This window comes from Litorerythrobacter xanthomarinus (assembly GCF_046254955.1).
Lineage (GTDB): Bacteria > Pseudomonadota > Alphaproteobacteria > Sphingomonadales > Sphingomonadaceae > Qipengyuania_C.
In genome coordinates, this window is the sequence record NZ_JBJXRG010000002.1 from 165,950 (window position 1) to 221,927 (window position 55,978).

General features: G+C 58.9%; 57 protein-coding genes and 2 pseudogenes (1 of these 59 only partly in view). 34 read left to right on the plus strand and 25 right to left on the minus strand.

The window, feature by feature from the left end; genetic code table 11:
- The 8 genes and pseudogenes from ffh to ACEWMW_RS10100 all read left to right on the plus strand — a co-directional run.
- A protein-coding gene (gene ffh / locus ACEWMW_RS10065; protein WP_409413801.1) for a signal recognition particle protein crosses the window boundary here: on the plus strand, positions 1-690 show its 3' end. It extends 801 nt beyond the left edge of the window; only the last 690 of its 1,491 coding nucleotides appear in the window; its start codon lies beyond the left edge, outside the window; its stop codon occupies positions 688-690.
- A gap of 50 nt (positions 691-740) precedes the next feature.
- Positions 741-1,232: pseudogene (gene rpsP, locus ACEWMW_RS10070) on the plus strand (30S ribosomal protein S16); the annotation flags it as partial.
- 180 nt (positions 1,233-1,412) lie between these two features.
- On the plus strand, positions 1,413-1,904 hold the full coding sequence (gene rimM, locus ACEWMW_RS10075) for a ribosome maturation factor RimM (protein WP_409413802.1): 492 nt from the start codon (positions 1,413-1,415) through the stop codon (positions 1,902-1,904).
- Positions 1,901-2,641 (plus strand): tRNA (guanosine(37)-N1)-methyltransferase TrmD, encoded by a 741-nt coding sequence (gene trmD, locus ACEWMW_RS10080; RefSeq protein ID WP_409413803.1) that lies wholly within the window; start codon positions 1,901-1,903, stop codon positions 2,639-2,641. The genes rimM and trmD overlap by 4 nt, the downstream gene beginning before the upstream one ends.
- A 4-nt stretch (positions 2,642-2,645) precedes the next feature.
- Positions 2,646-3,020: a 50S ribosomal protein L19 gene (rplS, locus tag ACEWMW_RS10085; protein WP_409413804.1), complete on the plus strand. Its 375-nt coding sequence runs from the start codon at positions 2,646-2,648 to the stop codon at positions 3,018-3,020.
- 98 nt (positions 3,021-3,118) lie between these two features.
- The gene (locus ACEWMW_RS10090; RefSeq protein WP_409413805.1) at positions 3,119-5,347 is read left to right on the plus strand and encodes a DPP IV N-terminal domain-containing protein; all 2,229 of its coding nucleotides are present in this window, start codon (positions 3,119-3,121) and stop codon (positions 5,345-5,347) included.
- Positions 5,348-5,457: 110 nt separating this feature from the next.
- A complete protein-coding gene (locus tag ACEWMW_RS10095; RefSeq protein ID WP_409413806.1) occupies positions 5,458-6,483 on the plus strand; it encodes an aspartate-semialdehyde dehydrogenase in 1,026 nt (341 codons plus the stop codon).
- A 5-nt stretch (positions 6,484-6,488) separates the two neighbouring features.
- Positions 6,489-6,950 (plus strand): SAM-dependent methyltransferase, encoded by a 462-nt coding sequence (locus tag ACEWMW_RS10100; protein WP_409413807.1) that lies wholly within the window; start codon positions 6,489-6,491, stop codon positions 6,948-6,950.
- A 20-nt stretch (positions 6,951-6,970) separates the two neighbouring features.
- Here the strand turns inward: ACEWMW_RS10100 and ACEWMW_RS10105 are convergent, their stop codons facing one another.
- A complete protein-coding gene (locus ACEWMW_RS10105) occupies positions 6,971-7,393 on the minus strand; it encodes a GFA family protein (RefSeq protein WP_409413808.1) in 423 nt (140 codons plus the stop codon).
- 89 nt (positions 7,394-7,482) lie between these two features.
- Here ACEWMW_RS10105 and ACEWMW_RS10110 point away from each other — a divergent pair, with 89 nt between their 5' ends.
- From ACEWMW_RS10110 to rimK, 6 genes are all read left to right on the plus strand, one after another.
- Positions 7,483-8,130, plus strand: coding sequence for a 2-hydroxychromene-2-carboxylate isomerase (locus ACEWMW_RS10110; RefSeq protein WP_409413809.1), 648 nt, complete (start codon positions 7,483-7,485; stop codon positions 8,128-8,130).
- Positions 8,127-8,888, plus strand: coding sequence for an alpha/beta fold hydrolase (locus ACEWMW_RS10115; protein WP_409413810.1), 762 nt, complete (start codon positions 8,127-8,129; stop codon positions 8,886-8,888). The genes ACEWMW_RS10110 and ACEWMW_RS10115 overlap by 4 nt, the downstream gene beginning before the upstream one ends.
- Complete coding sequence (locus ACEWMW_RS10120; RefSeq protein WP_409413811.1) at positions 8,885-9,403, plus strand: hypothetical protein; 519 nt, start codon at positions 8,885-8,887, stop codon at positions 9,401-9,403. The genes ACEWMW_RS10115 and ACEWMW_RS10120 overlap by 4 nt, the downstream gene beginning before the upstream one ends.
- Positions 9,404-9,496: 93 nt before the next feature.
- Positions 9,497-10,501, plus strand: a complete 1,005-nt coding sequence (locus ACEWMW_RS10125) for a YncE family protein (protein WP_409413812.1) — start codon at positions 9,497-9,499, stop codon at positions 10,499-10,501.
- Positions 10,498-10,956 (plus strand): ATP-dependent zinc protease family protein, encoded by a 459-nt coding sequence (locus ACEWMW_RS10130; RefSeq protein WP_409413813.1) that lies wholly within the window; start codon positions 10,498-10,500, stop codon positions 10,954-10,956. Before ACEWMW_RS10125 ends, ACEWMW_RS10130 begins: the two co-directional genes overlap by 4 nt.
- Complete coding sequence (gene rimK / locus ACEWMW_RS10135; RefSeq protein ID WP_409413814.1) at positions 10,953-11,858, plus strand: 30S ribosomal protein S6--L-glutamate ligase; 906 nt, start codon at positions 10,953-10,955, stop codon at positions 11,856-11,858. The genes ACEWMW_RS10130 and rimK overlap by 4 nt, the downstream gene beginning before the upstream one ends.
- Before the next feature lie 66 nt (positions 11,859-11,924).
- On the opposite strand, the gene ACEWMW_RS10140 is transcribed toward rimK, so the two are convergent.
- Both ACEWMW_RS10140 and ACEWMW_RS10145 read right to left on the minus strand, forming a co-directional pair.
- Complete coding sequence (locus ACEWMW_RS10140) at positions 11,925-13,145, minus strand: YncE family protein (RefSeq protein ID WP_409413815.1); 1,221 nt, start codon at positions 13,143-13,145, stop codon at positions 11,925-11,927.
- Between the two features lie 149 nt (positions 13,146-13,294).
- Positions 13,295-14,068, minus strand: coding sequence for an SDR family NAD(P)-dependent oxidoreductase (locus ACEWMW_RS10145; RefSeq protein ID WP_409413816.1), 774 nt, complete (start codon positions 14,066-14,068; stop codon positions 13,295-13,297).
- A gap of 111 nt (positions 14,069-14,179) precedes the next feature.
- Between ACEWMW_RS10145 and ACEWMW_RS10150 the strand changes: the two genes are divergently transcribed.
- Positions 14,180-14,896: a DUF4386 family protein gene (locus ACEWMW_RS10150; RefSeq protein ID WP_409413817.1), complete on the plus strand. Its 717-nt coding sequence runs from the start codon at positions 14,180-14,182 to the stop codon at positions 14,894-14,896.
- Here ACEWMW_RS10150 and ACEWMW_RS10155 read toward each other — a convergent pair.
- The 5 genes and pseudogenes from ACEWMW_RS10155 to ACEWMW_RS10175 all read right to left on the minus strand — a co-directional run bounded on the left by ACEWMW_RS10155 (position 14,874) and on the right by ACEWMW_RS10175 (position 18,818).
- Positions 14,874-16,313 carry an AMP nucleosidase gene (locus ACEWMW_RS10155; protein ID WP_409413818.1) on the minus strand — a complete coding sequence of 480 codons (1,440 nt, stop codon included), beginning with the start codon at positions 16,311-16,313 and terminating at the stop codon, positions 14,874-14,876. The two genes, ACEWMW_RS10150 and ACEWMW_RS10155, sit on opposite strands and share 23 nt — an antisense overlap.
- Positions 16,314-16,625: 312 nt before the next feature.
- A pseudogene (rplI, locus tag ACEWMW_RS10160) lies at positions 16,626-17,217 on the minus strand (50S ribosomal protein L9); the annotation flags it as partial.
- 13 nt (positions 17,218-17,230) lie between these two features.
- Positions 17,231-17,455 (minus strand): 30S ribosomal protein S18, encoded by a 225-nt coding sequence (gene rpsR, locus ACEWMW_RS10165; RefSeq protein ID WP_409413819.1) that lies wholly within the window; start codon positions 17,453-17,455, stop codon positions 17,231-17,233.
- Positions 17,455-17,817 carry a 30S ribosomal protein S6 gene (rpsF, locus tag ACEWMW_RS10170; protein WP_409414447.1) on the minus strand — a complete coding sequence of 121 codons (363 nt, stop codon included), beginning with the start codon at positions 17,815-17,817 and terminating at the stop codon, positions 17,455-17,457. Before rpsF ends, rpsR begins: the two co-directional genes overlap by 1 nt.
- 143 nt (positions 17,818-17,960) lie before the next feature.
- Entirely contained in the window at positions 17,961-18,818 is an 858-nt protein-coding gene (locus ACEWMW_RS10175; RefSeq protein ID WP_409413820.1) for a cupin domain-containing protein, read from the minus strand.
- Positions 18,819-18,951: 133 nt separating this feature from the next.
- Between ACEWMW_RS10175 and ACEWMW_RS10180 the strand changes: the two genes are divergently transcribed.
- Entirely contained in the window at positions 18,952-19,602 is a 651-nt protein-coding gene (locus tag ACEWMW_RS10180) for a glutathione S-transferase family protein (protein WP_409413821.1), read from the plus strand.
- Here the strand turns inward: ACEWMW_RS10180 and ACEWMW_RS10185 are convergent.
- Positions 19,599-21,128: a class I adenylate-forming enzyme family protein gene (locus ACEWMW_RS10185; protein ID WP_409413822.1), complete on the minus strand. Its 1,530-nt coding sequence runs from the start codon at positions 21,126-21,128 to the stop codon at positions 19,599-19,601. The two genes, ACEWMW_RS10180 and ACEWMW_RS10185, sit on opposite strands and share 4 nt — an antisense overlap.
- Before the next feature lie 133 nt (positions 21,129-21,261).
- Between ACEWMW_RS10185 and ACEWMW_RS10190 the strand changes: the two genes are divergently transcribed.
- Positions 21,262-22,221 (plus strand): DUF808 domain-containing protein, encoded by a 960-nt coding sequence (locus ACEWMW_RS10190; protein ID WP_409413823.1) that lies wholly within the window; start codon positions 21,262-21,264, stop codon positions 22,219-22,221.
- A 3-nt stretch (positions 22,222-22,224) separates the two neighbouring features.
- Here ACEWMW_RS10190 and ACEWMW_RS10195 read toward each other — a convergent pair whose 3' ends face one another.
- On the minus strand, positions 22,225-23,652 hold the full coding sequence (locus ACEWMW_RS10195; RefSeq protein ID WP_409413824.1) for a glutamate ligase domain-containing protein: 1,428 nt from the start codon (positions 23,650-23,652) through the stop codon (positions 22,225-22,227).
- A gap of 53 nt (positions 23,653-23,705) precedes the next feature.
- Here ACEWMW_RS10195 and ACEWMW_RS10200 point away from each other — a divergent pair, with 53 nt between their 5' ends.
- From ACEWMW_RS10200 to ACEWMW_RS10235, 8 genes are all read left to right on the plus strand, one after another.
- Positions 23,706-24,536, plus strand: a complete 831-nt coding sequence (locus ACEWMW_RS10200) for an LD-carboxypeptidase (RefSeq protein WP_409413825.1) — start codon at positions 23,706-23,708, stop codon at positions 24,534-24,536.
- Between the two features lie 30 nt (positions 24,537-24,566).
- On the plus strand, positions 24,567-25,502 hold the full coding sequence (fabD, locus tag ACEWMW_RS10205; RefSeq protein WP_409413826.1) for an ACP S-malonyltransferase: 936 nt from the start codon (positions 24,567-24,569) through the stop codon (positions 25,500-25,502).
- Between the two features lie 3 nt (positions 25,503-25,505).
- Positions 25,506-25,934: a GNAT family N-acetyltransferase gene (locus ACEWMW_RS10210; RefSeq protein WP_409413827.1), complete on the plus strand. Its 429-nt coding sequence runs from the start codon at positions 25,506-25,508 to the stop codon at positions 25,932-25,934.
- Positions 25,935-25,943: 9 nt separating this feature from the next.
- Entirely contained in the window at positions 25,944-26,696 is a 753-nt protein-coding gene (gene fabG, locus ACEWMW_RS10215) for a 3-oxoacyl-[acyl-carrier-protein] reductase (RefSeq protein ID WP_409413828.1), read from the plus strand.
- Complete coding sequence (locus ACEWMW_RS10220; RefSeq protein ID WP_409413829.1) at positions 26,693-27,238, plus strand: hypothetical protein; 546 nt, start codon at positions 26,693-26,695, stop codon at positions 27,236-27,238. Before fabG ends, ACEWMW_RS10220 begins: the two co-directional genes overlap by 4 nt.
- A 146-nt stretch (positions 27,239-27,384) precedes the next feature.
- A complete protein-coding gene (gene dnaN, locus ACEWMW_RS10225) occupies positions 27,385-28,512 on the plus strand; it encodes a DNA polymerase III subunit beta (RefSeq protein ID WP_409413830.1) in 1,128 nt (375 codons plus the stop codon).
- A 4-nt stretch (positions 28,513-28,516) separates the two neighbouring features.
- Positions 28,517-29,146, plus strand: coding sequence for a glutathione S-transferase family protein (locus ACEWMW_RS10230; protein WP_409413831.1), 630 nt, complete (start codon positions 28,517-28,519; stop codon positions 29,144-29,146).
- 30 nt (positions 29,147-29,176) lie between these two features.
- Positions 29,177-30,271 (plus strand): DUF2855 family protein, encoded by a 1,095-nt coding sequence (locus tag ACEWMW_RS10235; RefSeq protein ID WP_409413832.1) that lies wholly within the window; start codon positions 29,177-29,179, stop codon positions 30,269-30,271.
- Here the strand turns inward: ACEWMW_RS10235 and ACEWMW_RS10240 are convergent.
- From ACEWMW_RS10240 to ACEWMW_RS10275, 8 genes are read right to left on the minus strand one after another with little or no spacing between them, the layout of a single operon-like run.
- Positions 30,268-31,278, minus strand: a complete 1,011-nt coding sequence (locus tag ACEWMW_RS10240) for a zinc-dependent alcohol dehydrogenase family protein (RefSeq protein ID WP_409413833.1) — start codon at positions 31,276-31,278, stop codon at positions 30,268-30,270. The genes ACEWMW_RS10235 and ACEWMW_RS10240 overlap by 4 nt on opposite strands.
- A 33-nt stretch (positions 31,279-31,311) precedes the next feature.
- A complete protein-coding gene (locus ACEWMW_RS10245; protein ID WP_409413834.1) occupies positions 31,312-31,869 on the minus strand; it encodes a hypothetical protein in 558 nt (185 codons plus the stop codon).
- Positions 31,866-32,486, minus strand: coding sequence for a hypothetical protein (locus ACEWMW_RS10250; RefSeq protein WP_409413835.1), 621 nt, complete (start codon positions 32,484-32,486; stop codon positions 31,866-31,868). Before ACEWMW_RS10250 ends, ACEWMW_RS10245 begins: the two co-directional genes overlap by 4 nt.
- Positions 32,483-33,058 carry a hypothetical protein gene (locus ACEWMW_RS10255; RefSeq protein WP_409413836.1) on the minus strand — a complete coding sequence of 192 codons (576 nt, stop codon included), beginning with the start codon at positions 33,056-33,058 and terminating at the stop codon, positions 32,483-32,485. The genes ACEWMW_RS10250 and ACEWMW_RS10255 overlap by 4 nt, the downstream gene beginning before the upstream one ends.
- Complete coding sequence (locus tag ACEWMW_RS10260) at positions 33,055-33,600, minus strand: hypothetical protein (protein WP_409413837.1); 546 nt, start codon at positions 33,598-33,600, stop codon at positions 33,055-33,057. The genes ACEWMW_RS10255 and ACEWMW_RS10260 overlap by 4 nt, the downstream gene beginning before the upstream one ends.
- Positions 33,597-34,424: an SDR family NAD(P)-dependent oxidoreductase gene (locus ACEWMW_RS10265; RefSeq protein ID WP_409413838.1), complete on the minus strand. Its 828-nt coding sequence runs from the start codon at positions 34,422-34,424 to the stop codon at positions 33,597-33,599. The genes ACEWMW_RS10260 and ACEWMW_RS10265 overlap by 4 nt, the downstream gene beginning before the upstream one ends.
- Positions 34,421-35,206 carry a crotonase/enoyl-CoA hydratase family protein gene (locus ACEWMW_RS10270; RefSeq protein WP_409413839.1) on the minus strand — a complete coding sequence of 262 codons (786 nt, stop codon included), beginning with the start codon at positions 35,204-35,206 and terminating at the stop codon, positions 34,421-34,423. The genes ACEWMW_RS10265 and ACEWMW_RS10270 overlap by 4 nt, the downstream gene beginning before the upstream one ends.
- 3 nt (positions 35,207-35,209) lie before the next feature.
- Positions 35,210-36,964 (minus strand): N-acyl-D-amino-acid deacylase family protein, encoded by a 1,755-nt coding sequence (locus tag ACEWMW_RS10275; RefSeq protein WP_409413840.1) that lies wholly within the window; start codon positions 36,962-36,964, stop codon positions 35,210-35,212.
- Positions 36,965-37,034: 70 nt separating this feature from the next.
- On the opposite strand from ACEWMW_RS10275, the gene ACEWMW_RS10280 reads away from it, so the two are divergent.
- Positions 37,035-37,928 carry an alpha/beta fold hydrolase gene (locus ACEWMW_RS10280; RefSeq protein ID WP_409413841.1) on the plus strand — a complete coding sequence of 298 codons (894 nt, stop codon included), beginning with the start codon at positions 37,035-37,037 and terminating at the stop codon, positions 37,926-37,928.
- Between the two features lie 12 nt (positions 37,929-37,940).
- On the opposite strand, the gene ACEWMW_RS10285 is transcribed toward ACEWMW_RS10280, so the two are convergent.
- The 4 genes from ACEWMW_RS10285 to ACEWMW_RS10300 all read right to left on the minus strand — a co-directional run bounded on the left by ACEWMW_RS10285 (position 37,941) and on the right by ACEWMW_RS10300 (position 43,421).
- A complete protein-coding gene (locus ACEWMW_RS10285; protein WP_409413842.1) occupies positions 37,941-39,425 on the minus strand; it encodes an MFS transporter in 1,485 nt (494 codons plus the stop codon).
- Between the two features lie 23 nt (positions 39,426-39,448).
- Complete coding sequence (locus ACEWMW_RS10290) at positions 39,449-40,300, minus strand: alpha/beta fold hydrolase (protein WP_409413843.1); 852 nt, start codon at positions 40,298-40,300, stop codon at positions 39,449-39,451.
- 37 nt (positions 40,301-40,337) lie between these two features.
- Complete coding sequence (locus ACEWMW_RS10295) at positions 40,338-42,029, minus strand: PHA/PHB synthase family protein (protein ID WP_409413844.1); 1,692 nt, start codon at positions 42,027-42,029, stop codon at positions 40,338-40,340.
- Between the two features lie 72 nt (positions 42,030-42,101).
- A complete protein-coding gene (locus ACEWMW_RS10300; protein ID WP_409413845.1) occupies positions 42,102-43,421 on the minus strand; it encodes an FAD-dependent oxidoreductase in 1,320 nt (439 codons plus the stop codon).
- 205 nt (positions 43,422-43,626) lie between these two features.
- On the opposite strand from ACEWMW_RS10300, the gene ACEWMW_RS10305 reads away from it, so the two are divergent.
- The 7 genes from ACEWMW_RS10305 (at position 43,627) to ACEWMW_RS10335 (ending at position 53,544) form a co-directional block, all read left to right on the plus strand.
- Complete coding sequence (locus tag ACEWMW_RS10305; RefSeq protein WP_409413846.1) at positions 43,627-45,819, plus strand: EAL domain-containing protein; 2,193 nt, start codon at positions 43,627-43,629, stop codon at positions 45,817-45,819.
- Between the two features lie 134 nt (positions 45,820-45,953).
- On the plus strand, positions 45,954-48,152 hold the full coding sequence (locus tag ACEWMW_RS10310; protein WP_409413847.1) for a putative bifunctional diguanylate cyclase/phosphodiesterase: 2,199 nt from the start codon (positions 45,954-45,956) through the stop codon (positions 48,150-48,152).
- Between the two features lie 71 nt (positions 48,153-48,223).
- Complete coding sequence (locus ACEWMW_RS10315; RefSeq protein WP_409413848.1) at positions 48,224-49,123, plus strand: SDR family NAD(P)-dependent oxidoreductase; 900 nt, start codon at positions 48,224-48,226, stop codon at positions 49,121-49,123.
- 55 nt (positions 49,124-49,178) lie between these two features.
- A complete protein-coding gene (gene lepA, locus ACEWMW_RS10320; protein ID WP_409413849.1) occupies positions 49,179-50,996 on the plus strand; it encodes a translation elongation factor 4 in 1,818 nt (605 codons plus the stop codon).
- Positions 50,997-51,071: 75 nt separating this feature from the next.
- Positions 51,072-51,902 carry a dCTP deaminase domain-containing protein gene (locus ACEWMW_RS10325; RefSeq protein ID WP_409413850.1) on the plus strand — a complete coding sequence of 277 codons (831 nt, stop codon included), beginning with the start codon at positions 51,072-51,074 and terminating at the stop codon, positions 51,900-51,902.
- Complete coding sequence (gene thyX / locus ACEWMW_RS10330; protein ID WP_409413851.1) at positions 51,902-52,675, plus strand: FAD-dependent thymidylate synthase; 774 nt, start codon at positions 51,902-51,904, stop codon at positions 52,673-52,675. Before ACEWMW_RS10325 ends, thyX begins: the two co-directional genes overlap by 1 nt.
- Positions 52,672-53,544: an HNH endonuclease gene (locus ACEWMW_RS10335; protein WP_409413852.1), complete on the plus strand. Its 873-nt coding sequence runs from the start codon at positions 52,672-52,674 to the stop codon at positions 53,542-53,544. The genes thyX and ACEWMW_RS10335 overlap by 4 nt, the downstream gene beginning before the upstream one ends.
- Here ACEWMW_RS10335 and ACEWMW_RS10340 read toward each other — a convergent pair.
- From ACEWMW_RS10340 to ACEWMW_RS10350, 3 genes are all read right to left on the minus strand, one after another.
- Positions 53,541-54,362, minus strand: a complete 822-nt coding sequence (locus ACEWMW_RS10340; protein ID WP_409413853.1) for a hypothetical protein — start codon at positions 54,360-54,362, stop codon at positions 53,541-53,543. The two genes, ACEWMW_RS10335 and ACEWMW_RS10340, sit on opposite strands and share 4 nt — an antisense overlap.
- 143 nt (positions 54,363-54,505) lie before the next feature.
- On the minus strand, positions 54,506-54,688 hold the full coding sequence (locus ACEWMW_RS10345; protein ID WP_409413854.1) for a Flp family type IVb pilin: 183 nt from the start codon (positions 54,686-54,688) through the stop codon (positions 54,506-54,508).
- A 115-nt stretch (positions 54,689-54,803) separates the two neighbouring features.
- On the minus strand, positions 54,804-54,959 hold the full coding sequence (locus tag ACEWMW_RS10350; protein ID WP_409413855.1) for a Flp family type IVb pilin: 156 nt from the start codon (positions 54,957-54,959) through the stop codon (positions 54,804-54,806).
- Positions 54,960-55,101: 142 nt separating this feature from the next.
- On the opposite strand from ACEWMW_RS10350, the gene ACEWMW_RS10355 reads away from it, so the two are divergent.
- A complete protein-coding gene (locus ACEWMW_RS10355) occupies positions 55,102-55,905 on the plus strand; it encodes an outer membrane protein assembly factor BamD (protein ID WP_409413856.1) in 804 nt (267 codons plus the stop codon).
- Positions 55,906-55,978 lie beyond the last annotated feature (73 nt).

Consider the following 55,978-nt stretch of genomic DNA (forward strand, 5'->3'; position numbering starts at 1 on the left):
CGTTTTGTCACCGGCAAGCCGATCAAGTTTGCCGGTACGGGCGAGAAACTCGACGCGCTCGAAGCATTCGTGCCCAGCCGCGTGGCCGACCGTATCCTGGGCATGGGCGATGTGGTCGGGCTGGTCGAGAAGGCCGCTGCGACAATCAAGGAAGAAGATGCCGAGGCGCTCGCGAAGCGCATGGCCAAAGGCAAGTTCGACCTCAACGATCTGCGCATGCAGCTCCAGCAGATGCAGAACATGGGCGGGCTGGGCATGCTGGCGGGCATGCTGCCGGGCATGAAAAAGGCCAAGCAGGCGCTCGAAGCCAGTAATATGGACGACAAGGTGCTGGTCCACATGGATGCGATCATCGGTTCGATGACGCCCAAGGAACGCACCAATCCCGCGCTGATGAACGCCAAGCGCAAACGGCGTGTGGCGGCAGGCAGCGGCACCGATGTGCAGCACGTCAACAAGGTACTGAAGATGCACCAGGAGATGGGCCGCGCGATGAAGCAGATCAAGAAGATGGGCGGGCTGAAAGGCCTCGGCGCATTGTTTGGCGGCGGCGGCATGCCCGGAATGGGTGGCGGAATGAGCGGCGGCGCTGGTGGCTCGCTTCCCGGCCTTGGTGGCGGCTCAGGTGGGCCGACGGTCGATCCCAACACGCTCCCGCCCGATCTCAGAGCGATGCTCGACAAGAAATAGTTTCAAGAATTCCAACCGGATCAAGACTTTACATCGAAAGGTAAATTACAATGGCAATTTCACTCAGGCTCTCGCGCGGTGGCGCAAAGAAGCGCCCCTATTACCGGATCGTCGCTGCAGACAGCCGCAAGCCGCGTGATGGCAAGTATCTCGAGCAGATTGGGATCTACAACCCGCTGCTGGCGAAAGACGACGAAGGCCGCGTGAAGCTCAACGAAGAGCGCGCACGCTACTGGCTTGGTGTCGGCGCACAGCCGTCTGACCGCGTCGCCCGTTTCCTCGATGCTGCGGGTATCCGCGAGCGCGAAGCACGCAACAACCCGCAGAAGGCCGAACCGGGCGAAAAAGCCAAGGAACGCGCTGAAGAAAAGGCTGCCAAGGCTGCCGAAGCTGAAGAAGCCGCAAAGGAAGCTACCGCAGCTCCCGCCGAGGAAGCTGCTGAAGAAACCTCAGCTGAAGCAACAGAGAACGATGCGACTGGCTCGGTAAAGACGGACGAAACCGCCGAAGCGGTGGCCGATGCTGCTGAGGGTGAAACATCCGATGGCGAGACGGCGGAAGACAAGACCGCAATCGCCGAGGAAATCGCCGAAGGTGGTCCGGTCAACGAGCAGGCAGACGATACTGCAACTGCCGAAGAAGCTCCTGCTGAAGAAGCCGCGGCTGAAGATGCTCCAGCTGAAGAAGCTTCGGACGAAGATAAGGCTGAAGGCTAATCTGCCTTGGCTAACGACAAGCCCGTCACCCTTGCTGCCGTAACCGGCGCGCATGGCGTGGCGGGCGAAGTCCGTCTGAAGCTGTTCGGAGAGGGTGTCGAGGCGCTTTCTTCGATCAAGAGCTTCAACGGCGGTGCGTTGACCCTCAAGAAGATCCGCTCCGACAACAAGGGCGGGGCGATTGCGCGTTTTGCCGAAATCGGTGATCGCACTGCAGCCGAGAAACTGCGCGGTACGGTGCTCGAAGTATCAAGCGACGCGCTGCCAGCGTTGGACGAGGGCGAATTCTACTTCTCCGATCTGCTCGGACTACCGGTGGTCACGGATAGTGGCAAGGCCCTCGGAAAGGTCCATGCCGTGGAGAATTTCGGCGCTACCGACATCGTCGAAATCGAGCGGCCCGACGGCAGGAAGTTCATGGTTCCGCTGACCAAGCAGGCCGTTCCCGAGTGGGATAGCGAGCGGCTTGTGGTATCAAGCGAGTTCGTCGAGACATGACCTTCGCTGCCACCATCCTCACGCTTTATCCAGAGATGTTTCCGGGACCATTGCGGCTGTCGCTGGCAGGCAGGGCGCTTGAGGAACAGAAGTGGTCGATCGACACCATACAGATCCGCGATTTCGCAACTGACAAGCACCGATCGGTTGACGATACTCCAGCCGGCGGCGGAGCTGGCATGGTGCTGAAGGCCGATGTGCTGGGGAGGGCTGTAGACCATGCGCTCAGTCGGCAACCTAATACTCCAATTTTCGCCATGACGCCGCGCGGGGCGCCGCTCATGCAAGAGCGCGTGCGCGAGCTCGCGGCGGGGCCGGGGGTCACCATCCTGTGCGGGCGTTTCGAGGGATTCGACGAGCGCATTTTCGAGGCGTATCCTCAAATCGAGCAGGTCTCGCTGGGCGATATCGTCCTCTCGGGCGGGGAGCCTGCCGCATTGGCGCTACTCGACGCTTGCATTCGCCTATTGCCGGGGGTAATGGGCGCGCCGGACAGCGGAACCGAGGAATCCTTCGAGGAAGGACTACTTGAGTATCCGCATTACACCCGACCTTATGAATGGGGAGGGCGCACGATCCCCGAAGTGCTGCGATCGGGGGATCATGCGAAGATCGCTGCTTGGCGCAAGGCAAGGAGCGAAGAAGATACACGGTTACGCAGGCCGGACCTTTGGGAACGTCACAGGGGCGTTCGGGACCAGTCTGCCTCTGGCGCGCGGCATGAAAAGAAGGACTAGGTCGATGAACCTTATCCAGCAGCTCGAAGCGGAAGCGATCGAGCAACTCTCCGACGGGAAGGCAATTCCCGAATTCCGCGCCGGCGACACCGTTCGCGTTGGCGTGAAAGTGGTCGAAGGCACGCGCGAGCGTGTCCAGAACTTCGAAGGCGTGTGCATCGCTCGCTCGAACCGTTCGATCAACAGCAATTTCACCGTTCGCAAGATGAGCTTCGGCGAAGGCGTGGAGCGTGTATTCCCGCTCTATTCGCCGATCATCGACAGCATCACCGTGGTCCGCCGCGGTGTCGTGCGCCGTGCGAAGCTTTACTATCTGCGTGGCCGTACCGGTAAGCGCGCTCGTATCGCCGAGCGCCGCGAGAATGCCCCCAAGGCATAGTACCGGCGGCGTTAGATACAAACGCAACCATTTGACGAAAGGGCGTCCCGGCGGCATGTCGGGGCGCCCTTTCTCTTTCAGGATTCGAAAGCCTTGATATGCGTTCGTTCATTGCTGCTGCCTCCATATTGTTCGCCGCTCCCGCCGCCGCAGAGCACCATGAGATGACCGAAGGCCCTCATCTCACTTTCGATCGGGTCTTTGCCAGCCCGGACTTGAACGGCGAAAGCCCGCGCCAGGCGCGGCTGTCGCCCGATGGACGCTATCTCACCCTGCTGCGCAATCGACCGGATGATACCGAGCGCTATGACCTGTGGGGCTTCGATCGCCAGACCGGCGAGTGGAGCATGCTGGTCGACAGCGAAGCGCTGGGCACGGGTGCGGAACTCTCCGAAGAAGAGAAAATGCAGCGCGAACGCGCGCGTATCGCCAATCTGAAGGGTATCATCTCCTACCAGTGGGCGAGCGATGGCAAGAGCGTGCTCGTACCGCTCGATGGTGATCTTTACCTGGCTCGGCTCGATGGCGAGGTCGTGCGCCTCACCGATACCGAAGAGACCGAGCTCAACGCGACCTTGTCGCCAACCGGCGAGAACGTAGCTTTCGTGCGCAGCCGCCAGTTGTGGGTGGCCCCTGTTGGCGGAGAAGCACGTGCGATCACACCGCTGGAAGAAAGCGAAGATATTCGCTGGGGCGAAGCCGAATTCATCGCGCAGGAAGAAATGCGCCGGACGGACGGGTTCTGGTGGGGCCCCGGCGACAAGCGCATCGTGGTCGAGCGCTTCGATGAGAGCGGCGTGGAGACAGTCACGCGCGCTGCGATCGGCGCGGATGGCACGCGCGTCTACACCCAGCGCTATCCTTTCGCCGGCAGTGCCAATGCCATTGTCGAGCTCTACATCATGGATCCTGACGGCAGCGACCGGGTAAAGATCGATCTGGGCGACAATGCCGATATCTATATCCCGCGGGTCGACTGGTCGAGCGATGGCAGCGCGATCTATGTCCATCGCCAGAACCGCGAGCAGACCGAGCTCGATATTCTCAGGGTTGATCCCGCCACCGGCGCAAGCGAGGTGTTCTTTACCGAAACGGCGGCGCTGCCCGATTATTGGCTCAACCTCGGCAGCGACTACCGCTGGCTGAAGGATGGCTCGCTGATCTGGTGGTCCGAGCGCGATGGCTATGGACACCTCTACCACTACGTCGACGGCGATTGGACCCAACTCACCAGCGGTGAATGGGTCGTGACCGGGCTAGTTGGGGTGGACCAGGAAGCGGGCCGGGTGTTCTTCACAGGGACGAAGGACGACGTGCTCGCGCAGCAGCTCTATTCCCTGGAGCTGGCCGATCCTTCGTCGATCAAGCTTTTGACCGAAACCGATTACGTCAATTCGGCGATGATGGACAAGGACGGTCAATCGCTGCTGATTTTCCGCTCGAACGATAACCAGCCGGGGCAGAGCTACCTGGCCGACGTCGAGGGCAACCGGATTGCCTGGGTGATGGAGAATGCGCTCGATAGCGATCATCCCTATGCGCCCTATCTCGCCAGCCATCGGCCCACGCAATACGGCACGATCAAGGCCGAAGACGGGACCGATCTCTACTGGGAGATGGTCACGCCTGAGATGGAACCCGGCAAGAAATACCCCGTGATTTACCACCACTACGGCGGGCCGGGTCCGCAAATGGTGACCAAGGGCTGGGACGGCGGCCTGCGCCAGGCGATTGCCGACATGGGTTACATCTGGTTCGCGCTCGACAATCGCGGTTCGGCCAATCGCGGCGCGGTATTCGAACAGCCGATCTATCACGCGATGGGCGGCGTCGAAGTGCGAGACCAGAAAGCAGGAGCGGAGTTCCTCAAGACGCTCGACTTCGTCGATCCGGACAAAATCGCGCTCGATGGCTGGTCCTATGGCGGCTACATGACACTCAAGCAGTTGCAGGCTGATCCGGGGCTGTATGCAGCGGGCATCGCAGGCGCACCGGTCAGTCGTTGGGAGCTTTACGACACCCACTGGACCGAGCGCTACATGGGGACGCCGCAGGGGAATCCCGATGGCTATGCCAAGTCCTCCGCCATTCCCGATGCCACCAAGATCAGCGATCCGCTATTGGTGATCCATGGCATGGCCGACGACAACGTGGTGCTCGATCACACGACCGAACTGGTCGCCGCGATGCAGCGCGAGAATGTGCCGTTCCAGATGATGCTCTATCCGGGGTTCGGCCACAGGGTTGCCGGTGAGAAGATCAGCCCGCATGTCCAGAACGCCAAGTTCCGCTTCCTCAAGCATCATGGGGTAACTCCGCCTGAATAATTGGGCGAGCAGGAGTTTGGCCTCCTAAAGCGGAATTATTTTGCACTGCAACGTAAGTGCGCTATCTGCGCGCGCCCAGGCATTGATGCCTGTCAGTTGGAGTGTTTGAGATGGGTTACCGGGTAGCGGTCGTCGGCGCGACAGGAAATGTCGGACGCGAGATGATGGCCATCCTCGCCGAGCGCGAGTTTCCCTGCGACGAGGTCGCGGCGGTTGCATCGTCGCGGTCGCATGGCAGCGAAGTCGAATTCGGCGACACCGGCAAGATGCTCAAATGCAAGAATATCGAGCATTTTGACTGGTCCGGTTGGGATATCGCACTGTTCGCTGCGGGCAGCGGCCCGGCCAAGACCTATGCGCCCAAGGCAGCCGCCGCCGGATGCGTGGTGATCGACAACAGCTCGCTCTACCGCATGGACCCCGACGTGCCGCTGATCGTTCCGGAAGTGAATCCGGATGCGATCGATGGCTATTCGAAGCGCAACATCATCGCCAATCCCAATTGCTCAACTGCGCAGCTGGTGGTCGCGCTCAAGCCGCTGCACGATGCCGCCACGATCAAGCGTATCGTCGTCTCAACCTATCAGTCCGTTTCGGGCGCGGGTAAGGCGGGCATGGACGAATTGTTCGAGCAGAGCCGCGCGATCTTTGTGGGCGACAGCGTCCAGCCCAACAAGTTCACCAAGCAGATCGCCTTCAATGTGATCCCGCATATCGATGTCTTCATGGACGACGGCTCGACCAAGGAAGAGTGGAAGATGGTGGTCGAGACCAAGAAGATCCTCGACCCGAAGATCAAGCTCAACGCGACCTGCGTGCGCGTGCCGGTGTTCGTCGGCCATTCCGAAGCGGTGAATATCGAGTTTGAGAACGAGATTTCCGCGCAGCAGGCGATGGATATCCTGCGCGAGGCGCCGGGCTGCCTGCTGGTCGATAAGCGCGAGGACGGCGGCTATATCACTCCGGTCGAAGCCGCGGGCGACGGTGCGACCTACATAAGCCGCGTGCGCGAAGACCCGACGGTTGAGAACGGCCTCACTCTATGGTGCGTCTCGGACAACCTCCGTAAAGGCGCGGCGTTGAACGCGGTGCAGATTGCTGAGCTGCTGGGGCGCAGGCACCTCAAGAAGGGATAGAATTTTTGGACTTGGGCATTTCACCGATTGGCCATGTCATCGGCGGTCGCAGTGAGACGATCGACGATGACTGGGGTGACAGCGAAGCCTTTATCCAATTGGAAGAACCTACCTTCAAACACGAAGCACTCATGGGCCTCGAGGGGTTTAGTCACGCAGAGGTGATATTCCTGTTTCACAAAGTACCTGATGAAAAGATCGAGACCGGCGCGAGACATCCGCGTGGCAGGGCAGATTGGCCCAGGATCGGCATCTTTGCGCAACGCGGAAAAAATCGCCCCAACCGTTTGGGACTTACCACTTGCGAAATCTTGCGGGTCGAAGGCACTCGGTTGTACCTCCGAGGGCTTGATGCGATTGACGGCACGCCCGTGCTCGATATCAAGCCGGTCATGAAGGGATTCCAGCCCCGCACGGAAGTTACCGAGCCGGATTGGGCCAAAGAGATAATGTCGGCTTATTGGTGATTGGCTGCGGTCGTAATCCGCTAGTCGCCCCCGCCGAACATCGCGAAGACCTGTTCGCCTGTGAAGTCCTCAGTCTTTTCGGCAAATGAGTAGTAATGCGGCTTCTGGTCAATGAAGACCTGCCGCTCGAAACTCAGCGTTTCATCGCCGGGGAAGATGCCAACGGGCACAATGGTCTGTCCGGTTTCCTTGATCCGGTAGAACAGGTGCGTTCCGCAGTTGCTGCAAAAGCCGCGCTCGGCCCAGTCCGATGAATTGAAGACCGTGATAGCGTCTACATTCGAAAATTCGACCGACGTACCGCAATCGACCTCTACGAACGGGCCGCCGCTCCAGCCACGGCACATCGAGCAATGACACGCGCCTACCTCGTTGCTTGCTTCAGCGGCGACAACAGTCACAGTTCCGCAAAGGCATACACCGGTGCGTTTGCTGGTTCCCATGGGTTACTCCTTGTTTGAGACTTGATCCTGGAGAATCATTATCAGTGCCATGCTTGCCCTTGTCGATGGCAATGTGGAATAGGAGGCGGATGACTTTATCAGCCGATCTGTTCTTCAGCTTCCGCTCTCCCTACAGTTATCTGTCGATTGGGCGATATCGCGCGATGACCGAGGAGTATGACCTCGTAATTGAGCTTCGTCCGGTGTATCCGCTCGCGGTGCGCCAGCCGGACTTCTTCGAGCGCAACCATCCCAACTGGTTGGGTTACACAGTCCGCGACATGGCGCGAGTGGCACAGTACTATGAGATTCCATTTGGTCGTCCGGTTCCGGACCCGATCGTCCAGGATCCCAAGACACGCGTGATCTCTGGGGATCAGCCATACATTCAGCGGATCACCCGGCTCTGTCAGGTGGCATTGCGGCGCGGCAAAAGCTTGCCGTTCGCTCACGAAGCCGCCCAGATTATTTGGGGCGGTGCGGAAAATTGGCACGAAGGCGAGCACTTGGCAGGCGCTGCGGAACGTGCGGGACTGGATCTGTCCGAGCTCGATGCGGAAGTCGACGCAGCGCCTGAGCAGCTCGACGCAGAGATCGCCGCCAACCAGGACGCGCTTGAGGCAGCGGGACATTGGGGAGTGCCTACGCTTGTGCTCGATGGCGAACCGTTTTTCGGCCAGGATCGCATCGAATTGGCCAAGTGGCGCATGGAGCAGAAGGGGCTGACCAAACGGTGAGCGAGCTAGCCACTTTGAAGCTCAACTCCTTCGATGGCATCGAGCTCGCCGTACACCGCATGGGTGAGGGCAAGCCAGTCGTCCTGCTTCACGGCCTGTTCTCGAGCGCCGAGATGAACTGGATCCGGTTTGGCCACGCGCAAGAGCTCGTCGACGCGGGCTTCGAGGCGATCATGCCCGACCTGCGCGCACATGGTGAGAGCGCCAAGCCCCATGATCCCGAAGCCTATCCGCCTGATGTCTTGTCCCGCGACGCAAAGGCCGTGATCGACACGCTTGAGCTGACCGAATTCGATCTGGTGGGATTCTCACTTGGCGCGCGGACTGCAGCTCGCGCCGTAATCAACGGACTCACCCCGCGAAAGCTAGCGCTTGCCGGGATGGGACTCGAAGGATTGGCGGGCTGGGGACGCCGTTCGGAGTTCTTCGTTGATGCGATCGACCGGTTTGCGGTAGTGCGCCACGGCGACCCCGCTTTTTATGCGGTGAGCTTCATGAAAACGATGAAGGTCGACCGCGTGGCCGCGCGCCTGCTCCTCCACGCGGTCGAGGATACCGATCCAGCCGAACTGGCTGCCATCACCATGCCCACGATGGTGCTGTGCGGCGACAAGGACCGCGACAACGGCTCGCCGCAGGCGCTCGTTGAAGCCTTGCCTGACGCGCAGCTGGTGGAAATTCCCGGAACGCATATGAGCTCTGTCGCCGAACCGGATATGGGCGATGCGCTGGTCGAGTTCCTGCGAGGCAATTCGTGACTGACGAGCGGCGCATATGGGTTGTCTGGATCATCGGGCTCACCTTGTTCGCGATCGCCATCGCACTGGGCATGGCGATTACGCAGGGCAGTGTGACGCTTGGCATTCTTGAGCACCAGGCCGCCGGAACAGCCGAGCGCGTCAATGAGATCCAGGCGCAATGGAAAGCGGGCGATGTCCGCGGGATAGCGATTGCAGCGATGGTCGCCGACCTTGCCTTTATCGGGGTGTTCGCTTGGGGGAGCTACCTTCTGGGCAGATTGCTACTCGCCAACGGGGCCATGCCGGTCCGGTCGATCGGCGCTATCGTCACCGCATCAGCCATCATCTTCGGCCTGACAGATTACATCGAGACGATCCTGCAGCTTATCCAATTGCTACTTGATCGCGGTATCGATGGGATGGCGGCGACCGCCGCCACGGTACGGCCGGTGAAGGTTGCGACATGGATCATCTGCTTCCTGGGCGTGCTTGTAGGGTTCACCCTTAGAAAATTGCTTGCGAAGCGGGGCTGATCGTACTCGCGTTTTCGCCCAAACGTAAAAGTCGCCCGACGAGATGCATGCGCGGCTGAGGAAATCCGCTAGGATACTGCGATGGAGAAACGTATGCGACGTCTATCAGTCTTTTTCGCACTCATTGCCCTTGCAGGGTGCGGACAGCTCGAAGAGCCCGCTGCCGCCGAGCCCGTGCCGAGCGAGCTGGAAGGTACACTGTTCGTCGCCAACAAACGTGATGCGAGCCTATCCAAGATCGATTTGACCAGCGGAGCGGAAACCAAGCGCGCCGACAGCTGCGAAAATCCGCATGAGCTGGCGATCTCTCCCGATGGCGGCCATGTCGTACTGGTCTGCTACTCCGGCACCAGTCTTGAGATATTCACGACCGACACGCTTGAACGGGTTGCTCAGATCGAATTGGGCGAAAATGCCCGTCCGCACGGCGTGCTCTGGCACGTGAGCGGTAGGATTGTCGCGACCGCAGAGGGGCGTGGGACGATTTTCACGGTCGATGACGCGCTGTCGCAAGCTCCGGTGGTTGCCGAAATCGGCGAGAATAAGGGCGACGGTCCGCATATGGTGGTCCTGTCCGATGACGGATCGACCGCATGGGGCGCTGTAATCCCCGAGGACACCGTGATCCGCTATGATCTCGCGGCAGGCAAGGAAACCCATCGCACTGTCCTTTCGGGGCGGACCGAAGGCATAGCGCTTACTCCCGATGGTGCTGGGCTGTTTGTCGGTACACTGGCGGAAAGCAAGGTCTTCCGCCTCGATCCCGACAATCTGGCGACGCTCGCCGAAATAGATGTAGGGCGCGTTCCCATCCGTGTGATGGCGCATCCGCAAGGACAATTCATCGTGACTTCCGACCTGCAGGACGGTGGATTGAGCGTTGTCGACGCAACTACCACCCAAGTTGTTCGAAGCATTCCTGTTTCGGGTAATGAGGATGCGACGCAAGTAACCGTGATCTTTTCTCCGGGTGGTGAGCGGCTCTATGTTGCCGAAACCGCGACCAATACCGTCGCCGAGGTCGATTTCGATAGCGGCAAGGTGCTGCGTAGGTTATCGGGCGGTCCAGGCGGAGATGGACTTGCGGTGACTGATTGAACAACGAAAAATCACCACTGCAGCTGATCGGCTGGAGGGAGATGGTGCATCTCCCCGCGCTCGGCCTTCATGACATTCCGGCAAAGATCGATAGCGGTGCCCGCACATCGTCGCTGCATGGCAATGTCCTGGAGATAATCGAGCGCGATGGCGAGAAGCTCGTCCGATTTGAGGTCGACTTCGATGGCATCAAACACGTGTGCGAAGCGATCCATGTTGATGTCCGTGGGATCACCAGCTCGAATGGAGAGACACAGCGTCGCTACATTATCAAGACGCCGCTGCGGATCGGTGAGATGGAATTCCGCGCCGAAATCAGTCTGGCGGATCGTTCCGACATGAAATTTCCGATGCTGATCGGCCGATCATCGTTACGCCGCCGGTTCGCGGTCGATTCGGGCCACAGCTGGCTCCAGACACCTGGTCGCAAGACGACCAAAGGACACAAAACATGAAAATCGCAATGCTGGCCCGTAACCCAAAGCTTTATTCGCATCAGCGGCTCAAGGAGGCCGCTGAAGCGCGCGGCCATTCGCTCGAAATCCTCAACACGCTGCGGTGTACGGTCAACATCGCCAGCCACCGCCCAACTATTACATACAATGGTGAAACGCTTACGGGTTTCGACGCGGTGATCCCGCGCATCGGTGCTTCGATCACCAACTATGGTCTTGCGGTGCTGCGCCAATTCGAGATGGGCGGTGTGTGGCCGCTCAATGAAAGCGTGGCGATCGGACGCAGCCGTGACAAATTGCGCAGCATGCAGATCCTCGCCAAGCATGGCATTGGCCTACCGCTGACGGCCTATGCCAACGATCCCAAACAAGCGGAGGAGCTGGTCAAGGCGGTCAACGGGCCGCCGGTCGTCATCAAGCTGCTCGAAGGCACGCAGGGGATCGGCGTTGTGCTGGCGGAAACCGCGAAGGGCGCAGCTTCGATTATCGAGGCGTTTCGCGGGGCCAATGTGAACATCCTCGTCCAAGAATTCATCAAGGAAGCGGGCGGAGCGGATATCCGCTGCCTGGTTGTGGGCGGCAAGGTGGTCGCGGCGATGAAGCGACAGGGAGCAGAGGGCGAGTTCCGCTCCAACCTGCACCGTGGCGGCAGCGCGCAGTTGATAAAGATCACGCCGGAAGAGCGCTCGACTGCGGTGCGCGCGGCCAAGCATATGGGGCTCAATGTCTGCGGCGTCGACCTTCTGCGTAGCAATCACGGCCCAGTAATCATGGAAGTGAATTCCTCACCTGGGCTCGAGGGTATCGAGAACGCGACCGGCAAGGATATTGCCGGCCAGATCATCGAATTCATGGAAGCCAATGCAAAGGCCGGAAGGACCAAGACCAAGGGGAAGGGCTAACATCCGCTTACGACCTAATTGCGGACGTTTGGCGAAACATCGCCGGTCCTTGCTAGCGGCACAGATCTATCGAGCGCTTATTCCCATGGACGAGGGATTTTCTCCGGTACGCAGGACGTATGGCCGTCTTACGAGTTTGAAACCGTCAACATCGTATACGACGATGTGGTGCGAAGTGGTCGCTTGAGCAAAGAGTATCTGGCCATCGGCAGTGAACTCAAGCCCTTCAGGCACATGTCCTATCGGCAAATAATAGAGCAGCTGCATCTTGGCAGATGTCAGATCTATCACAGCAAGATGCCCAACATAGGGGCCATCTATGCAGGCAATCACCGCGAATTGGCCACTGGGATGAAAGGCTACATGCTCCAAACCCTGCGCGACATTGGGGATGCTGTCAGTCACCCTTGGCGAGTTCGCGGTCATGTCGATGCTCAAAACCGCATCGAGCGGCGGCTTGTCTGCAACGCCCCATCCATTCAGCACCAGAACGCGCGAGCCGTCCGGGCTGAAACGCGGTGCAAAGGGTTGGTCGATAGCGTCCACGCCCGGATCAATTCCAATTTCCGAAACGTGGTGGATCGTATTGTCGTCAATCGCAAAAAGGTGAAGCTGCCCTGGTGAGTCGGGTTCCATTCTCTCAGCTGCAGCAGCGACGATTGATCTGCCGTCCGGACTGATAGCGAAGGATGTCAGGAAAAGGGGAAACGGATCGCTTTCCCGCAGCAACACCGGCTTGCCGTCTCGCATAGCAAAAATGTGAAACTGGTGATCTGAGATGATGATCGCAGTTGAGTCGTCGGGTAGCGCCGCCCCCTGCCATGCACCGACGGGAAGCGGGAACTGGCGAATTACGGTTAAGTCCGGCGCATCTAAATCGACAACCGAAACAAGGCTTGGCGCTCCCGGTTTTGCCGGATCGTCTCCGTAAACGTTATTGGGAATAAAGGCATATCGCCCGCCGCCGACAATGGCTAACGACGGCGCGCCCCAGATCGAATTCGGTACTGTTCCTGCTACAGTACGAGTTGCGGGCGGCATGTCGGGAAAGACATCAATTACTGTTATCGAGTCAGGCAGGTTGGCATCGGCCCGGTCAAGATTAACAGCGCCAAGCCCGTCATTGGCACTTACAATCCGCAAGGGACTTGGTGAGGTAATGTACGGTGGGCCGTCAGAAGATGTTTGGGACTCTGAAGAGCACCCGCCGCCAATGGCTGCAACCGCTGACAAAGCCAAGATATTCTGCAAGTGCAGTTTTGCAATCTTGCCCGATTCGTTCGCCATATCGAAAATCCCCCGCAAACGATGCCGCGAGCATCTCTAACGATGTTCGAGCCGAATGTTTGATTGTCGGCGAGCTAGCCCAGAAAACCGTTCGATAATCTCTTCAACTGTCATGCGTCCGCTTTCCACCCAATAGCGGTCATCAAGCCTCAAGCATTGCGCGCCATCAGTCCGCCGTCGACCGGGATCACGGCTCCTGTAATGTAGCTCGCGGCGGGGAGCACCAGCGACAGCGTCATGTGCGCCACTTCCTCCGGCTCGCCGTAGCGCTTTAGCGCCGTGCGGCGCTTGGCATAGATCGTTTTGTGCTCGTCGGCGATCCGCGCCGTCATTGCCGTGTTGATCGGGCCTGGGCAGATGCAGTTCACCGTGATGCCTTCCGGCCCGAGATCGACCGCCATTCCCCGCGTCAGGCCGGTCACACCCGTTTTTGCAGCGATGTAGGGGGTCAGGCCTGGCGTAGCCCCCAGGCCTTCCGTTGACGCGATATTGACGATCCGCGCCGCGTCGCTCTGGCGCAGATGGGGCAGGGCAGCACGTATGATGCGTTGATGCGCTGAGAGCATCACCGCGACCGCGCGGTCCCAGATCTCTTCATAGGCCGGATCATCGTCCAATGGCGCATGGCTCGATACGCCGGCGTTGTTGACGACAATGTCGATCCCGCCAAAGTCCTTAGCAATCAGCCCGACGACACTCTTGATGGCATCAGGATCGGAAACGTCGAGCGCATAACCGCGCGCATCGTCTCCGCATTCGGCCGCGACACCTGCGCAAGCCAGCTGGTCAAGATCGGTGACGGCCACTTTCGCGCCTTCGCTGGCCAGCAGTCGCGCTGTAGCACGGCCCATGCCGCTGGCGGCGCCGGTGACGATGGCAACGCGACCTGCGATCGAGCGTGAGCGGTTGTGTCCTTCTGTCATTCTGGTCTCCTGATTGGAATTCGGGGTCGAGTAATATGGTCACGCTGGCAACAAAATAATTGGAATTGGTGATATACTTGGGTAATACACTTAAGATCGGAGGAGCGCACTGTGACATTTGCGGAAATGAAAACTGTCGGTCGATGGACAGGGCTTGCCATCCTTGCGAGCCTGCTCATCGGGATCATCAATGCGATGATCGTTTCAGCCGGGATCGACGTCAACTTGTCAGGAGATATCGGCGGTACAGCAGCGGCAATGTCGGATGCGGGCCAAAGACTTGAAGGGCGTGGCTGGATCCTGATGATCCTTTTCCTGCTGGAGGTTGTCGCAATTGCAGGACTGTACCTGATGGTTCGCGATACACGCAGACTGGCCGCAACCTCAGCGCTCCTGCTTGGAGCGGGTGCTGCGTTGATCGGTCTCGTCGGTGCGCTAAGTGCGTTCAATATAGCCGCTTTGCTCGCCAATGGAGGCGAAGCATCCCGGATATCGACTCTGATCGCGCGGGAAGTCGCCGCTGACTATTCGTCCTTCCACTTATCCCTTGTGATCGCCAGTATCGCTAAGGCTTGTATCTATTGGATTTTTGTTCTGAACCGGCGCCTGCCCCGATTGATATCAGGCTTCGGACTATTCGCTTCCGGCCTCGTGGCAGTTGCGATTGTGGCTAGGGACTTCATCCCGTTTCTCGGCTCCGATGCCGTAACGACAGCCTTCATGGCCAGCAATTTCGTGGCGATTGTGGCAACCGGATTGTACATGGCAATTCGAGGCGTGGCCCCGTCATCCACCAAGCTTGAAACTAACGAAAGGGAGGCTCGTTGAAGGCGCGCAGTTTGCGCGAATGCAGGCGGTCGCCCTCGTCGCGCAGCCGCTTGCACGCTTCGATTCCCATCTGGAGGTGGGCGGCGATGGCCTCTTCGTAGAATTCGTTCGCCTGGCCCGGCAGCTTGATTTCACCGTGCAGCGGTTTGTCGCTGACGCATAGCAGCGTGCCGTAGGGAACACGGAAGCGGTACCCTTGCGCGGCAATGGTCGCGCTTTCCATCTCGATCGCAATCGCGCGGCTTTGCGAGAAGCGCTTGGCTGAACGCGAGTACAGCAACTCCCAATTGCGGTCATCAGTGGTGACGACCGTCCCTGTGCGCATACGCTGTTTGAGATTGGCGCCTTGCGTGCCCGAGACCGCTTCGGCGGCGCCGGCGAGCGCCTGCTGAACTTCGGCAATCGGCGGGATTGGGATCTCTGGCGGCAGGACGCTATCGAGCACGTGATCGTCGCGCAGATAGGCATGGGCCAGCACGAAGTCGCCGATCTTCTGCGTGGACCGCAGCCCGCCGCAATGCCCGATCATCAGCCAACTATGCGGGCGCAAAACGGCCAGATGGTCGCAGATCGTCTTGGCATTGGACGGTCCGACACCGATGTTTACCAGCGTAATGCCCGAGCGGTCCTTCCGCTTGAGGTGATAGGCCGGCATCTGGTGCTTGCGCCATGCAGTGTCAGACAGTTCGGCCTTCGCAGTGGTGCTTTCGCGCTCGACCGAGAGGCCTCCGGCTCCGGTCAGACCGGTATAGCCATCCGACCCGACTTGGTGGCCGGCCCAATCAACAAATTCATCGACATAGCGATGATAATTCGTGAACAGGATGAAGTCCTGGAAATCGTCCACCGGGGTGCCGGTATAGTGCGCAAGACGTGCCAGCGAGTAATCGGTGCGTAGACCATCGAACAGCGAAAGCGGTAACTCGGGGGCGGGGCTGCGGATATCGACGCCGTCGGCCAGCTCATCACCAATCAGTGCCAGATCGGTCGCAGGAAAGTGCTTGGCGAGCTCCTGCGGATCGATGCCTGCCATCGCTGCGCCTTGCTCCCCGTCAAGCACGTAGGGAAACGGGATTTCCTGGCGCGATTTGGTGACTTCGAGCGTTACCTCGTAGTCGCTGGTGATGAGCGCTAATTGCTCTTCGAGGTAATCCACAAACAGCTCTGGGCGTGTGATCGTAGTCGCGTAAGTTCCGGCTTGTTCGAGCCTCCCAAATGCGCGTGAGCGATCATTGGGCTGATCTCCTCCTGCAAAGGTGAGTCGGAGCTCGGGATAGGCGTAGCTGCCGTCTTCGCGCTTGCGTTGCGGGGGAATTGCGCCCTCACTCGCGTAGGCCAGGATGTCTTCGCGCAGTTCGCTCTTCGCGGCTTCGTAGATCTCGGTAAGCTGGGTAAGAATATTATCAAACGTTTGCATGATCGGGACTTAACGCCTCTTTATGACAAAACAAGTGCAGCAAGATCCCGCCCTGATGCAAAAAGGGCGCAGCCTTGCGGCCGCGCCTTTTTCAAATGCTTGATATGCCTGAAGCTTATTCGCTCGGCTTGTCTTCGTCCGATGCATCTTCGCCAGCAGTGACTTCGATGCCGCCTTCAGATGCGGTTTCCTCAGCTGGTGCTGCGGCAGCAGCAGCGGCTTTCGCGGCTTCAGCTTCCTTGGCAGCCTGGGCTTCCGCTTCTTCAGCAGCTGCATCGGCCTTAACTTCGGCTTCAATTTTCTCGGCCGTTGCATCTTCGAGCATGTCGGCCGGAATTTCGCCCGGTTCAAGCGCCGTATCGATACGCGTGTCAGCAGCGGCCTGTTCGATCTCGCGCTGTTCGTCTTCGAACATCTGCGCGAGAACGTCGACGCCCTGGCTCTGCAGTTCGGCTTCGTCGTCGCTGCGGGCGACGTTGGCCTTCACTGTCACATGCACCTCGGGGTGCAGCGCCACGGTCACATCATGCATGCCGATCAACTTGATCGGGCTGCCCATGATAACCTGCTTCTTGTCGACATCGTGGCCCTGCTCGCTAAGGCCGGCGACCATGTCGCGCACGTTGACCGAGCCATAGAGCTGGCCAGTGTTTGAAGCTGCGCGGATCAGGACGACTTCTGCGCCATTGACCCTTTCGCCCGTCTTCTCGGCTTCGCTACGCTTCTCGGCGTTCTCATTTTCAAGCCGCTCGCGATTGGCTTCGAAGACTTTCTTGTTGGCTTCGTTGGCACGGAGAGCCTTCTTCTGCGGCAACAGGAAGTTGCGCGCATAGCCATCCTTGACGGTGACGACATCACCGATCGTGCCGAGCTTCTCGACGCGTTCGAGGAGAATAATATCCATGGTTCTTCTCCTCTTACTTCACGATGTACGGCAGCAGGCCGATGTGGCGAGCGCGTTTGATGGCTTTGGCCAGCTCACGCTGCTTCTTGGCGCTAACGGCGGTGATACGGCTAGGAACGATCTTGCCACGCTCGGACATGAAGCCCTGGAGCAGGCGAACGTCTTTGTAGTCGATCTTGGGAGCGCCTTCTCCCGAGAACGGGCAGCTCTTGCGGCGGCGGAAAAATGGACGGGACATCAGTCGTCTCCCCGATCTGAACGACGCTTCTTGTCGCGGTCGTTCTTGCGCATCATTACCGAAGGACCCTCTTCGTGCTCGTCGACACGAATTGTCATGTAACGGATCACGTCTTCGTTGATGCGGGTCTGGCGCTCGAGTTCCTCGACCACGGTGCCGGGGCCTTCGATGTCGAGCATCACGAAATGCGCTTTGCGGTTCCGATCGATCTTGTAGGCGAGCGACTTGAGACCCCAGGTCTCTGTCTTCTTCACCTTGCCTTTGTTCGATTCGATGATTTCGGTGGCTTGTGCCGCCAGCGCGTCTACCTGGGCCTGTGAGAGGTCCTGACGCGCGAGAAAGATATGCTCGTATAGAGCCATCTCGCTTCCTTTCATTTCCATGCCGATCGTTGGCTGATCCCGCACCATGCAGGGGCCCCTCCGGCTTTCTTCATCACCATCAGACGATGGCGAAGGCGCGCACATAGCGGGATTCGTGGCCAATGCAAGGTTTGATGCGGGTTTCAATACGGCGGGGAAGGTATCCAGGGACGGGTAGCCAGATAGGCAAACTCGTCCGGCAGTATCGGGTCATAGGGCGCATCGAAAGAAAACGGAGCGTTGGTTTCACTCCATTCATTGACGTGTCGTCCACCCACGAAGCGAATTAGCGACACCGCACCCCATCTTGCACCGAAGGGGCCGTGCGGGATTGCTGGTGGCCTCCAGAAGTAGGCGCCTGGATGCATTGTCCCATGCGGACCTGTGAGCGAACCGCCGATGAGATAGGCTTCCTCGACCACGGGGTGAAATTCCTGTGGGCCTTTATGTCCCGGGGGTTCGGCCTGGGGAAGGATCAACGAGAGAAAGCTGCGTTCGCCAGTATGGGGATCGGTGCGTAGATTCTTTCGTCCGATACCCAGATGGCGCAAATTCTCGTCATTTAGCGTAAGGTCCCATGTCATGGCCGCAGTGTCGAGCACAGGGATTGCGACGTCGGACTGCTCTGCCGATCCGTCCCCGGCCTCTGGGACGAGCGTGGGCTCAGCGTCGTAGAATGCAAGCAGCACGCAGCCTTGATCGGAATGCATTTCGGAGCGGGACCATCCGGCCGGCAAATAAGCGTAGGCGTTCTCGCCATAATAGTGCCCGTCCATGAACAGCGAGCCTTCGAGAATGAAGAATTCTTCGGCTGCAAGGATGTGTTCCGGCCCCTTGCGTGACCATCCAGCGGGGTAGCGCATCAACACACTGCACGCGCCGGTCTGCGGATCGCGGCTAAGCATCTTGTATTCGGCATCCGGCCGCGCCAAGCCGTGACCGATACGCTGCCATGGCAGCATCTGCGCCTGAATGAATTCGATATGTCCGCGATCAAGCATCGAGTTGCCTCCTGACTCAATATCCAATTACGGGAGGCTCACCAGCAAGACATTGCGCTGGATCAATTTCACGCCGGTAATTGCAGCGCTTTCAATAGGTGGCTTGCCCCGGCAGTGCCGCTAGGAGAGAGCCATGACCAAACCGATCCTTCACACCTGCGCCAAGTCGCGCGGGTTTCGCGCTACTTGGGCAGCCGAAGAGGCTGAAACCGATATCGAACTCGCCATGCTGCCGTTTCCGCCACGAGTTCTCAAACCGGAGTATCTTGAGGTCAATCCGCTCGGCACGGTGCCGATGCTCGAGCATGACGAAGTCCGGATGACCGAAAGCTGCGCCATCGCCGTCTACCTTGCGGGTATCGGCGAAGGGAGCGCTCTCGTCATTGGCCCTGGTGAGCCGGATTACGCCGAGTTCCTCGATTTCACTTATCATGCCGATGCGACGATCACGTTCCCGCAGACAGTCTTCATGCGTTTTGTCATGTTCGAGAAAGATCGCGGGCTGCAGGAAGCGGGCGAAGCCTATGGCCGGTGGTTCCACAAGCGGCTCGTCAAGCTGGAGCAGCGACTAGCGGAGCGGGAATACCTGTGCGCCGATCGCTTTACCGTGGCCGATATCTGCTGCGGTTATGCGCTCGTGCTGGCTGAGACGGTGGGGCTGGACGATGGCGTGCCTGACAGCCTGAAAGCCTATCGCGAGCGGTTGACGGCGAGGGATGGCTACCGGCGTGCCGAGGAGCGCGAAATGGCAGCCGCGCCGCCGCAAAAGCCGATAATGGATTAGCCGCAGGCCTGATCCGGCGTGACCGGACGCTGCGACAACTCAAGCCGCTGCAGTTTGCCGAGCATATCACGCGGCAGCTGGTCGACGAATTCGACGTAGCGCGGCCGTTTGTACCCCGCGATCTGTTCCTTGAAGCGCTGGGTAATTTCATCGCGACTCAATTGCGTTCCCGGACGCAGGACCACAAAGGCCTTCACTGCTTCGCCCCATTGCTTGTCGGGCACGCCGCAGCACCCGGCATCTGCGATTTCTGGCATCCCGGCAAACACGGCATCGACTTCGGCGGGATAGACATTCTCGCCGCCGGTCTTGATCAGCTCCTTCGAGCGGCCGAGCAGGTAGACGAGGCCTTTCTCGTCCATCGTGCCAAGGTCCCCGCTGCGCAACCAGCCATGGCCCAAAGCCGCCTCGCTGGCTTCCGGATTACGCCAGTATCCCAGCATCACAGATGGGCCGCGCATGCAGATCTCGCCTTCCTCTCCCGAAGGTAATTCGTTTCCGCTGGGATCGAGAATGGTGAATTCGACATGTGGCATAGGCCAGCCAATCGATCGAGGGTTGTCGCACATGTCAGGATAGTCGATCGCAGTGGCGAAGCCGCAAATCTCGGTCTGGCCGTATCCGCCGACAACGCGGCAATCCCAGTCGTTTTCGATGAAGGCGTATAGCTTGTCGAAACCCGGTCCGGCACCGCCGGTGAAATTTTCCAGCGGCATCTCGCCGCGGCGCACAGGGTCGAGCTCGAGCCACGGAAACAGGATCTGCGGGAACGGGCTGCTGGTGGTGCATCGCTCAGCGTGCAGCAGGTTTAACATGGCCTTGTGATCCGCATCACGGCCGGGGAAAACCATCGTTCCACCGCAAGCGATCATCCCGGCGACTTGCTGCATTCCTACAACATGGAATAGCGGGTTGACTGAGAGCAATTTCTGCTCGTGCGTCCATCCCCGCCGGGTGCACATACCGAGCGCCGCTGTAGCGATGGCGCTGCCCGCCTGCAGACACCCCTTGGGCTTGCCCGTCGTACCGCTGGTATACATCATGTACAATGGGCGATCTGGTTCGAGGTTCGGCAAGTCTTGCTCGGCCTGAACCTTCGCTATGATGCTTTCAAATGCGCCTTGCGGATCGTGCTTTTCATCAACCAGCACGACCTTGCCCGGATTGCTCTCGGCCAGCAGGTCCTCGAACCGCGGATTGGTGAAAGTCATCGATACTTCGGCATTGCCGAGAATCCAGGCAATCTCTGCAGGGGCCAGGCGCCAATTGACCAGAACGGCAATCGCTCCCGCGCGCCCGCAAGCCATTAAGGTAGCGACAAAGGGTGTGCCGTCGGTGAGCAGCAATGCTATCCGGTCGCCTGCACCGATGCCTTGGGCGAGGAGCCAGCGCGCCAGATTTTCAACCCGCTGGTTGAATTCGGCATAGGTCAGGCGCTGCTCGCCATCGACGGTTGCTTCATGATTTGCCAGTCGCCGCGCGTTGGTGCGCAGCAAGGTATTCATCGAGAAGTCGCGCGGGTTCATGGCATTGCTGTAGTCGTGTGCAACTGCTTACTCCATCAGCCATTTTGCGGAGAGGGCAGGGCATCTTGGGATAATTCTTGCGTCTCGCTCGTATGTCACACACAGCAATAGCGATAGCTTTCAGGAGAAATGCGTGCCCGGTGGACTAGTAGCCCTGCTCGATGATGTATCGATTATTGCGCGGGCGGCCGCGGCTTCGGTCGATGATATCGCTGCCGCTGCAGGCCGTGCTGGCTCCAAGACTGCCGGCGTAGTGATCGATGATGCTGCGGTTACGCCGAGCTATGTCACTGGCCTTTCACCCGCGCGCGAATTGCCGATCATTTGGTCGATCACCAAGGGCAGTTTCAAGAACAAGCTGCTGATCCTGCTTCCGGGCGCGATCCTGCTGAGCGAATTTCTGCCCGGAGCGATTATCTTTTTCCTGATGCTGGGCGGACTCTACCTGTCTTACGAGGGCGCGGAAAAAGTCCTCGAAAAGCTCGGCGGAGAAAAACACGGCAAAACCGTAGATGACGTCATTGAGGATCCCGCAAGCTTCGAGAAGGAGCGTATTGCCGGAGCGATCCGGACCGACCTGATACTTTCAGCGGAAATCATGGCGATCACTCTCAACGAGATTGATCTTGATGTGTGGTGGGAGCGCGGCATTGCCTTAGCTATCGTCGCCATTGCGGTGACGGTCGTTGTTTACGGTGCAGTCGCATTGATCGTGAAGATGGACGATGTCGGATTGCACCTGGCGGAGAAGCCATCTCAGTTCGCTCAGAAATTCGGTCGCGGAATGGTGGAGTTCGTTCCATACCTGCTCACCGCTCTGAGCTTTATCGGAACCATTGCCATGCTCTGGGTAGGCGGCGGCATCTTGCTGCACGGAACGCACGAGCTTGGGCTGCACGGGTTGTATGATGCAGCGCACGGGCTGGAATATGCGGTCAAGTCGACAACCGGTGCGCTGGGCGGAGTGCTGGGCTGGCTGAGTTATGCTGCCGCTTCAGCGCTGTTGGCGCTGGTCGTGGGTGCGATCATCGCATTCGTTCTGCACAAGGTCATCAAGATGGGACACGGTCCTGGAGATGCCGAAGCGCATTGAGCGTTAGCCCAGCCTCTCGAAAAGTTCCCAAGCAAACTTCGTCAGCGTATCGTCGCGCGCGCCCATGATCACAATCCGATCGCCGAGCCCAGCCATGCTGACCATGCGGTCGCCGCAAGCCTTGCGGGTGGGAATGTGTTCTGCCTGACCACCGGTCTCACGTATGAGCTTGACGATCCGCTCGGATCCTTCGCTGCGGTCGACGGTCCCGCCGAAGTAGACCGGATCGCACATGATAACGCGGTCCTCGCCATCCAATTCGCGCGCGAAAGTCTCGGCCAGCTCGTCGCCCATCTGGCGCAGCGGGCCGTAGCCATGAGGCTGGAAGAAGGCGATCACACGGCCGGGATGCGCCTTGAGCGTGCGCAAGGTCGCGGCGCATTTCTCCGGATTGTGACCGAAGTCGTCGATCACGGTGATGCCCGAAGCGGTAGTGCCGATGATGTCGAACCGCCGCGCTATGCCCGCGAAGCTCGCCAGCGCCTTGACAGATGCCGCCACCGGCACGCCTGCACCCGCCGCGCCTGCGATGGCTGCCAGCGCGTTGGAGAGGTTGTGCCGGCCCGGCATGGCCAGCGTCAGCGCATGCTCGCTTCCGTCATGCCGGTCCACCACCATGGCCGCCTGCCGCAGCGGGCTTTCGGCAATGCTGCCGGGCACAATACCGATCTGCGCCTTGTCCTGATCGATGCCGAATGCGATCACGTCATTGGCGCGCGGCAGCAGGGCGAGCGCCTCCGCATCATCGGCATTGATCGCCGCAATTCGGCTGCGGCCAAGGTAATCGCCGAACAGCTGGCGCAATTCTTCCATGCTTTTGTGATCGAGGCTGACATTCAGCAGCACGCCGACCGCCGGGCGATAGAGCGCAATCGAGCCGTCGCTCTCGTCCACTTCGCTCAGGTACAGCGCCTCGCCGCCCACAACGGCGCTGGCATAGGGGCGTTCGGGCGCGACGAAATTCTTCATTACCGCGCCATTCATAATCGTCGGATCGCGGCCTGTGCTGGCAAGGATCCAGCCAAGCATAGCGGTGACGGTTGATTTGCCGCTGGTCCCCGCAACCGCAATCCCCGCGCCGCTGGTGTTGAAGAGGATCGAATTGAGCTCGGCGCGCGTGAGGCGCAGACAGTCCAGCTCTCTGGCGCGTTTCACTTCGGGTATGGTGTTTTCGACTGCGGCAGAGGCGACCAGCACCTGATCGCCTGAGGCAATCCCGCTGCCATCCTGCGGGAACAGTGCAAAACCCTGCCGCTCCAGCGCGGCGAACTTCTCCGGCGTATGGCCTTGGTCGCGCGCGCGGTCCGATCCGGCGACTTCGCAGCCGCGTCCTTTCAGGATTTGCGCTAGCGGCAGCATGCCCGATCCGCCGATCCCGCAAAAGAAGAACGGGCGGGCGAAGAGTTCATCAGGAGTGGGGAATTCGCACATGCATTGTCCGGTATTGAGTTGTGCGGGCAAGCACAAGCTGGCACGATGCGGCAATGTCGCGCATCGCCATTTGTGCCCCCGCCACCTCGATCACCCGCGACCATGCGCGGGCGCTGGAAGAGCTGGTGGCTGCCGAGTTCCCGCAGCACTCGGTCTGGTTCCACGAGCAATGCTTTGCTGAAGAGGGGCACTTCGCCGGGCCGGATATCCTGCGCCTCGAAGCGCTGGTCGAATGTGCCAACAATCCCGATTTCGACATCGTGTGGTTTGCCAAGGGCGGATATGGCTCCAACCGCATCGCTCAGGCTGCGCTGGCCCGTTTCAATGACGCTGCGCGCGAAAAGACCTACGCTGGTTTCTCCGACTGCGGATATCTGCTGGGGGCGCTTTATCGCGCTGGGATTGGCCAGGCGGTCCATGCCTCAATGCCGGTCAGCGCGCGCAGCGAAAGCGGGCGCGAGGCCGTGCGGCGCGTGTTACGCTGGTTCTCGGGCGACAATTCGGGACTTGAACCATCGCTCGATGGACAAACGCCCGCTGTGGCCTTCAACCTGATCACGCTATCGATGCTGACAGGCACGCCCATGATGCCCGACCTAACTGGCCATGTCGTCATGGTCGAGGAGGTGAGTGAGCATCTATATGCAGTCGACCGGCTGATGTTCCAGGTCACCAACGCATTGCCACGCGTCGCGGGACTGCGCCTTGGAGCGATCAGCAATGTGCCAGAGAACGACCGCGACTTTGGCCAGACTGAAGAGCAGATCGCCAAGTTCTGGTGCGACCGTGCGGGAATCCCCTACCTTGGGCGCGCGCGGGTCGGCCACACTCTAGATAATCATATCGTACCCTTCGGACTTGCCAGCCCAGCTGCGGGCCAATAGTCGCGCGCTCCAAATGATCGGAGATTTTTGATGAGAGCTTTCGTTTTCCCCGGCCAAGGTAGCCAGAAAGTCGGCATGGGCGCCGATCTGGCCGAAGCCAGCGCAGCAGCGCGCGAAGTGTTCGAAGAAGTTGACGACGCGCTAGGCCAAAAGCTGTCGCAGATCATGCGCGAAGGTCCGGAAGACCAGCTCACACTGACCGAGAATGCGCAGCCCGCGATCATGGCCAATGCTATCGCGACATTGCGTGTGCTGGAGAAGGAATGCGGCGTTGCGATTGTCGACAAGGGCGATTGCGTCGCCGGTCACTCGCTCGGCGAATATACCGCGCTATGCGCCGTGGGCGCTTTCTCTCTCGCCGATACGGCGCGGCTGCTCAAGCTGCGCGGCCAAGCGATGCAGGCGGCTGTCCCGGTGGGCGAGGGCGCCATGGCTGCGCTGCTGGGTGCGGATATCGACAAGGCGCAGGCGCTGGCCGATGCGGCAGCGGATGGCGAAGTTTGCACCGTCGCTAATGACAATGACCCCACGCAGGTCGTGATCTCCGGCCATACCGGCGCGATCGAGCGCGCGATCGAGTTGGCGAAAGAGCACGGGATCAAGCGCGGCATTAAGTTGCCGGTTTCCGCCCCCTTCCATTGCCCGCTGATGCAGCCTGCCGCCGATGCCATGGCGGAGGCCTTGGCCGAGACTTCACCGGGCGCGCTCCGCCTACCGCTCTACGCCAATGTCACCGCTTCTCAGACCGCCGATCCGGCGGAAGTCCGGCGCCTGCTGGTCGAACAGGTCACTGGCCGCGTGCGCTGGCGCGAAAGCGTGTTGGCGATGAGCGGCGCCGGCGTGGAACACTTCGTCGAACTGGGCGGCAAGGTGCTTGGACCGATGATCGGACGGATTGACAAGGAAGCCCAAGTGACCAGCGTCGTCACCATGGATGATATCGAAGCTCTCGCGAAGGAACTCTGAAACATGGGTGAGGGCGGTTGGCGCATTCTATGGATCGATTTGTCCACTGCATCCCTCCTCGAGAATGTCGCACCAGGTGTGTTCGATGAGTCGATCAAGCCCGATCGCCTGGAACGTTATCTAGCCCAGCCGACAAACTGGCTCGGTGTCGCGCTCGAAGGTGAGCTTGTCGTCGGACAGGTAATGTGCGTCGTTCACGATCATCCGGACAAGCAAACAGAGATTTTCCTGGATGAGATCGGCACAGGCGACGAGTGGCGTCGAAAAGGCATCGCGAACGCGCTGATAAAAGCGGTTTTCGAGCGAGCCGACGAGGCGGGCATTGACGAAATCTGGCTTGGCACGGAGCCGGACAACCTTCCCGCCCGTGGACTCTACGAGAAGACAGGCGCTAAAGGCGAACCGGCTTTGATCTACTACCTGGAATGGTGAGGGAAATTCATGTTTAATCTCGAAGGAAAAACCGCACTCGTCACCGGGGCGAGCGGAGGCATCGGATCCTCGATTGCTCGGGCGTTGGCGCGGCAGGGCGCACGCCTCGCGCTCAGCGGCTCGAATGCCGCCAAGCTGCGTGCATTTCGCGAAGAGCTTAACGACGAATTTGGCCATGATCATGTGGAGATAACCTGCGATCTTTCCAACACGACTCAAGTGGAAGAATTGATTCCTGCCACGGTCGATACGCTCGGCAAGATGGATATCCTGGTCAACAATGCCGGCATAACCCGCGACAACCTCGCCATGCGGATGAAGGATGAGGAATGGGACCAGGTTATCCGCATCAACCTTGAAGCAAGCTTCCGCCTGATGCGCGCCGCTGCCCGCCCGATGATGAAGGCTCGCGGTGGACGGATCATCTCGATCACCAGCGTGGTCGGCGCAACTGGTAATCCGGGGCAGATGAACTACGTTGCAGCCAAGGCGGGGCTTACGGGCATGAGCAAAAGCCTAGCGCAGGAACTGGCCAGCCGGAATATCACCGTTAACTGCGTCGCTCCCGGCTTCATCCGCACAGCCATGACAGCTTCGCTTGATGACAAGCAGAAGGACGCGATCAATAGCCGCATTCCGATGGGCCGGATGGGCGAAGGCGAGGAAATCGGTGCCGCCGTTGCCTATCTCGCCAGCGACGAGGCTGCTTACGTGACCGGCCAGACGCTGCATGTGAACGGCGGCATGGCGATGTTGAGTTGAACGAAATGAGAGCTGCTAAATCAGCAACATTAGCCGTAGCAATGCTTTGCTCTCCACAGATTGTCGCCGCAGAAGTGAGCGATGTGGCGACTTCTTGCGTTCTTGATGGCGTGCCGACTGAATTTCGTGAAGTTCTTGCGCGTGCAGCTGACAATCGAGAGAGTAGTCCACCACAGCCAACCAGCACTCAGGTCGACGAATTCGTTTCGGTTGCGCGAGAATGCGCACGACTCCACAATGTCAAGGATGAGTTTCTAATCGCGTGGGGTGAGTACCTCTTTGCAGCAATATTTCTCGAAGAAGCCGAGAAGCACCTTAGTTCAGATGGCTTGAATATACAGCAAGTACGGGCGGCTTCCGATTTTTTGTTTGATGAGTACGGGCTAACCAAGATTCCTCAAAACAATGCCGCCGCATTGTTAGACGAATTGATGAGACGCGGCATAGATTCGCTAGAAATGCCGCGACATATGATCCTACATCTTTCTGCTTTTCACGCCGCGCGTAGAGCCCAGCGAACAAAGTTGCTTGCGCTAAGATAAGATGCAACTTTATCCCCAAGGAATCGAGGCTCTGCGCCCTTCTGGCTTGCCCGCTAAGGCGGCTCCGCTAAGGTTTTACTGACCATATCCGGCGCTGGAGGGCGATTCCGGCCATCTGCGCGCAACAGGTACTAGAGAAGGGACCTATGAAGGCCACTATCGAACGCGCGACGCTTCTCCGTTGCCTCTCGCATGTGCAGTCCGTTGTTGAACGGCGCAACACAATCCCGATCCTTTCGAACGTGCTGATCGATGCAGATGAAGCCGGATCGCTTAAAGTGATGGCGACCGATCTCGATTTGCAGGTGGTCGAGAACATGGCCGCAGCAAGTGTCGATGCATCCGGGGCGATCACCGTATCGGCCCACCTGTTGTTCGATATTGCCCGCAAATTGCCCGAGGGAAGCCAGGTCAGCCTGGAAACCGCCGACAACCGGATGGCGATCAAGGCTGGGCGGAGTCGCTTCTCTCTGCCGACGCTCCCGCGTGACGATTTCCCTGTGATTGTTGAAGGCGATCTGCCGACCAGCTTCGAGATCCCGGCCAAGACATTGGCCGAGATGGTCGATCGAACGCGCTTCGCCATCTCGACAGAAGAAACGCGCTACTACCTGAATGGCATTTTCCTGCACGTTTCGGACGAAGACGAGCCTGTGCTCAAGGCCGCGGCCACCGATGGCCACCGCCTCGCGCGCTATACGCTCGCGCGCCCTGATGGCGCCGAAGGTATGCCGGACGTGATCGTGCCGCGCAAGGCGGTTGCCGAACTGCGCAAACTGCTGGAAGAATCGATGGACGGAAACGTCCAGATTGATCTCTCCGCCAGCAAGATCCGCTTCACGCTGGGCGGGGAGGGCGGCGTTGTCCTCACCAGCAAGCTGATCGACGGCACGTTCCCTGATTATTCACGTGTTATTCCAACGGGTAACGACAAGCTCTTGAAGCTCGATCCAAAGAGCTTTTTCGAAGGTGTCGACCGTGTTGCGACTATCGCTACCGAAAAAACTCGCGCGGTGAAGATGGGTGTCGAAGGCGACAAGGTGACACTTTCGGTCACATCGCCCGACAACGGCACTGCGACCGAGGAAGTGGCGGCAGATTACGGTTCGGACGCGCTCGAGATCGGCTTCAATGCCAATTACCTCAAGGATATCCTCAGCCAGATCGACAGCGATACGGTCGAACTGCATCTTGCCGATGCCGGCGCGCCAACGCTGATCCGCAAGGATGCGAAATCGCCTGCGCTCTATGTGCTGATGCCGATGCGCGTCTGATCCGGTGCCTGCCGAAGTCCGAATCTTCGGCACGGTCATTTCGACTTACACCAGGATCGTCCAGATTGTCTGCGAAGAGGCGGGGCTGAGCCACGAGACCATTGCCACGGCGGCGCATGCTCCGGAAAATCGCCATCCGTTTGGCAAGGTACCGGTAGTCGAGGTCGACGGTCTGGACCTCTACGAGAGCGTCAGCATCGTCCAGTATCTCGATAATGCGCACAATGGCGCCGGATTACAGCCCGCTGATCCGGCAGCCCGCGCGGCGATGGACCGCTGGATCGCGGTCGCGAACAATTACCTCTTCCCGCTATTCGAGCACAATCTGGTGATGCCGTGGATCATGCATCGCTATGCCAAGGTACCGCTCGACGACGAGAAGATCGCTCGAGCGCTTCCGACCATTTCGAAAGCTTTGGCATTCTGTGACGCGGAGATCGCGAGCGATGGTGCGTGGACCGGGGGCGCGTTCGATCTCGCGGATGTCTATCTCTATTGCGTGCTGCGCGGTCTGCAGCTGACCCCGCAGGGCGGGGCGGGAATTGCGCAATGCCCCATGCTCTCTGCGTGGATGGCGCAGACAGCTGAGCGCGCATCTATCAAAGCTACGAGGTGGGAAAGCGAGCCAGACTAAGCTAGGCAGGTTTCCAAAGGAGACCCGCCGATGCCAAAGCAAGTTCACGTTCGCAAAGACCAACTCGATAACGCGCAAACTGTAGAGGTGCCTGCACCAACGATTGGCGACGGGCAGGTGCTGCTCGAAGTCGAAAGCTTCTCCGTCACGTCGAATAACATCACCTATGCTGTCGTTGGCGAGCAGATCGGTTACTGGAAATTCTTTCCTCCGTTTGGCGAGAATGTCGTCGGTAAGCTGATCGTTCCGATGTGGGGGCACGCCAAGGTTGTCGAAAGCAAGAGTGGCGAAGTTGCAGTCGGCGAGCGGGTCTATGGCTATCTTCCCATGGCGACGCATCTCGTGGTCGAGCCAGGCAATATCTCGGCATCGGGATTCGTCGACATGACCGATTATCGCCAGCCATTGCCGCCGATCTACAACCAATATTCGCGCCTTGCCGCCGATCCGGAACACGATCCGTCGCGCGAGGCAGAACGGATGATTTTCGGCCCTCTGTTCAAGACCGGCTTCCTGCTCGATTACTTTATGGCTGCGAATGACTGGTTCGGGGCCGAGCGCGTCATCATGACCAGCGCCTCGTCAAAGACGGCGATTGGCATGGCGAGCGTCGCTAAGCAGAACTCGTCGGATATCACGCGGGTAGGCCTGACTTCGTCCGGCAATGTCGATTTCGTCAAGGGTACCGGTCTCTATGACGAAGTGCTGCCTTATGACGATGTCGGTTCGCTGTCGCAGGCCCCGAGCGTCTCGGTCGACTTCGCGGGCAATGGCAGCTTGCTCGCTAGCATCCACCAGACGCTGGGCGACAATCTCAAATATTCCTGCCTCGTTGGCGTGACACATATTGACGAGCGGCGCGGCCCTGCCGGGCAGGCGGACGGACTACCCGGTCCGCAGCCGACCATGTTCTTCGCGCCCGATCACGCGATCGCAATCTTCAAGGAACTTGGCCCGCAGGTAGCGGGCAAGCGAATGGCTGCAGCTTGGGCAGGATTCCTCGAAGCGGCGGACGGAACGGTCAGCATCGAGCGCAAGCAAGGGCTCGATGCCGCGCGCGAAACCTACGTCGAGATGGTCGGCGGTTCGGTCGATCCCTCGCAGGGGATTGTCGTCGAACCCTAGATTTCGACCGCGATCTTGCCGAAGTGCTTGTTCGCCTCCTGGTGGCGGAAAGCATCGGCGAGATCGGCGAGCGCGAAAGTGTCCGAAATGACCGGCTTGATGCCGTTGGCGTCGATCGCGGCGATCATGTCTTGTTGCATCGCGCGGCTGCCCACGGTTAGCCCCTGGACGGTCAGGTTCTTGGAGAAAAGCAGGGCGGTCTGCACCGGTCCGGCAAAGCCCGCTAACACACCGATCAATGCCACATGGCCGCCCACGCGGCTTGCGAGCATGGACTGGTCGAGCGTTCCCGCGCCGCCAATCTCGACCACGCAATCCACCCCGCGGCCCCCGGTGATTTCCAGCGCTTTTGGCCCCCAGGCTTCGACGTCCTTGTAGTTGATCAGGTGGTCCGCGCCGAGCGCCTTCACGCGCTCCAGCTTCTCGTCCGACGAGCTGGTCGCAATCACATTCGCGCCTGCCGCCTTCGCCAGTTGCAGCGCGAATATCGAGACACCCCCTGTTCCTTGCACCAGCACGGTGTCACCGGGCTTGAGCGTGTAATCGACGAATAGCGCGCGCCATGCGGTCAGCCCCGCGCAAGTGAGCGTTGCCGCCTCGGCATGCGAATATCCTTGCGGCGCCTTGGTGAACCATGTTGTCGGCGCGGTGATAGCCTCGCGCGCATAGCCGTCGATCCCGTCGCCCGGAACGCGCGTAAATGCACTGGTCGGCGGCGCGCCGTCGAGCCACTCGGGGAAGAAGGTGCTGACCACGCCGTCGCCTACCGCAAACTCGGAGACGCCTTCACCCACCGCCGTCACTTCACCCGCGCCATCGGACATCGGGATCCGGCCTTGGGCGGCCGGGATCATGCCCTTGACCACCGCATAGTCGTGATAGTTGAGCGAGCTGGCCTTGATCGCGACGGTGATCTCACCCGGGCCGGGCCCCGGCGCGTCGTCGATATCGGAAAGCTCGAGCGCTTCAAGCGTGGAGGGCGTTGCGCCCGTGCGGATGGCTTTCATTGCGGTGATTTCCTCATGGTTTAGGCCGACGGTTTAGTCTTGGTCTTCAGCATTCGCTGTCCGACCTGCCCCTACCTCGTCAATCAACTGTTTGATCTGCATGACAACTTTCTTGTGCGCGTTCGTTGGTGGCTGTTCGAGCACTTCGGCAAACTCGGCATCAAACTCGGGATCGGCAATGGCTGTCTGCCTCGACACTGTAAAGATTGCGCGAAAGCCGGGGCTGGTCAGCATGTAACAGACATTGCCCTTGAGCGGCAGCCAATGCTCTTCGCTCAGCAGGCCATTCTTGTAATCATGGAATCGCGCGCGGGTCACAACCATCATCGATCCAACGGCAAAATAGGCGCGCGAAATCTCCGCTTCGCTCAGGGCATCCGGATTGACGACCAACTTGTACCAGAGATCGCCTACTTCGGGGTCAGTCAGCTTGTTGAGACCCTCAACCGTGGTGGCTTCGCGAGTTTGCTGAGTCTCGCGTTTCTGGCGAAACGATACTTGCCGGATCTGGATCCCGACGAACACCAAAGACCCCACCAGCGCGACCGCTGCGATAACCTGGCTGATAAAATAGACCGCTTCGAGGTTCATTGAGTGTCCTCTTTCGAGCTTAAGTCGGCTTTGGGTAGATCGGAATTCGGAGCATCTCGAGAGCTGGCTGCGATCGAGGCTGCTTCAGAAGCAAGCTCTTGCAATCTGATCTCCATGGAGGGCGCCAGGGTCACATTGAGCGGCTTTCCAGCGGCAATTTCTGCCAATCGGGCATCAATGTGCCCAACGATTTCCGAACCAATGTACTGGCGTCCAAATTGCCACCATTGCGAGCCACCGGGTGACATCAAAAGAGTCAAGGTGACACCCTCGATTCCGGCCCACGTTCCATCACTGAAAAAGCCGTCCCGGCGCATGTTGAGAGCAGACTCGCAAATGAATACAAATTCGGCGAGGCATTTTTCGACGTGGATCCGCGTAAGGGCCGGTGCGTTCTCGTAATCCGCCAGGCCCATTACAAACGTATCGTATGATTTGTTCTCGTCGGTTAGGACCATTCGCTGCCACTCGGCGACGCGCACCAATACTTCACGCTGCGCCGATGCGCGTTCCATTTTCCTCGAAAGTCTAAGCTGCACACCCACAAACACCAGCGATCCCACCAGCGCGACTGCGGCAATAGCCTGGCTGATGAAGTAAACGGCTTCGAGGTTCATGAAGTGACTTCCTCTTTGGAAGTGGATGCCTGCGAATCGTGAGATGCATGGCCCTGATTTTCATCCGCATGATATCGATCACCGCCCAGGAAGTGGGCCTTTGAGAACTCCTCATCAATCATCCCTGCGAACTCGTCATCGAAGAATGGGCGCCGACTTTCCCACCACGCCTTGCCGGTCTGTCTGCTGCAAAGGGAAGCAAGAAAGGCGATATAGCTGCGATAAGCACGATCCGGGAGCAGGCCGCTCTTGTGCTGGAAATAGATATTCTGGGCGAGGTGCATTGAAGAGAAAAAAAGGCCAGCCAGGCGTGTTCTTTCTTCCTGTGTCACGGCGTCCAGTGGGCGGCCCTCCAACACGATCCGATAGATGTCCGGTTGAGATGTCCACTTGGTCGCCTCAAGGCGATAGGCATCGGTGATCTGCTGAAAGACTTGCGCCTTGGCCGTGCGCTCCGCATGCTCAGCTTGCTTGCGCGCCTCACGGATCTGGATGCCCACAAATACCAACGATCCCACCAGCGCGACCGCTGCGACAACCTGGCTGATAAAGTAGATCGCTTCGAGGTTCATTGTTCGTTTGCCCCAGTTTTTTCGTTGGCCAGCGCATTGAGTGCGTTGATCCAGTCGTCTCTCGTTACGACCCTTCCGATTGGATGCTCGACGAGCAGGGGGTCCATTCGTTTGACGAATTTCTCGTTCAGTTCGGATCGAAACATAGCCCACCAAGCGCGACCACCCGGTGTGATTAGCGTTCTTGCGGCCGCGCTCTCGAATGATTCCCAGGTGGCGATTTTCGACTGCGAACCTTCATGCAACAGGTATGCAGACTGGGCTGACTCGGCTACCACAAACATCATGAGGCGGAAGCGCACGAGTTCGGTCTCATCCAACTGCCCGGGATCGCGCAGGCCGCGATCGAAAAGTTCGGTAAGCTCGGTGTCGGCAACAAGCAGTTTGCGGATGCCATCGAACCGGTCTTGCGTGATCTGGAATGCCATGAGTTCGCTGGCGCGGCTGGCTTGACGCGACTGCAGCCCAACAAAGATCAAGGAACCCACAATTGCGAATGCTGCGATCGTTTGGCCAATGAAGTAAATGGTTTCCAGGGTCATTCGCTTTCTCCCACCGCATAGCGATGGAAACCAATGCGCTGCGCTTCGTGCCGCGCGAGCATCTTGGGTTCGGTGTCCGCCTCGGTCGGGATAATGCACCAGCCGCCGCCTGCGGCCAATGCTTCGTCGATACCCTTCGCAAGTACATCGGGGCCGGGCTGGGCGCGCCAATGGTCGCCCACCTTGTCAGGCGTTTGCCGCGCACCGCCAAATCGCTCGGGCCGCGCCTGAGCGGCATTCCAGATATCGGTGTCGAGGATGCCGGGGCACAGGATTGTTACGCCAATGCCGTCCTCGGCGAGTTCTGCAGTGAGCGCTTCGCCAATAGCAGCGGTCATCTGTTTAGTGGTGGCATAGAGCGTGAAGGGTCCGGCTACCGGCGTAACCGAGGCCGAGCTGGCGGTGATCGCAACATGACACGGCTTGCCTGCAGCCTTCATCGCCGGGACGAATGCGCGTGCGGTGAACATCGGGCCATATACATTTACGCCCATCAGCCAGTCGATCGTGCTGTCCTTGGTGTCGATGACGGTGGCGGCGCTGCCCACGCCCGCATTGATCCATAGCAGCCTCGGGACGATGCCTTGCGCGATCAGCTTCTCTGCGACGCTCGCCACTTCCTCACGGTCGGAAACATCACAGCCGCTCCCGCGACTGTCTTCTCCGCACAGACTCGCGGTCTGCTCGGCTTCGTAGGCGTCGATATCCAGCGCGCAGATGCGCATGCCCTTGCCGGCGAAATGCTGAGCAAGGAAACGCCCGATCCCGCGACCGGCTCCGGTGACGACGGCCCAGTCATCGGGTTGGGGCTCGAATTGTTTCACGAGCCGGGTTTTTTCGTTGCGGCAAACTGCCCATGCCTTCCGTCGCCTTCGCGGAAACGGGTCGCCCCGTCACGGGTCTCGCCGGTTGCCACAGTCGCCAATCCGATCCTGATTTCGTTGACGGTGGCATCATGCTCGCTGAGCGACCACTGCTCTTTGGCTGAGCGCAGATCGCCTCGCAGGCAAGTTTGCGGAAATGCCGCAAGAATTTCTCCGAGTTCCAGCGCCGCCGCCAAGGCGCCGCCCGGTGGCGCGAGACGGTTTGCCAGTCCGATAGCCAATGCCTCCTCCGCATCAACCGCACGTCCGGTGAGAATTAAATCCATCGCGCGCGAATGCCCGATGAGGCGCGGCAACCTGATAGTGCCCATGTCTATCAGCGGGACACCAAACCGTCGGCAGAATATGCCCATCACCGCATCTGCTGCCATAACTCGCAAATCACACCATAGGGCTAGCTCCATCCCGCCGGCGACTGCATGTCCTTCGATCGCAGCAATGACCGGTTTGGACAGGCGCAAGCGCGAGGGGCCCATTGGTGCGCGACCGGTTTCAGATATCTTGTTGCTGTTGCCGTTAGAAATGGCTTTCAGATCAGCCCCGGCGCAAAACGAGCCTCCGCTGCCTGTCAGTATGGCGACACTCGCCGCAGGGTCCGCGTCGAAGCGCTCAAAAGCTTCCACCAATCCATCTGCGGTGGCCGCGTCCACTGCATTGCGGCGCTCGGGCCGATCGATGGTGACAACTACGCATGATCCCTCGATGCGATAGCTAACGGACATTCCCTATTCTGCCGCTTCCGCCAGCTCCGCGCGTTGCGGACCACGGATCAGGCCGCCCGGGGTCTCGCCGGTCCACTTGCCATCGTGGAAGGTGACCTGGCCATTCTTGATCGTGCAGACATAGCCCTCAGCTTTCTGCAGGAGCCGCTTGCCGCCCGCAGGCAGGTCAAACGCCAGCCACGGCTTGCCCAGCTTGATCTTGTCCATATCGATGATGTTGATGTCGGCGAGATAGCCCGGCGCGATCACGCCGCGGTCCTCAAGGCCATATAGCCGCGCGGTGTCGAGGCACTGGCGCTTGATCGCATTCTCAAGCGTGATCGTATCGCCGCGCTTGCGGTCGCGCACCCAGTGTTCGAGCATGAAGGTGGGAGAAGCAGCATCGCAGATTGTGCCGCAGTGTGCTCCGCCGTCCGAAAGCGAGTTCACCGTATCGTCGCTGTGCTGGAGCGGCAGCAGAAACTCGAGATCGCCGTCGGCATAGTTCAGGATCGGGAAGTAGATGAAGCCCGTTCCATCGTCGCGGCACAGCATGTCATAGGCATATTCCTGCGCTGTAATCCCGGCTGCCTCCGCGCGGGCCAGCACAGACTCTGCCTGCGTCGGTTCGTAATCGAAGCTATCGTCCATTTCGTACATCGCGCCCCACGCGTTGGTGAGAAACATGACGACATCCTTTGTATCTTCAGAGACTTCGGAATAGTCGTTCGCCTCCGCTAGCAGGGTTGCCTTGAATTCGGGGTCGAGCAGCTTTGCTTTCTTTTCCGGCCATGGAAGCTCGGCCATCGCCTGCCAGCTGGGGCGGAGCGCGAAGGGGTTCACGGTGCCTTGCCAGGCCATGATGATGCCGTTGCCACGTAGCGCGATCTGGGCAACGATATTCGCGCCGTTGTCGTTCTCGGCGCGCATGTTCGATATCTGCTCGTCAAGCGACTGTTCCTTGGCGATCGACTGGAGCGCGGCGAAGGTAACGGGTAGGCCGGTTTCGCGGCTGAGATTGCCCATCCATTCGAACTCGTTCCATTCCTTGCGCAGGTCCGATGCCATTTCGAAAACGCCGTAGCCCACGCGGCCCATCGCGCGGCCCAACTCGACAAGTTCCTCGGCGGTGGCTGTCGTTCCGGGAACGAGTACGCCGTTGACGTCCTTGTGCAGCACAGTGCGCGACGTCGAGAAGCCGAGCGCGCCGGCACGCACGCCGTCTTCGACGATCTGCGCCATCTGCCTGATTTCGTCGTCGGTTGGCACTGCGCCGGGTTCTTCCCGCTCCTGCAGCACATAGGCGCGCACAGCGCCGTGCGGCACATGGGTGCCGACATCGATGGCGCGGGGCAGCTTCTCGAGCGCATCGAGATACTCGGGGAAGGTCTCCCAGTCCCACGTGATCCCTTCAGCGAGCGCGGTACCGGGAATATCCTCGACACCTTCCATAAGTTCGATCAGCCACTCGTGCTTGTCAGGCCGCGCGGGCGCGAAGCCGACGCCGCAATTGCCCATCACCACTGTGGTAACGCCATGCCAGCTCGAAGGGGCCATTTCCTGGTCCCAGGTTGCTTGCCCGTCGTAATGCGTGTGGATATCGACGAAGCCGGGAGCTATGACATTGCCGCCTGCATCGATTTCTTCTGCAGCATCGCCATGCACTTCGCCCACTTGCGCGATCAATCCGTCCCTGATCGCGACATCGCCGGTGAAGCGCGGCTCCCCGGTTCCGTCGACGATTGTTCCATTGCGGATGATCAGGTCAAAGGCAGGCATTGCTCTCTCCATTTTTCTTTGAAACCTGTTTATCAGAACCCGGCGCGCATCGCCAACTGGAGAATCGATAGTGGAATGGAGCTGGCAACCGGATCCCCAGAGCGGGATCTCAGTCGACTGGGTCGAGGCAAACGGAATGCGCTTCGAGGTGGCGCAGGCCGGGGAAGGTAACAGGCTGGCCCTGTGCCTGCACGGATTTCCCGAGCTCAACTACAGCTGGCGCCACCAGATGCCGATTCTGGCTGAGATGGGCTACCGCGTGTGGGCGCCCAACCTGCGCGGTTACGGCGCGAGCGGCCGCCCGGAAGGCACCGAAGCCTACCGGATGAACACGCTCGTGCAGGATATTGCGGGCCTGATCGATGCCAGCGGCGCGAAGGAGGTGACGCTCATCGCGCACGACTGGGGCGCGCTCATCGCGTGGCATTTCGCGATCAACCAGATCCGCCCGCTGAAGCATCTCGTGATCCTTAACGTACCGCACCCGAAATGCGCCCAGCGCGAGCTCAGGAAATGGCGGCAGCTTAGAAAGAGCTGGTACATCTTCTTCTTCCAGATCCCGGGATTGCCGGAGAAACTGCTAGCGCGCGATAATGCACAGCCGATTGTCGAAGCGTTCCGCGGATCGGCTATCAACAAATCCCTTTTCACTGACGATGTGCTGGAGCCCTTTCGCAAATCAGCGCAGCGACCTGGCGCGATTACGGCAATGCTGAACTATTACCGCGCGCTGGTGCGCCGCCCCGACGCGCGCGACATTGGTGATGGCATGGTTCACGTGCCGACGCTGGTGCTGTGGGGCGAGCAGGATATTGCGATCGACATCCACGTGCTTGACGGGATGGAGGAGTATGTTCCGGACCTGACCGTCAAACGGTTTCCCGATGCCTCGCACTGGGTTCAGCAGGATGTGCCGGATAAGGTGAATACGAAGCTGAAAGGGTGGCTCGAGGCGCGCGGTTAGGCCTGCGCGAGGTTAAACGGGATTTCGTACCGGCATTCTGACGGTCACCAGCACCGCGAGGCCGATCAGGAACAGCACCGATATAGATGCCATGCCGATCCGTTGGCTGTTGGACCACAGTGTGAAGTACTCGACCAGCAAGGGACCCATCCACACCGTGATCGTCCCGGCGATCGCATAGAGGCCGAAGAACTCGCCGCTGCGGCCGGGCGGGGCAAGCGTTACCAGCATAGCCCGGCTCGACGAGATGCTGGCGGTGACCGACACAGCCACAATGCTGATCGACCCCAGGTAGACAAGGTCCGAGAGAGTCTTGAACACCAGTCCGTCCCAAACCTGGTAATTCTCGACCAGGCCGAACAGCAGGCTCTCCTTGGTGATGGAAAGCTGGGCCAGGAGCGTCGTCACCATCGTGACGATCTCGATGATCAGTGCTCGCTTAACGCCTACCTTGGTGTCCAGCCAGCCGCCGAAAATACCGCCCCCGAAAGCGATGGCCGAGCCGAAGATGGCGTAGCACATCATTTCTAGGAAACCCCAGTCGAGGAAAAGCGCGACATAGACCGCGCCCAGTGCGAGCAAGGCGGCCATGCCATCGGCATAAAACATCCGCGCGATCAGGAACTTCATCAATTCGCGATACTTGGCCGCTTCTCTGACGGTTTGAATGACGCTGCGCGAGCCTTCCACCACCGCCTTCGGCCAGCTTGCACCGGAAATTCCGGGGTCTTTCGCATGGGTGAAGAACGGAATGGAGAAGATGAGGAGCCAGGCCGCGCAGATCGGGCCGGCGATCCGCATATGCTCGAAACTGGCGATATCGATACCGAATTGCGGCTCGGCAAAAGGCCATCCGATCATGCTCGGCAGCACGAACAGCAGGACAAGAACGATAAAGATCAGCGTTGCGGCCAGATTTCCCAGGCCTAGGCCGAGCCCGGAAATCATCGACAGGCGATCGGGCGTGCCTGCGACGCTCAGCATCGCGTTATGCGTGACCTCCGAATAGGTGTAGCTGACATAGGCAATCACCAGCAGCGTCATGATCGCCGGGACAGACAACCCCTGTCCGCCGGGCATGGCGAACCACAGCATGGCAGAGCAGATTACAATCGAGCCGAGGAATACTCCGAGGATCGGCTTGAGCTTCGCTCCGCGATCGAGCGCGGCACCGAGGAATGGTGCGGTGAGCGCAGCTATAAAACCTGCCCATTTTGTGACCGACGCAATGGTCGCTTGCCCTTGGGCGTTCGCGGTTGCGCGCGCTTCTTCCGGCGACAGCGCATCCAGTTCGCCGCTCGCTAACATGTCGGCGCCAATGATGTCGCGCGCGAAGTAGGGCGCGAAAATGTAGATGACGATCAGGATGTAATAGGGATTGCGGGCCCATTCGAAGACTGCCCAGGCGAAACCGGTCTTGCCCAGTGCCCCGCCTTCACCCGAATGGGGGCGACTAGCAATTGGGCGAAAGTTGGGATCAGGCTGGGCAGTTTCCATTTTGGTTTCCGCCCGCCAGCCGCTCAGGCAGCGGCCAAGGCCTCCCCTTCGGGAGCATCAAGGAATGCCCTAATCTCGGCCAGAGACTCGTCTTCATGCGTCAGGAGGAACAGATGTCCGCCATCAGGGATTTCGACGAGCTTTGCATTCGGGATGAGCGATGCAAGGATGCGACCGTTAATCGGGACCACAATCTGGTCGTCGCCTCCCATCATGACCAGCGTCTCCTTGTTGAGGAAGGGCAGGGCGGGCGCGCTGGTCCAACCAAGCATGGCGAGCAGTTGGTAGAAGTAGCCGCGCGGCGTCGGCGGCTTGAGCCTGCCGATATGTGCGTCTTTCTGATGTTTCGTCCCGTCCGGATCAATCCCGCCGTAGAGCGTTTGGAAATGCTCGTTCATGAATTCCGGATCGATATAGCGGCGCGGGTTGGCCATCTTCGTCAGCGCAGCCGGATTGCCCGGTACCATAAGCATTCCCGCAGTCGTCGCGCACAGGACAACGCGGCGAACACGCGCAGCGTGTTGAAGGGCGAAATGCTGAGCCATCGCGCCGCCCCAGCTGACCCCCATAACATCTACGGTCGTGATGCCGAATGCGTCGAGGATCTTCGCAGCCGTCCAGCTCATCGTGAAGGCATTGTATGGGATTAGGGGCTCGGGCGAGCCACCTACGCCGGGCATGTCGAACATGATGAAGCCGCGATCATCGAGCATCTCGGCGAGCGGGCTGACGGCCTCGATATTGGCTCCGATTCCATTGAAGAACAGAATTGGGGGATGATCGGACGGCTCATCCAGTCGCCAACGCGCGATGCGCAGCTGCCTACCGCCGATGTTTTCGAGCGAGACTTCCCCGCTGCCGATTGTGTCCGTCAAACGCAATTCCTGGTAGCGACCATATGATGGTCCGTGATTAGACTTCCTCGACTACATAGGTACCGGGTGCCGGGTCCAGCGGTTTGTAATTCTTGTTCCCGACTTTGTCGGGAGCCGGAATCTTGTCACCAGAGCGCTTTTGCATCCATTCCATCCAGTAAGGCCACCAGCTTCCGGGCACTTCTTCGGTTCCCTTGAGCCATTCATCGGCGGTTTTGGGCAACTTCTTCTTCTTGCCCTTCTGGATGTAAAACTTTGCCTTGGGATTCCCCGGAGGATTGAGGATCGCCTGCATGTGGCCCGACTGGCTGAGGACATACGTAATATCCTTCGATCCAAACAAGTTCGTCGAACGATAAGTCGCTTTCCAGGGAGTTATGTGGTCGGTCACGCCGCCGAGGATGAAGAGGTTGCTGTCAACTTTTGACAGGTCGACCTTGTGCCCAACCATTTCCACTTCGCCCTTCTTGGTGAAAGCGAGCGTTTCGTAGAGATGCAGGAAATCGCCCATCAGGCTGGCAGAAAGGTTGGTGGCATCCGCGTTCCAGAACAGGACGTCGAAAGCGGGCGGATCCTGGCCAAGCAAGTAATTGTTGATGACGTAGTTCCAGATCAGATCGTTGGGGCGCAGCCAGGCAAAACCCCTGGCGAGCGAATCCCCTTCAATGATACCCTTTTTTGCAGCACGGCGTTTGGCCAGCTTGAGGCCGTTTTCGCTGATTAGCGATCCTGCCTCGATATCGTTCTGCTTGGGATGTAGCACGCACACCATCAGCGTCAGCGATCCGAGGAGATCGTTGCCTTCGGCAGCCATCTTGCTCGCGAGCAGCGAAGCGGTTTGCCCGCCCGAGCAACCGGCCGAAACGTTCACCTTGTCGCTTTCGGTGATGTTGGCGACGACTTCCATCGCTTCCTCGCATGAGCGGATATAGTCCGCCATGTCCCAGTGGCCTTGTTCCTTTGAGGGGTTGCGCCACGAGATCAGGAAAGTCTGGATGCCGTTGTCGAGCTGGTATTTCACCACCGATTTCTCCGGCGACAGATCGTTGATGTACATCTTGTTGATTTGCGGCGGAATCGTCAGCTGCGGGATCGCGTGCACCTCTTCGGTCGTTGGCGCATATTGGATCAGTTCGAACATCTCGGTGCGATATACGACCGAACCTTTCGAGGTCGCGATATTCTCGCCCAGCTTGAATGGTTTCTTGTCCACCTGGCTGACCATGCCTTTGTTGTGGACCATATCATCATAGGCGTTCTTGAGGCCCTTGATCAGCGAAAGGCCGCCGGAATCAATCGCAACCTTTTGCGCTGTTGGATTACCGATCAGCGTGTTGGTGGGCGCAATTGAATCGATGATGATATTCGAGATGAAACGGGCCCGGTCGCGCTCGAGATCGTCAAGCTCAAGGTCTTCCAACCAGTTCGACATGCCTTTCTGTACCGCAAGGTAATACTGCATTCCGGCGCGCATGAAGGGATTGAACTGCCATGCCTGGTCCTTGAACCTTTTGTCCCTCGGGTCGGGTGCTATATCGGACTGGCCGGTCAGGATCTTTATCATGTCTTCGCCCATTGACTGGGCGTGCTTGAAAGTGCGTTTGGGATCGGTGGCGGTTTCCCGCAACAGCAATGCCACCGCGCCTATGATGTCTTCCCTCGCCAGCCCTACCAGTGGCCCAAGGGCGCTGGTGGATTGTGAAGCTTCATTCTCAAGCGTGGTGGCCATGATCCATCCTCGTATAATGTTACCTTGCGACCGGTCTGTGTTTCCAACGTATGAGCCTGCCTGGCCGTTCCATCAATTGGCAAGCGCGGCAAACATGCTTTCGACATCGATGAATTTCTCTCGCGGAGCGCCATCGCGCGCGGCAGAATTCTCTGCTTCTTCGATTTTCTTCCAGTCGGCAAATGTGACCAACTCTAGGTTGCGAGATCTGGCCAGTTCGTCAAAGCCCGCACGACCTTTCTTGTCGCCGCGGCCCAGACTGCCTGAATCGAAATCTTCGACAATCTTCTCGATGATGCCTTGGCCGTCGGGTCGATTGGTGCCGATTGTCCCCGTCGGGCCGCGCCGCGCCCAGCCTACGCAATAGATACCAGGCAGGATACGCCCTTCGTCATTGGCGAAGCGTCCAGCACGCTCTTCGAAAGGGACATCGGGAATTGGAGAGCTTCGGTAGCCAATGCAGCTAACCACCAGGTCAGCAGGGATGACATAGGTTTCACCGGTGCCGATCGCGCGCCCGGCTTCGACCTTTGTGCGCTCGACTTCGACCCCCCTTACCCGGCAATCGCCCACAAAGCGGATCGGACTGGCGAACATGTCGAAATCGATTTCGATTGGCTTCTCGCCGCGCTCGCTTTCCGGAATGGCTGCGAAGCCTCTCAGTAATGTGACGGACTTACGAAGTCCCGGCTCAAGGATGGCATCTTCCTCCTCTTCAGGCAGGTCATCTGGATCGACCCGAGGCGTTGCCCGCTCAAGATGCATCAGCTCGCCCAATTCCTTGGGTGTCATCATGATTTGATGGGGCCCACGGCGACCGGCGATAGTGACAGTGCGAACGCCAGATCCCATCAAGGCGTCGAGCGCATGCTTGACGATATCGCTGGCGGCGAATTCGGCGTCAGTCTTCGAAAGAATGCGCGCCACATCAAGCGCGACATTGCCCATGCCGATCACTACGGCATTGGCACCGTCGAGTTTGGGCCCAAGATCGGCGAACTGCGGATGGCCGTTATACCAACCGACGAATGCGGCCGAGCCGATGATATTGTCCAGATCCTCGCCCTCGATGCCGAGCTGCCGGTCATGCGGCGCACCTGTTGCGATCACGATGGCGTCGTACAGCTGCTCCAATTCACCGATGCTTACGTCCTCGCCGACCGAGACATTGCCGACGAACCGTACATTTTCAGTAAGCGCGGTTTTTTCATAGCGGCGCGATACCGCTTTGATTGACTGATGGTCCGGGGCCACGCCGGTCCGGATCAGTCCATAAGGCACCGGAAGCTTGTCGAACACGTCGATCCTTACATCGTCGCCCCAGTGTTTCTGGGCAGCTTCGGCGGTGTAGTACCCTGCCGGGCCAGACCCGACGATTGCGATATGGCGCATAAACTGGCTCTTGGCCTCTCTTCCCTGCGGTGTTCATGCCGCGCATCGTCATGCGTTTCAAGCTTGCGACTGATGCAAGGGGCCTCTCACAATGGTTAAGCACTGCTTTACGAAGCAGGGCGGACGAGGCGGCCGTTAGGGAAAAGCTAACCCTTCCGTTTTACCCCGTGGAAGCAGGTCAATGCACTAGGGGAAGACTGAAGCGATGGGTGAGGTGCCTTTCAAGGGCATTTTTGACAACCTGCTGGGCTCGGGAGGGTCTCAGCGAGGTGGTCGCTCGTTTGGTGGAATTTCCGCCGACGATAAGTTGTCCATTGTCGAAGAGCTCGAAGCTTCCGGTCTTGGCTGGTTCTGGGCGACCGACCGTGATGGCAAAGTGACCTATCTCAGCCCGCTGATCGCGCAGGCCATGGGCTACAAACCAGCAGACCTGATCGGACATTCCTTCCAGAATCTCTTTGAGACAGATAGCGGCACCGGCAGCTCGCGCTCGCTGAGCTTGAAGCTGAGCGCTCGCAAGTCCTTCGACAACCTCGCCGTGCGCGCCAGCGCTGAAGACTGTGACCTGTCGCTCAAAATTTCGGGCAAGCCGATCTTTGAAGGATCGGACAAATTCCGCGGCTATCGCGGCAGCGCACTCGATGTGACGAAAGAGCGTCGCAGCGAAGAGGAAGCGGCTCGTCTTGCGAAATACGATTCCCTAACCGGTCTATCAAACCGCCACCGCATGGCGCAGCGGATCGATTCCACGCTCAATGCATTCCGGGCAGCCAAGCGTAACTGCGCGATCATGATGCTGGATCTCGACCGCTTCAAGCAGGTCAATGACACACTGGGTCACGCGGCAGGCGATGAATTGCTGCGGCAGGTTTCAAGTCGTCTGCAGCGGGTAATCGATGGGGGCTGTGAAATTGGTCGTCTCGGCGGCGACGAGTTCCAGATCATGCTTCCTGACATGGATGACCGCGGCAAGCTGGGCGAGATTGCCAAGAAGATCATTGAAATGCTCTCGCAGCCTTACTCGGTTGAGGAAGGGCGTGCATCGATTGGCGCATCGGTTGGGATCGCTATCGCCCCGCATGACGGCGTGACCCGCGAGGAAGTCACGCGCTCTGCAGACTTGGCCCTCTATGCGGCCAAGGGCGGCGGGCGCGGTCAGTTCCGATTCTATTCGACCGACCTCGAGTTCGAGGCGAATCTGCGCAAGCGTATGGAAGAAGACCTGCGGGCTGCAATCGACCGCGGCGAATTCTCGCTCGCCTACCAACCGATTGTTTCGTCCAAGGGCAACAAGGTCTTGACGCTCGAGGCACAATATCGCTGGATTGATCCCCATCGCGGCGAAGTCAGCCCGGAAACCTTTTTGCCAATCGCCGAAGGAAGCCGCCTGATCGTGCAGCTGGGCGAATGGGCGCTCAAGCAAGCCTGCAAGGAAGCGATGGAATGGCCCAACAGCCTGAACATTGCCTTGGGCATCTCCTCGGTCCAATTCACCAGCGACGGTTTTGCCGACAAGGTCGTTGAAGCTCTCAAAGAAAGCGGTCTTGCTCCAGAACGGCTCGAGCTACAGCTGAATGAATCGGTTTTCCTCGGCGATGCCGGCAGCGCTGACAAGACGCTCTCGAAGCTGTTCAAAATGGGCGTTCGCCTGACGCTGGACCAATTCGGCGCAGGTTTCTCCTCGCTCAGCTACCTTCGCCGCGCTCCATTCTCGGCCATCAAGATTGGCGAAAAGTTCCTCCTAGGCACGATGTTCGATGACAAGCCCGATACCGACCTGATCAAGGCAATTGTCTCGCTCGCCAAAGCCATGGGCATGGAAACGATCGCAAATGGCGTTGAATCCATGGAGCTTCTGGAGTTGGTCGTCGGTTGCGGCGTCGCCCATATTCAGGGCTACGTCTTCTCCGATGCCCTCGACAAGGAAGCGCTCGCGAAAGCGCTGTCGGGCGATGATTGGACGCTCGATCCTCTTGTTTCCGGCTCGCAGCGGGCTAGCCGCCGGACGGTTTTCCGCAAGATCGGCTTGATCCACGAAGATCACTATTACGAAGTGACAATGCGGAATCTTTCGCGCAGCGGCTGCATGATCGAAGGCCTGGTCGATGTTCCGCTCGACACTCAGTTCGTGGTCGACTTCGGCGGAGGCCAGCTGGCAGTTGCCACAGCCAAACGCTCATCGGGAGACACGCAGGGACTGGAATTCGAGCAGGAATTGGTCGACGATGGTGCCGGCGGATTGTGCACGCGCCATCGTGTATCACCATACGCATTGGCTAGCGCCGGTGCGCCGCTCGAAGCACTGCCGGCAGGACGATACACCGGGATGCCAGCAGCCGAAGTGGTCCAGAAAAGCGTTCCGTGTTTCCAGCTCTCGGACAATGCGCCGCAACACTGACTTGCTGCCTTTCAACTCACCGCGCCCTTAGCCTTTCAGCAATGAATTTACGCTATCCGAGAAATGCGCTCGGTTCGAAGCGTTGAAAAGAAAACCAACGGGTCAAAATTGGGGGCAGGGTGGTTAAGCCTAGTATGCTGAGCATCACCAGGAATTTTCCTGGATTGCGCGTCAAGGAGGTCAAAGCGTGGGATGGCGTCGCCGACCCGCGCCTCGCGCTGTTCAACGACTTTGAAGAATCCGAGCTGGCCTGGTTCTGGGCTACCGATACTGAATCCCGGGTTAGCTACATCTCGCCGCAGATCGCAAAAGTTCTTGGAAAGGATATGGTCGAGATCGTCGGTCATCCCTTCGAGTCTCTCTTCGACTATGAGGCCATGGGATCCGACTCTGACTGTCCCAAGAGTCACCAAGGCAGAAGTTTGAAATTCCTGCTTCGCGCCAAGAATACCTTCATCGACCGAGAAGTGCGCGCCGATTTCGAAAGTCGCGAAATCTGGTGGTCGATTTCCGGACGCCCGCAATTCGACAGGAAAGGCCGTTTTAAGGGCTATCTTGGAAACGGCCAGGATGTGACGTCCGCTCGCCGCGACCGTGCCGAAGCTGACCGAAATTCGAATTTTGATTCGCTGACTGGCCTCTCGAACCGTCGGCGGATGGCCGCGCAGCTCGATAGTACGATCAAGGCCTACAAAGTATCGAAGCGTAGCTGCGCGCTGATGATGCTCGATCTCGACCGTTTTAAGCATATCAACGATACGCTCGGACATCCGGCAGGAGACGAACTGCTCAAGCAGGCAGCGCAGAGGCTTATAAGGATCGTCGATGATAAAGGCGAAATAGGCCGCCTCGGCGGCGATGAGTTCCAAATAATCCTGCCTGATTGGGATGACCGCGGGGATTTGGGTGAACTGGCCAATCGCATCATCCAGATGCTTTCGCAGCCCTATTCCATCGAAGGTACCAGTTGCTCAATCGGTGCCTCGGTGGGTATTGCAATTGCCCCTTACGACGGCGTCGATGTGGACGAGCTGGTGCGCAATACCGACCTCGGCCTATATGCCGCCAAAGAAGCGGGTAGAGGACAGTTTCGCTTCTATTCGAGTGATTTGCACAGCAAGGCCGAAGAACGACGACTGGTCGAGGATGATTTGCGCGATGCACTTCATCGCGGCGAGCTCAAGGTATGCTATCAACCTTTGGTTTGCCCGATCGAAAATCGCGTTAAGGCCTTCGAAGCTCTCATGCGCTGGAATCATCCCGAGCATGGCGCGATCAGTCCGGAGTTGTTCATCTCGGTTGCAGAGGAAACCGGCCTTATTATCAAGCTTGGGGAATGGGCCCTGCGCCAGGCTTGTAAGGATGCCGCCAAATGGCCGGGCGATATTCGGGTCGCCGTCAATGTCTCGCCTGTGCAATTTATGAACAAGAAGCTGCCCAAGATGGTGGCCAACGCACTCACCGCATCAGGGCTTAGGCCAGGGCGGCTGGAGTTGGAAATTACCGAAAGTGTTTTCATCGGCGACACCGAGGGAACCACCAAGATGTTTGAAGCCTTGAAGAAAATAGGCGTGCGGATGGCGCTTGACGATTTCGGCACGGGCTATTCTTCGCTTGGTTATCTGCGCGATGCGCCGTTCGACAAGATCAAGATTGACCAGAGCTTTATTCGGGGGGCGGTGGATAACACTGTTCGCGGAAACGCTGCGATCATCACTGCGATTGTCAGCCTTGCAAACTCTCTCGACATGGACACCACTGCCGAGGGTATCGAGGCGATGGACGAATTGGATTTTGTCCGTGAGCAGGGTGTCACCACTGTGCAGGGATTTGTCTATGGCAAGGCGGCGGCCCAAGAAGATGTCCTGACGATGGTCCAGGAGGCGGAAATAGTCCTTTCTCCCGAAGGGCCGGCAAAGACTCGATCCGACCGCAAGTCGATCCTGCGCCGGATTGGATTGATCCATGAAGATCACCGCTATGAGGTGATGATGCGAAATCTTTCGCAAAGTGGCGCGAGGGTCGAAGGCATCCTGGATGTGCCGATTGGTACGCATTTCGTGGTCGATTTTGGCGAAGGCCAACTTGTTGTCGCAGAGGTGAAGCGGTCTGAGGGCAGCTGGCAAGGGATCGAGTTCGAGCATCCACTTATCAGTGACGGCGGCAAAGGCTGGTGCACGCGCAGCCGCATTTCACCCTATGCATTGGCCGCTGCAGGAATGCCTCTCGCAGCTCTCCCTCCCGGAGCATACCCGTTGGTGGGCAAAGATATTGAATTGGATCCGGTGAAGATCAGTATTCCAAAGTTTTCTCAGCTAGACCTCGCCAGCTAACTTTCGGGCGGGTTGGCTAAGAGATTGCGCTTTCCTTTCCTGCGTTGCTCGGCAACAGTTGCGCTTGACCAATGGGAATCTTGGAGAGCGCGGTGAAGGATTTTTCAGGCAAGATTGCAGTGGTGACGGGCGGCGGCTCCGGGATAGGGCGCGCGCTGGCGCTCCAGTTGGTGGCCGAGGGATGCTCGATCGCGATGTGCGATGTCAGCGAAGAGGACATGGCTGAGACTTGCCGGCTTGCCGAAGCCGTGTCGACCCAAGGTGCCAAGGTTATCTCGTACCGCGCCGATGTCAGCAGCGAAAGTGACATGAACGGCTTTCGCGATCACGTTCTGGCCGAGACCGGGGCGGACCATATCCACCTACTGTTCAACAATGCCGGTATAGCTGGAGGCGGCAGCTTCGTCGCAGGCGACAGCGGACAGTGGGAGCGGACTTTCGGCGTGTGCTGGTATGGGGTCTATTACGGCTGCCGCGCCTTCATGCCGCTGCTGGTGAGAGCCAATGAGGGGCACGTTATCAATGTCAGCTCGGTCAACGGCTTTTGGGCAAGCCTGGGTCCTGAGACCCCGCACACCGCCTACTCGGCGGCGAAGTTTGCGGTCAAAGGCTTTACCGAGGCGCTGATGACCGACCTTGCGATCAATGCGCCGCATGTGAAAGCGAGCGTGGTGATGCCGGGGCATATCGGAACAAAGATCGCCCTCAACACCGTTCGTGAACAGGGCATGGGTATATTCCCCGAGGATGTGACCAAGGAAGAGATCATCCAGCGCGGCAAGGATTTCGAGGAGAATGGGCTGCGACCGGAGGAGGCCGCAAAGAGCATCCTCGACGGCGTGAAAGAGGATCGCTGGCGCATATTGGTCGGACCGGACGCAATTGCACTAGACCAGGTTGTGCGCGCCAATCCTGAGGGCGCTTATGGATCTGATCTGATGGAAACGATCTTCGGCACCATGCCGGACTGAACACGCTCGATTGCGGGCTGACAGAGCGATGCGGGGCGGGTAAGGGCGCGGTCAAATGACCGAACTTTCCAAAATCCGTAACTTCAGCATCATCGCGCATATCGACCATGGCAAGTCGACGCTGGCGGACCGGCTGATCCAGTTCACCGGCGGGCTGACCGACCGCGAGATGTCCGAGCAAGTGCTTGATAACATGGACATTGAGCGCGAGCGCGGGATCACCATCAAGGCCCAGACCGTGCGCCTGAACTACACCGCGAAGGACGGCGAGACCTACGAGCTCAACCTCATGGACACGCCCGGCCATGTCGACTTCGCCTACGAAGTTTCGCGCTCACTCGCCGCATGCGAAGGTGCGCTCCTCGTCGTGGACGCCGCGCAAGGCGTCGAAGCGCAGACGCTCGCCAATGTCTACCAGTCGATCGAGCACGACCACGAGATCGTCCCCGTCATCAACAAGATCGACCTCCCCGCCGCCGATCCCGACGCGGTGAAGATCGAGATCGAGGACATCATCGGGCTCGACGCATCCGAAGCCGTGCTCACCAGCGCGAAGTCGGGCATCGGCATCGAAGACGTGCTCGAAGCCGTCGTCGCCAAGATCCCCCCGCCCACGGGCGAGCGCGACGCGCCGCTGAAAGCCATGCTGGTCGACAGCTGGTACGACCCTTATCTTGGCGTGGTCATCCTCGTGCGCGTGATCGCCGGTGTGCTGAACAAGGGGCTCAACATCCGCTTCATGCAGGGCGGCACACAGCATCTGGTCGACCGGGTGGGCTGCTTCACCCCCAAGCGCACCGATTTGAAAGAGCTCGGCCCGGGCGAAATCGGCTTCATCACCGCACAGATCAAGGAGGTCGAGCAGGCCCGCGTGGGTGACACCATCACCACGGTGAAGGGCGGGGCGGAGCAGGCGCTGCCCGGCTACAAGGAAGTGCAGCCGGTGGTGTTCTGCGGCCTCTTCCCGGTCGACGCAGCGGATTTCGAGAAACTGCGCGAGAGCATCGGCAAGCTGCGGCTCAACGATGCCAGCTTCAGCTACGAGATGGAAACCAGCGCCGCATTGGGATTCGGCTTTCGCGCCGGCTTCCTTGGCCTCCTCCACCTCGAGATCATCCAGGAACGCCTCACGCGCGAATACGATCTCGACCTGATCACCACCGCGCCCAGCGTGGTCTACCGCATCCAGCTGAACAAATCGAAGAACGACGACGCGCGCGAGATCATGCTGCACAACCCGGCCGATTATCCCGATCCCAGCCGGATCGATACGATCGAGGAACCGTGGATCAAGGCGGTGATCTACACGCCCGATGACTATCTCGGCTCAATCCTCAAGCTGTGCCAGGATCGCCGCGGGATCCAGAAGGATCTGACTTATGTGGGCGGCCGCGCGCAGGTGACGTATGAGCTGCCGCTCAACGAAGTGGTGTTCGATTTTTACGACCGGCTGAAGAGCATCTCGCGCGGCTATGCCAGCTTCGATTACGAGCAGATTGGGCTGCGCGAGGGCGACCTTGTGAAGATGAGCATCATGGTCAATGGCGATCCGGTCGATGCGCTATCGATGATCGTCCACCGCGATGTGGCGGAGGAGCGCGGGCGGGGGATGTGCGAGCGGCTGAAGGACCTGATCCCGCGGCATATGTTCAAGGTGCCGATCCAGGCGGCGATCGGCGGCAAGATCATCGCGCGCGAGACGATTTCGGCGCTGCGCAAGGACGTGACCGCGAAGTGCTATGGCGGCGACATTACCCGCAAGAAGAAACTGCTCGAAAAGCAGAAGAAGGGTAAGGCCAAGATGAGAGAGTACGGAAACGTGAGCATCCCGCAGGAGGCGTTTATTGCTGCGCTACGGATGGGGGAGGAGTGATACCTTGTGGAAGTCTGAGTGTGCTACGCGGCACAGGGCGCACAAGGCAGTTGATCTTTGGTAAAGGAGCGATTGATGGGTTTTCTGACGGATTCACAAATAGCTGCGCTGATCGCCCAGGAAGCTTCGCTTGCTCCAGATTGTCGTGAAAAATCTGCTGGCACACGCGATCCGCGCCTTAAAGCAGCGTCGTTGGATCTCACGATTGGTGATATCTTCATTCCAGGCAGTTGCGCAGGAAAGCTAGGTGCCCACGATAAGCCTCGCAAGGAAATCTCCTTAATGCAGGGAGCTTCCGCGATTGTGCGCACGGCAGAAAAGGTTCAAGTCCCGGACGACCATGGCGGCATTGCTTTTCCTCCTGCCCGATTATCACTAACAGGTTTGCTCACAACGAATCCCGGACTTCTCGACCCTGGATATGAAGGCACCTTGCACCTGACCCTAATAAACATGGGGAAGGAGCCGATCAGCCTCAAGACAGGCGATAGAATAGTGCGCATCCTATTCTTCAAGATGGAGCAAAAATCGACAGAACCCTATCGTTCTGATCCAAATGCATCACACATCGATGAAGAATTGCTAATGGGTCTTTCATACGATTTCGCAAATCTCCAAGAAAGAGCACGAGAAGTGGCAAAGGAAGAAGTCCACAAGGCCGAAATATTTAGTAAATGGTATGCTCCCGTAATCGGGTCAGTAATTGCAGTGATTGTCACAATCCTGACTGCGATCATAACAAATAACCAGGTTGATCCACTTGAATCTAGAATTGACCGAATTGAGGGTAGGTTCGGCCAAATGGGAGGCGACCTCAATTTAGACAGCATCGAGGAAAGGTTACGGCAGTTGGAAGAAGTGGGCGACACTGAGCAGGGAAATCTAAAGGACGCTGAGGCGGAGTAGTGCACCCGAAGATCATCATTTTGAGCCGTCCGGTTGCGACTGGGAACGAAGCTCAGTTCCTCAAAGCGCATGGCTTCGAGTGGCAACCTACAGGCCAATCCACCGATGCCGAGAGAATTATCGAATTTTCGGGTCGCCTTTGTTATCTTTCATTTGATCCGAACAAACACACTCAGGTTGAAAATGCGGAATACATAAGAAAGCTAATTCAGCATGGTCATGAAAGTGTCCTTGAGCATGCCCAGTGGACTTTCTTAATTGATGGAGTGACGCGCGGTTTTTCTCATCAGCTGGTTCGTCACAGGGTAGGCTTTTCATTTAGCCAATTGTCGCAACAGTACCATGATGAAAGTGAGGCGGTCCTTCTCAGGCCAGACGGTCTGGAAGATCATTCTGAATTAAGTAATGAATGGAAGACAATTGAAGCGCAGATTAATAATTTCTATAAGCGTGCCTTGAAGACAGCTCCACCTACAAATGACTTTTCCGATCGCGAGAGAACAAGATACGTTAGATCGTTTGCGCGCTCACTTTTGCCCAATGCGACGCGTACAATCTTGAGCGTAACCGCGAATGCTCGTAGCTTACGACACTTCTTGGCTTTACGAGGAGCTCTAGAGGGCGACATCGAAATGCGACGTGTGTCAGAACTCATCTATGACATGCTCCGCATCGAGGCGCCGGCAGTTATGTTTGATTTTGAGAAGAAAGCACTTGGCGACGGATCACCATTGATTGTCCGGAGTGCAGGTGCAGGACCTGCCTTGCCGTGACATTCGGCGTATTCATGCACAAGGACGGATCGATCTACGACGACATTCCCGAGATGCACTATCAGTTTCCGAAAAGCTATCTCAGCCGCGCACAGCAAATGGTCGGCGATTGGATTGTCTATCGCGAGCCGGTCAAGATTCCGAATTCCAAAGGCTTCTTCGCGGTGGCGAAGGTCGAGAGGATCATTCCTGATCAGGATGTGACAGACCGTTATCGTGCGATCATCGAAGAGGGCAGCTATCTGCCCTTCGAACCGACCGTTCCTCATGTCGTAAACGGCGAACCAGTCGAGCGGGCCTTGGCCAATGCGCAAGCCGCCGTTCGCCCGCTTTCGCATTCGGACTTCGCGCGGATCATTTCGCTCGGCTTGCCGGATGAGGACTTTCTACCTCGGAGCGATTACGACAATATCGACGAGGATCGCGTTCGCGAGCATCAGACCCCATTCGAGATCGAGCGGCCCATCGTTCAGTCTCTCGTCTCGAAGCCATTCCGTGACCGAGCTTTCCGCCGCGCCGTGATGCATGCCTATGATGGACGCTGCGCGGTGACGGGTTGGAAACTGGTCAATGGTGGGGGCCGCTTGGAAGCGCAGGCCGCGCATATCCGCCCGGTCGAGCATGGCGGCCCTGACAGCGTGCGCAATGGCCTCGCGCTATCAGGAACTGCGCATTGGATGTTCGACCGTGGTTTGATCGGCTTGAAGGATGATCTCGAAATTCTCGTGCATCGCAAAGTCAATGACCGCGAAGGTGTCGAGGCAATTATCAATCCCACGGGCAAGCTCAAGGCGCCGGATATCGAATCCTACCGACCGCACCCGAAGTTCTTGTCGTGGCATCGGGAGTTCCACGACTTCGAGGCCTAATCCCAACCCTTATCCTTGGGTGAGTGCTCGGTTTTCGGCGGCTTTGGCTTTTTCGGCTTAGGGCCGATCCGCATGCCCTTCGGCGGAACCGGGATCTTCAGCGGAACTTTGTCCGCATCGCGCCGAGTACGCTGCGCCGCGTCGTCAAAATCCGCCTGTTCGAGGTCGCGGGCGCGCAGCCGCATAAAGGTGGCGAAGGCCTCCAGCGCCTCGGGTGACATCGCTTCCCATTCGCGCCGCTCGCGATCGAGCACGCGGATCCGCATCTCCTCCACCTTGCGGTCGATGCTCGCCTTCACGTCGGCAATGCTCGCATTCTTGATGCCGAACTCCTTCTTCCATTCCTTGCGCCATTGCTTCTTGAGCTTGTCGAGCGTTTGCTGGTCGACCGCGTTCATCGCCTTCGCGCGGCCTTCGGTGAAGCGTTCGGGCGCGCGGTTGCGGAGCATGAACATCAGCAGCCGGTCGTTATACTGGCGGCGCGTGCCGACGAGCTTGCCGTAGGAATAGACCGGCACTTCCACTCCGTTGAGCGCGCGGTCCATCGCCACATCCTCGATCCGCTTGACGCCGTGGGCGAGCGCGGCCTCCCATGCGGCGGCGAATCCTTGAGCGCCGTCCTGGCGGCGAAGCTGGTAGGCGCCGTTGGTGGAGCGGTTCACCTTGCGGCAGGCGTGGGCGACCGAGCCGGTATCGGCCAGCGCTTCGATAAATGCGCGCTGGACCTCAGGCTTCCAGCCGTTCGAGCGGTCTTTCGCGCGCGGGACGGGCGTGAAATCGGGGAGGGAAGGAAGGTTGGGTGTTTTGGTTTTGCTCATTCACGAGCCTGAAGCAGAAAACCCGAAGGTAGGAAAATTCCTCCAGAATCAGGAAAGGCCCGGAACCGAAGTTCCGAGTCTTTTGCTGTGGTGTGCAATTCCGGCAGCGCGTGGGAGATACGCGCCGCCGGAAATTCGCTAAGTTATGCGGCCTGGTTGCCTTCGGAGAGGGCAGAATCGACCGTGTTGAACGTGGTCGAGAGCTCGCTGCCAAGGCTCTGCATGGCGGTAATTGCGGCAACGGCGATAAGCGCTGCGATAAGGCCGTATTCGATCGCGGTCGCGCCGCTCTCGTCAGCCATGAAACGGTTGATCAAGGTCTTCATTGGTCTGGTCTCCATTCGGCGGTGCATCCTGGCGCACTGCGTCATCACCGGAATAGACCGCGACGCCTTGCAGGCTGGTAACCGAACAGGGTTAAGTTCAGCGTACCGGCGCGTGCTACTTCGTCTGGGCCTCGGCGTACTTGTCGGCAACGGAGTTCATGTTCTCTTCCGACTGCTCGCCGACAGAGATGAAAGCGCCCAGCGCGGCGACCGAAACGACCGAGGCGATAATTGCGTATTCTACGGCGGTTGCGCCTGCGGTATTGCGCATCAGATTTTTTAAGACATGCAGCATGTTGTGTCCCCCAAATTCCCGCGATCCTATGGCAGAAAGTGGTTAGCGAGCGGTTAACTGTGCCCAGCGGTGCAACTTCACTTGGCGTTCACCTGCGCGCTGGTTATAGGCTTCGCCCATGACGACTTCTTCGCGCCATCCGCTCAAGCTCGCATTGGTTGCCGGGCTCCTAGGTTCCACGCTGTTTGTTACCGGTTGCGCCCGCGGGGGCGGCGACGGTGCTGACACGGCTTACGTCGCGCGCGATGTGGAATCGCTCTATGCGGAAGCAAAGCGGCGGCTTGACCGCGGTAACACGCGGCTCGCGGCCGGCCTGTTCGATGAAGTTGAACGCCAGCATCCGTATTCGCCCTGGGCTCGCCGCGCGCAGCTGATGAGCGCCTTCAGCTACTACACTTCTCGCGATTACAACCAGGCGATCCAGAGCGCGCAGCGCTTCCTGTCGATCCACCCGGGTAACAAGGATGCGCCCTACGCCTATTATCTGATCGGGCTCTCCTATTACGAGCAGATCAGCGATGTGCAGCGCGACCAGAAAATCACCGAGCAAGCGCAGCGCGCCTTGCGCGAAGTCGATCGCCGTTTCCCGAATACCGAGTATGCTGCGGATGCGCGGCTCAAGCTCGACCTCGTGAATGATCACCTGGCCGGCAAGGAAATGGAGATCGGGCGGTTCTATGAGCGGTCGGGCAGATGGATCGCTGCCAAGCTGCGTTTCCAGAACGTGGTTTCGAACTTCCAGACCACCAGTCACGCTCCGGAAGCGCTTTTTCGCCTAACCGAGACCAGTCTTGCGCTCGGTGTGCGGGAAGAAGCGGTGAAATACGCAGCCGTACTGGGAGCGAACTATCCCGGCTCTGAGTGGTACGAAAAGGCATATGAGCTGGTCGGCGATCACGCTGCCGGTGTCACTGCAAGCTAATTTCCGGCCCAAGGCACCTCGCGCTGTGCGGTCTTGCTCCGCAACTCGCAAACATTTTTGAATATGTTTGAAA

Bases quoted from the DNA above. Each gene is read 5' to 3' on its own strand.
- trmD (WP_409413803.1), top strand. From the start codon at position 1,901: ATGACCTTCGCTGCCACCATCCTCACGCTTTATCCAGAGATGTTTCCG.
- rplS (WP_409413804.1), top strand. From the start codon at position 2,646: ATGAACCTTATCCAGCAGCTCGAAGCGGAAGCGATCGAGCAACTCTCC.
- ACEWMW_RS10090 (WP_409413805.1), top strand. From the start codon at position 3,119: ATGCGTTCGTTCATTGCTGCTGCCTCCATATTGTTCGCCGCTCCCGCC.
- ACEWMW_RS10095 (WP_409413806.1), top strand. From the start codon at position 5,458: ATGGGTTACCGGGTAGCGGTCGTCGGCGCGACAGGAAATGTCGGACGC.
- ACEWMW_RS10105 (WP_409413808.1), bottom strand. From the start codon at position 7,393: ATGGGAACCAGCAAACGCACCGGTGTATGCCTTTGCGGAACTGTGACT.
- ACEWMW_RS10110 (WP_409413809.1), top strand. From the start codon at position 7,483: ATGACTTTATCAGCCGATCTGTTCTTCAGCTTCCGCTCTCCCTACAGT.
- ACEWMW_RS10125 (WP_409413812.1), top strand. From the start codon at position 9,497: ATGCGACGTCTATCAGTCTTTTTCGCACTCATTGCCCTTGCAGGGTGC.
- rimK (WP_409413814.1), top strand. From the start codon at position 10,953: ATGAAAATCGCAATGCTGGCCCGTAACCCAAAGCTTTATTCGCATCAG.
- ACEWMW_RS10140 (WP_409413815.1), bottom strand. From the start codon at position 13,145: ATGGCGAACGAATCGGGCAAGATTGCAAAACTGCACTTGCAGAATATC.
- ACEWMW_RS10145 (WP_409413816.1), bottom strand. From the start codon at position 14,068: ATGACAGAAGGACACAACCGCTCACGCTCGATCGCAGGTCGCGTTGCC.
- ACEWMW_RS10155 (WP_409413818.1), bottom strand. From the start codon at position 16,313: ATGCAAACGTTTGATAATATTCTTACCCAGCTTACCGAGATCTACGAA.
- rpsR (WP_409413819.1), bottom strand. From the start codon at position 17,455: ATGTCCCGTCCATTTTTCCGCCGCCGCAAGAGCTGCCCGTTCTCGGGA.
- rpsF (WP_409414447.1), bottom strand. From the start codon at position 17,817: ATGGCTCTATACGAGCATATCTTTCTCGCGCGTCAGGACCTCTCACAG.
- ACEWMW_RS10175 (WP_409413820.1), bottom strand. From the start codon at position 18,818: ATGCTTGATCGCGGACATATCGAATTCATTCAGGCGCAGATGCTGCCA.
- ACEWMW_RS10180 (WP_409413821.1), top strand. From the start codon at position 18,952: ATGACCAAACCGATCCTTCACACCTGCGCCAAGTCGCGCGGGTTTCGC.
- ACEWMW_RS10185 (WP_409413822.1), bottom strand. From the start codon at position 21,128: ATGAACCCGCGCGACTTCTCGATGAATACCTTGCTGCGCACCAACGCG.
- ACEWMW_RS10195 (WP_409413824.1), bottom strand. From the start codon at position 23,652: ATGTGCGAATTCCCCACTCCTGATGAACTCTTCGCCCGCCCGTTCTTC.
- ACEWMW_RS10200 (WP_409413825.1), top strand. From the start codon at position 23,706: ATGTCGCGCATCGCCATTTGTGCCCCCGCCACCTCGATCACCCGCGAC.
- fabD (WP_409413826.1), top strand. From the start codon at position 24,567: ATGAGAGCTTTCGTTTTCCCCGGCCAAGGTAGCCAGAAAGTCGGCATG.
- ACEWMW_RS10210 (WP_409413827.1), top strand. From the start codon at position 25,506: ATGGGTGAGGGCGGTTGGCGCATTCTATGGATCGATTTGTCCACTGCA.
- fabG (WP_409413828.1), top strand. From the start codon at position 25,944: ATGTTTAATCTCGAAGGAAAAACCGCACTCGTCACCGGGGCGAGCGGA.
- dnaN (WP_409413830.1), top strand. From the start codon at position 27,385: ATGAAGGCCACTATCGAACGCGCGACGCTTCTCCGTTGCCTCTCGCAT.
- ACEWMW_RS10235 (WP_409413832.1), top strand. From the start codon at position 29,177: ATGCCAAAGCAAGTTCACGTTCGCAAAGACCAACTCGATAACGCGCAA.
- ACEWMW_RS10240 (WP_409413833.1), bottom strand. From the start codon at position 31,278: ATGAAAGCCATCCGCACGGGCGCAACGCCCTCCACGCTTGAAGCGCTC.
- ACEWMW_RS10245 (WP_409413834.1), bottom strand. From the start codon at position 31,869: ATGAACCTCGAAGCGGTCTATTTTATCAGCCAGGTTATCGCAGCGGTC.
- ACEWMW_RS10250 (WP_409413835.1), bottom strand. From the start codon at position 32,486: ATGAACCTCGAAGCCGTTTACTTCATCAGCCAGGCTATTGCCGCAGTC.
- ACEWMW_RS10255 (WP_409413836.1), bottom strand. From the start codon at position 33,058: ATGAACCTCGAAGCGATCTACTTTATCAGCCAGGTTGTCGCAGCGGTC.
- ACEWMW_RS10260 (WP_409413837.1), bottom strand. From the start codon at position 33,600: ATGACCCTGGAAACCATTTACTTCATTGGCCAAACGATCGCAGCATTC.
- ACEWMW_RS10270 (WP_409413839.1), bottom strand. From the start codon at position 35,206: ATGTCCGTTAGCTATCGCATCGAGGGATCATGCGTAGTTGTCACCATC.
- ACEWMW_RS10275 (WP_409413840.1), bottom strand. From the start codon at position 36,964: ATGCCTGCCTTTGACCTGATCATCCGCAATGGAACAATCGTCGACGGA.
- ACEWMW_RS10285 (WP_409413842.1), bottom strand. From the start codon at position 39,425: ATGGAAACTGCCCAGCCTGATCCCAACTTTCGCCCAATTGCTAGTCGC.
- ACEWMW_RS10295 (WP_409413844.1), bottom strand. From the start codon at position 42,029: ATGGCCACCACGCTTGAGAATGAAGCTTCACAATCCACCAGCGCCCTT.
- ACEWMW_RS10300 (WP_409413845.1), bottom strand. From the start codon at position 43,421: ATGCGCCATATCGCAATCGTCGGGTCTGGCCCGGCAGGGTACTACACC.
- ACEWMW_RS10305 (WP_409413846.1), top strand. From the start codon at position 43,627: ATGGGTGAGGTGCCTTTCAAGGGCATTTTTGACAACCTGCTGGGCTCG.
- ACEWMW_RS10310 (WP_409413847.1), top strand. From the start codon at position 45,954: ATGCTGAGCATCACCAGGAATTTTCCTGGATTGCGCGTCAAGGAGGTC.
- ACEWMW_RS10315 (WP_409413848.1), top strand. From the start codon at position 48,224: ATGGGAATCTTGGAGAGCGCGGTGAAGGATTTTTCAGGCAAGATTGCA.
- lepA (WP_409413849.1), top strand. From the start codon at position 49,179: ATGACCGAACTTTCCAAAATCCGTAACTTCAGCATCATCGCGCATATC.
- ACEWMW_RS10325 (WP_409413850.1), top strand. From the start codon at position 51,072: ATGGGTTTTCTGACGGATTCACAAATAGCTGCGCTGATCGCCCAGGAA.
- ACEWMW_RS10340 (WP_409413853.1), bottom strand. From the start codon at position 54,362: ATGAGCAAAACCAAAACACCCAACCTTCCTTCCCTCCCCGATTTCACG.
- ACEWMW_RS10345 (WP_409413854.1), bottom strand. From the start codon at position 54,688: ATGAAGACCTTGATCAACCGTTTCATGGCTGACGAGAGCGGCGCGACC.
- ACEWMW_RS10350 (WP_409413855.1), bottom strand. From the start codon at position 54,959: ATGCGCAATACCGCAGGCGCAACCGCCGTAGAATACGCAATTATCGCC.
- ACEWMW_RS10355 (WP_409413856.1), top strand. From the start codon at position 55,102: ATGACGACTTCTTCGCGCCATCCGCTCAAGCTCGCATTGGTTGCCGGG.